Source organism: Fusicatenibacter saccharivorans (assembly GCF_015557635.1).
GTDB classification, from domain to species: Bacteria; Bacillota; Clostridia; order Lachnospirales; family Lachnospiraceae; genus Fusicatenibacter; species Fusicatenibacter saccharivorans.
Genome location: NZ_JADNOP010000004.1, coordinates 115,344 through 173,014, shown reverse-complemented (window position 1 = coordinate 173,014; position 57,671 = coordinate 115,344). Strand labels below are relative to the sequence as shown.

Annotated in this window: 45 protein-coding genes (2 of these 45 cut by a window edge); 6 read left to right on the top strand and 39 right to left on the bottom strand. The window is 47.2% G+C overall.

The window, feature by feature from the left end; translation table 11 throughout:
• The 11 genes from I2G42_RS05090 to I2G42_RS05040 form a co-directional block, all read right to left on the bottom strand.
• On the bottom strand, nucleotides 1-918 hold the 5' portion of the coding sequence (locus I2G42_RS05090) for a C69 family dipeptidase (protein WP_055226829.1). 567 nt of this gene lie to the left of the window's left edge; the window shows 918 of its 1,485 coding nt (coding positions 1-918); it begins with the start codon at nucleotides 916-918; its stop codon lies beyond the left edge, outside the window.
• Between the two features lie 72 nt (nucleotides 919-990).
• Entirely contained in the window at nucleotides 991-2,688 is a 1,698-nt protein-coding gene (locus I2G42_RS05085; RefSeq protein ID WP_195530807.1) for a M20/M25/M40 family metallo-hydrolase, read from the bottom strand.
• Nucleotides 2,681-3,991, bottom strand: coding sequence for a CapA family protein (locus I2G42_RS05080; protein WP_167622784.1), 1,311 nt, complete (start codon nucleotides 3,989-3,991; stop codon nucleotides 2,681-2,683). The genes I2G42_RS05085 and I2G42_RS05080 overlap by 8 nt, the downstream gene beginning before the upstream one ends.
• Nucleotides 3,992-4,120: 129 nt before the next feature.
• Nucleotides 4,121-4,861: a gamma-glutamyl-gamma-aminobutyrate hydrolase family protein gene (locus tag I2G42_RS05075; protein ID WP_055226730.1), complete on the bottom strand. Its 741-nt coding sequence runs from the start codon at nucleotides 4,859-4,861 to the stop codon at nucleotides 4,121-4,123.
• A gap of 95 nt (nucleotides 4,862-4,956) precedes the next feature.
• Nucleotides 4,957-6,048 carry a M42 family metallopeptidase gene (locus tag I2G42_RS05070; protein ID WP_055219247.1) on the bottom strand — a complete coding sequence of 364 codons (1,092 nt, stop codon included), beginning with the start codon at nucleotides 6,046-6,048 and terminating at the stop codon, nucleotides 4,957-4,959.
• A 43-nt stretch (nucleotides 6,049-6,091) separates the two neighbouring features.
• Nucleotides 6,092-6,892, bottom strand: a complete 801-nt coding sequence (locus I2G42_RS05065) for a M55 family metallopeptidase (RefSeq protein WP_055219245.1) — start codon at nucleotides 6,890-6,892, stop codon at nucleotides 6,092-6,094.
• Nucleotides 6,889-7,881: an ABC transporter ATP-binding protein gene (locus tag I2G42_RS05060; RefSeq protein ID WP_055226728.1), complete on the bottom strand. Its 993-nt coding sequence runs from the start codon at nucleotides 7,879-7,881 to the stop codon at nucleotides 6,889-6,891. Before I2G42_RS05060 ends, I2G42_RS05065 begins: the two co-directional genes overlap by 4 nt.
• A gap of 1 nt (nucleotide 7,882) precedes the next feature.
• Entirely contained in the window at nucleotides 7,883-8,896 is a 1,014-nt protein-coding gene (locus I2G42_RS05055) for an ABC transporter ATP-binding protein (protein WP_055219240.1), read from the bottom strand.
• 15 nt (nucleotides 8,897-8,911) lie between these two features.
• The gene (locus I2G42_RS05050) at nucleotides 8,912-9,796 is read right to left on the bottom strand and encodes an ABC transporter permease subunit (RefSeq protein WP_195530806.1); all 885 of its coding nucleotides are present in this window, start codon (nucleotides 9,794-9,796) and stop codon (nucleotides 8,912-8,914) included.
• A gap of 12 nt (nucleotides 9,797-9,808) precedes the next feature.
• Nucleotides 9,809-10,729, bottom strand: a complete 921-nt coding sequence (locus I2G42_RS05045; protein WP_055219236.1) for an ABC transporter permease — start codon at nucleotides 10,727-10,729, stop codon at nucleotides 9,809-9,811.
• A 140-nt stretch (nucleotides 10,730-10,869) separates the two neighbouring features.
• On the bottom strand, nucleotides 10,870-12,570 hold the full coding sequence (locus I2G42_RS05040) for a glutathione ABC transporter substrate-binding protein (RefSeq protein WP_055226722.1): 1,701 nt from the start codon (nucleotides 12,568-12,570) through the stop codon (nucleotides 10,870-10,872).
• A 288-nt stretch (nucleotides 12,571-12,858) separates the two neighbouring features.
• Between I2G42_RS05040 and I2G42_RS05035 the strand changes: the two genes are divergently transcribed.
• A complete protein-coding gene (locus I2G42_RS05035; RefSeq protein ID WP_055226720.1) occupies nucleotides 12,859-14,829 on the top strand; it encodes a sigma 54-interacting transcriptional regulator in 1,971 nt (656 codons plus the stop codon).
• 1 nt (nucleotide 14,830) lies between these two features.
• Here the strand turns inward: I2G42_RS05035 and I2G42_RS05030 are convergent, their stop codons facing one another.
• The 4 genes from I2G42_RS05030 to I2G42_RS05015 all read right to left on the bottom strand — a co-directional run bounded on the left by I2G42_RS05030 (nucleotide 14,831) and on the right by I2G42_RS05015 (nucleotide 18,987).
• Nucleotides 14,831-15,898: a P1 family peptidase gene (locus I2G42_RS05030; protein ID WP_055226719.1), complete on the bottom strand. Its 1,068-nt coding sequence runs from the start codon at nucleotides 15,896-15,898 to the stop codon at nucleotides 14,831-14,833.
• A gap of 381 nt (nucleotides 15,899-16,279) precedes the next feature.
• Nucleotides 16,280-16,570, bottom strand: coding sequence for a septation regulator SpoVG (gene spoVG / locus I2G42_RS05025; RefSeq protein ID WP_022463229.1), 291 nt, complete (start codon nucleotides 16,568-16,570; stop codon nucleotides 16,280-16,282).
• Nucleotides 16,571-16,598: 28 nt separating this feature from the next.
• Complete coding sequence (gene glgD, locus I2G42_RS05020; protein ID WP_055226716.1) at nucleotides 16,599-17,714, bottom strand: glucose-1-phosphate adenylyltransferase subunit GlgD; 1,116 nt, start codon at nucleotides 17,712-17,714, stop codon at nucleotides 16,599-16,601.
• Between the two features lies 1 nt (nucleotide 17,715).
• The gene (locus I2G42_RS05015; protein ID WP_022463227.1) at nucleotides 17,716-18,987 is read right to left on the bottom strand and encodes a glucose-1-phosphate adenylyltransferase; all 1,272 of its coding nucleotides are present in this window, start codon (nucleotides 18,985-18,987) and stop codon (nucleotides 17,716-17,718) included.
• A 696-nt stretch (nucleotides 18,988-19,683) separates the two neighbouring features.
• Here I2G42_RS05015 and murC point away from each other — a divergent pair.
• The 5 genes from murC to I2G42_RS04990 all read left to right on the top strand — a co-directional run bounded on the left by murC (nucleotide 19,684) and on the right by I2G42_RS04990 (nucleotide 27,678).
• Complete coding sequence (gene murC, locus I2G42_RS05010) at nucleotides 19,684-21,075, top strand: UDP-N-acetylmuramate--L-alanine ligase (protein ID WP_055219224.1); 1,392 nt, start codon at nucleotides 19,684-19,686, stop codon at nucleotides 21,073-21,075.
• A 536-nt stretch (nucleotides 21,076-21,611) separates the two neighbouring features.
• Nucleotides 21,612-22,775, top strand: coding sequence for a DnaD domain protein (locus I2G42_RS05005; protein WP_055219222.1), 1,164 nt, complete (start codon nucleotides 21,612-21,614; stop codon nucleotides 22,773-22,775).
• A gap of 21 nt (nucleotides 22,776-22,796) precedes the next feature.
• Entirely contained in the window at nucleotides 22,797-23,795 is a 999-nt protein-coding gene (locus I2G42_RS05000) for an ATP-binding protein (protein ID WP_055226714.1), read from the top strand.
• The gene (locus I2G42_RS04995) at nucleotides 23,792-24,982 is read left to right on the top strand and encodes a ribose-phosphate pyrophosphokinase (protein ID WP_022463223.1); all 1,191 of its coding nucleotides are present in this window, start codon (nucleotides 23,792-23,794) and stop codon (nucleotides 24,980-24,982) included. The genes I2G42_RS05000 and I2G42_RS04995 overlap by 4 nt, the downstream gene beginning before the upstream one ends.
• A 263-nt stretch (nucleotides 24,983-25,245) precedes the next feature.
• Entirely contained in the window at nucleotides 25,246-27,678 is a 2,433-nt protein-coding gene (locus tag I2G42_RS04990; protein WP_195530805.1) for a glycoside hydrolase family 94 protein, read from the top strand.
• Nucleotides 27,679-27,767: 89 nt separating this feature from the next.
• Here the strand turns inward: I2G42_RS04990 and I2G42_RS04985 are convergent, their stop codons facing one another.
• From I2G42_RS04985 to I2G42_RS04865, 24 genes are all read right to left on the bottom strand, one after another.
• The gene (locus I2G42_RS04985; protein WP_055226710.1) at nucleotides 27,768-28,547 is read right to left on the bottom strand and encodes a tRNA threonylcarbamoyladenosine dehydratase; all 780 of its coding nucleotides are present in this window, start codon (nucleotides 28,545-28,547) and stop codon (nucleotides 27,768-27,770) included.
• Between the two features lie 45 nt (nucleotides 28,548-28,592).
• The gene (locus I2G42_RS04980) at nucleotides 28,593-29,048 is read right to left on the bottom strand and encodes a threonine/serine exporter family protein (RefSeq protein WP_022461450.1); all 456 of its coding nucleotides are present in this window, start codon (nucleotides 29,046-29,048) and stop codon (nucleotides 28,593-28,595) included.
• A complete protein-coding gene (locus I2G42_RS04975; RefSeq protein ID WP_055226708.1) occupies nucleotides 29,045-29,827 on the bottom strand; it encodes a threonine/serine exporter family protein in 783 nt (260 codons plus the stop codon). The genes I2G42_RS04980 and I2G42_RS04975 overlap by 4 nt, the downstream gene beginning before the upstream one ends.
• On the bottom strand, nucleotides 29,824-31,185 hold the full coding sequence (locus tag I2G42_RS04970; protein WP_055226900.1) for an MATE family efflux transporter: 1,362 nt from the start codon (nucleotides 31,183-31,185) through the stop codon (nucleotides 29,824-29,826). The genes I2G42_RS04975 and I2G42_RS04970 overlap by 4 nt, the downstream gene beginning before the upstream one ends.
• 142 nt (nucleotides 31,186-31,327) lie before the next feature.
• Nucleotides 31,328-32,815, bottom strand: coding sequence for a helix-turn-helix domain-containing protein (locus I2G42_RS04965; protein WP_195530804.1), 1,488 nt, complete (start codon nucleotides 32,813-32,815; stop codon nucleotides 31,328-31,330).
• Between the two features lie 190 nt (nucleotides 32,816-33,005).
• The gene (locus I2G42_RS04960; RefSeq protein WP_055226703.1) at nucleotides 33,006-34,511 is read right to left on the bottom strand and encodes a serine hydrolase domain-containing protein; all 1,506 of its coding nucleotides are present in this window, start codon (nucleotides 34,509-34,511) and stop codon (nucleotides 33,006-33,008) included.
• Between the two features lie 26 nt (nucleotides 34,512-34,537).
• Nucleotides 34,538-35,905, bottom strand: a complete 1,368-nt coding sequence (locus I2G42_RS04955) for a glycoside hydrolase family 32 protein (protein WP_055226701.1) — start codon at nucleotides 35,903-35,905, stop codon at nucleotides 34,538-34,540.
• Nucleotides 35,906-36,067: 162 nt separating this feature from the next.
• Nucleotides 36,068-37,465 (bottom strand): glycoside hydrolase family 32 protein, encoded by a 1,398-nt coding sequence (locus tag I2G42_RS04950; RefSeq protein WP_195530803.1) that lies wholly within the window; start codon nucleotides 37,463-37,465, stop codon nucleotides 36,068-36,070.
• 215 nt (nucleotides 37,466-37,680) lie between these two features.
• On the bottom strand, nucleotides 37,681-39,492 hold the full coding sequence (locus tag I2G42_RS04945; RefSeq protein WP_022461556.1) for an extracellular solute-binding protein: 1,812 nt from the start codon (nucleotides 39,490-39,492) through the stop codon (nucleotides 37,681-37,683).
• A gap of 123 nt (nucleotides 39,493-39,615) precedes the next feature.
• Nucleotides 39,616-40,527 carry a carbohydrate ABC transporter permease gene (locus I2G42_RS04940; protein ID WP_173816050.1) on the bottom strand — a complete coding sequence of 304 codons (912 nt, stop codon included), beginning with the start codon at nucleotides 40,525-40,527 and terminating at the stop codon, nucleotides 39,616-39,618.
• A 19-nt stretch (nucleotides 40,528-40,546) separates the two neighbouring features.
• Nucleotides 40,547-41,488 carry an ABC transporter permease gene (locus I2G42_RS04935; protein ID WP_055265610.1) on the bottom strand — a complete coding sequence of 314 codons (942 nt, stop codon included), beginning with the start codon at nucleotides 41,486-41,488 and terminating at the stop codon, nucleotides 40,547-40,549.
• A 27-nt stretch (nucleotides 41,489-41,515) separates the two neighbouring features.
• Nucleotides 41,516-41,899: a hypothetical protein gene (locus tag I2G42_RS04930; protein ID WP_173816048.1), complete on the bottom strand. Its 384-nt coding sequence runs from the start codon at nucleotides 41,897-41,899 to the stop codon at nucleotides 41,516-41,518.
• Between the two features lie 190 nt (nucleotides 41,900-42,089).
• A complete protein-coding gene (locus I2G42_RS04925) occupies nucleotides 42,090-43,067 on the bottom strand; it encodes a LacI family DNA-binding transcriptional regulator (RefSeq protein ID WP_173816047.1) in 978 nt (325 codons plus the stop codon).
• A gap of 329 nt (nucleotides 43,068-43,396) precedes the next feature.
• The gene (locus I2G42_RS04920) at nucleotides 43,397-44,326 is read right to left on the bottom strand and encodes a DUF4097 family beta strand repeat-containing protein (protein ID WP_173816045.1); all 930 of its coding nucleotides are present in this window, start codon (nucleotides 44,324-44,326) and stop codon (nucleotides 43,397-43,399) included.
• Nucleotides 44,323-44,940 (bottom strand): DUF1700 domain-containing protein, encoded by a 618-nt coding sequence (locus I2G42_RS04915; protein ID WP_195530802.1) that lies wholly within the window; start codon nucleotides 44,938-44,940, stop codon nucleotides 44,323-44,325. The genes I2G42_RS04920 and I2G42_RS04915 overlap by 4 nt, the downstream gene beginning before the upstream one ends.
• Nucleotides 44,937-45,254: a PadR family transcriptional regulator gene (locus I2G42_RS04910; RefSeq protein WP_195530801.1), complete on the bottom strand. Its 318-nt coding sequence runs from the start codon at nucleotides 45,252-45,254 to the stop codon at nucleotides 44,937-44,939. Before I2G42_RS04910 ends, I2G42_RS04915 begins: the two co-directional genes overlap by 4 nt.
• 140 nt (nucleotides 45,255-45,394) lie before the next feature.
• Nucleotides 45,395-45,946 (bottom strand): flavin reductase family protein, encoded by a 552-nt coding sequence (locus I2G42_RS04905; protein ID WP_055219194.1) that lies wholly within the window; start codon nucleotides 45,944-45,946, stop codon nucleotides 45,395-45,397.
• An 86-nt stretch (nucleotides 45,947-46,032) separates the two neighbouring features.
• On the bottom strand, nucleotides 46,033-47,157 hold the full coding sequence (locus tag I2G42_RS16670; protein ID WP_330611275.1) for a non-canonical purine NTP pyrophosphatase: 1,125 nt from the start codon (nucleotides 47,155-47,157) through the stop codon (nucleotides 46,033-46,035).
• Between the two features lie 12 nt (nucleotides 47,158-47,169).
• Entirely contained in the window at nucleotides 47,170-48,105 is a 936-nt protein-coding gene (locus tag I2G42_RS04890) for a carbohydrate kinase family protein (protein WP_195530800.1), read from the bottom strand.
• 502 nt (nucleotides 48,106-48,607) lie between these two features.
• Nucleotides 48,608-49,651 (bottom strand): virulence RhuM family protein, encoded by a 1,044-nt coding sequence (locus I2G42_RS04885; protein WP_195530799.1) that lies wholly within the window; start codon nucleotides 49,649-49,651, stop codon nucleotides 48,608-48,610.
• Nucleotides 49,652-49,677: 26 nt separating this feature from the next.
• Complete coding sequence (locus tag I2G42_RS04880; RefSeq protein WP_195530798.1) at nucleotides 49,678-51,471, bottom strand: DUF262 domain-containing protein; 1,794 nt, start codon at nucleotides 51,469-51,471, stop codon at nucleotides 49,678-49,680.
• A gap of 52 nt (nucleotides 51,472-51,523) precedes the next feature.
• Entirely contained in the window at nucleotides 51,524-54,187 is a 2,664-nt protein-coding gene (locus I2G42_RS04875) for a TnsA endonuclease N-terminal domain-containing protein (protein WP_195530797.1), read from the bottom strand.
• Nucleotides 54,188-54,190: 3 nt separating this feature from the next.
• Nucleotides 54,191-56,059 carry a site-specific DNA-methyltransferase gene (locus I2G42_RS04870; RefSeq protein WP_055226681.1) on the bottom strand — a complete coding sequence of 623 codons (1,869 nt, stop codon included), beginning with the start codon at nucleotides 56,057-56,059 and terminating at the stop codon, nucleotides 54,191-54,193.
• Nucleotides 56,060-56,096: 37 nt separating this feature from the next.
• Nucleotides 56,097-57,671 carry the 3' portion of an ATP-dependent helicase gene (locus I2G42_RS04865; protein WP_055226679.1) on the bottom strand. Its footprint extends 1,293 nt past the window's final position, so only the last 1,575 of its 2,868 coding nucleotides appear in the window; its start codon lies beyond the right edge, outside the window; the stop codon is at nucleotides 56,097-56,099.

The following is a 57,671-nucleotide window of genomic DNA, read 5'->3' as shown; positions in this document are numbered from 1 at the left end:
GTATTTCACATCCTCTACGGTGATCTTCTTCTCCGGAACCATCATCCACGGAATATCGTCAGATACTGGTGTGTAATCGGCATCCGGTCCGTCCCATTTTTTCGTGTGCGGGTTCAGATAGCGCTCCATGAACCAGGCACGCGGTGTATTGTAAACGTGATCGGAATCATCGTGGCTTCCGAAGGCATCGCGCGGATTAAAATTTCCATCCATAGAAAGATCCAGATGATATGTTTCAATAAATTCTTTCAAGTCTGCTGAGCACATATATTCCTTCTGTTCGCCGAGTGCATCCTCCAGATCAAAATGGTCGATGCCAAGCTGGTTCGGCATGGCCACATAATGGTCATCCGGCACTTTCACTGCCATCCAGTGATGGCCGCCGATCGTCTCCAGCCACCAGATCTCATCGTGGTCCTGAAATGCAATGCCGTTCATCTCGTATGTACCGTACTGCTCCAGCAGGCTGCCCAGTCTTTTGACACCCTCTCTGGCGCTTTTAATATAAGGAAGAACAATATAAACAAGGTCCTCCTCGCCGATTCCGCCCGGAACCTCTTCTTTTCCGTCTTCCGCCGGCTGATAAACAACAAGCGGATCCGCACCCAGCACACGCGGATTCGATGTGATTGTCTCGGTCGCAGTCATACCGACCTGCGCTGCATTCACGCCGCTTGCCGCCCAGACACCCTCGCCTTTTTCTGCGTTTGGCACTGCAGTGTACCGCATCGGATTGTCCGGAAGCTCAATGGTCAGATGAGAAATCTCGGTTTTATAGGTTCTCGGCTGCTCCTCCGGGTGAATCACTACAAATTTTTTCGATGTATAATGGCCTGCACCGGAATCGTCGTTTCGCGCGATCATGGTGGAACCGTCATACGATGCTTTCTTTCCAACTAAAATGGTTGTACAAGGCATAGCTATAGCCCTCCTTTTGCTGTCTTATGCTTCCGATTATGACACCTTCAGCTACGATTTGCAAGCACCATGTTATCTGTCGTTTTCTTCCTTTTTTACAAAATAAACCGTATCAATTCCTTCTCCACGGTCATCTTTCAGCCGCCGGACAAGACTATATCCCAGCTTGTCCAGGATATGCTCCTGGGCCCCGTTCGTGGACCAGGTACGGAGAGTAATCCGGCTTCCCGGAAATTTTGCCGCGATGTCCTTTTCTGCTTCTGCATACATTACCTCCGAAATTCCCTGTCCGCGGTAATCCGGCCAGACGCAGAGGGTGGTCAGATAGCAGGAATCCGGATATGCTTCCAGATTTTCACAGTTAAAATGATCCTTCCAGGTCATAAAGGCCCGCACGACTCCCTCTTCCTTCCACAGCACCACATGCTGACTGCAGATATTTTCCAGATATTCTGCAATTCCATCCGTCTTTTCTTCTGTCTCGGCCCAGTTCGTCTGGGATGTACTGTTGCGGTGGGAAAGCGGCGGAACGAAATCCTGATCGCACCGCTCCAGCAGCTGCCGGATTTCTTCTTTCTCTTTTCGATCCTCTATCCCGTCCCTTACAACGACTCTGCTCTCGCAGCACATCCACGGAAGCCGGCATACGAGTGCTACGGCTGCACACATGCCATCTTCTACGCTGGCGGCATCGAGCCATTCTTCTCTGGTATGCGCTCCTCCGCCCCGGCAGAAACCGACACAGATGGCAGGAATATGCCGTGACAATGGGATATTACAGTCTGTGGATGCTTCAGAGCATACCGGTTCTTCCCCGTCGGCTGCCTTCAGCGTTTTCTGTGCGCACCGCGTCATACGTGCCATCTGGACAGGATCGGTTTCTCTTGCGCACGGCCGCTTTCCGACGAGCTCACAGGAATACTGTACCTCCTCACTCTGGCGTGCTGCTATGGTCTGCTCCAGATATGTTTCGCAGGCTTCCAGACTCCGGTAATCCTCCGAACGGAATTCAAACAGCATGGAGGCATCCTGCGCAATCGTATTGACGGAGGTTCCTCCCTCTATCTTTCCTACATTGTATGTTGTATGAGATGCTGCATCTGTCTGAAAACGGTAAAGCTCTCCGATCAGACCCGCAAGCTCTGCAATGGCATTTTTTCTTCCGAAATTCAGGAAAGAATGACCGCCCTTTGTTTTTGCCGAAATCCGATACCGGACAGACCCGATGCAGATGGGATACATTTTATCCCGATACAGATCAAAGGCTGCCATTCCGCACAGATTTTTTTCATAATGGTCGACAAGCGCGCGAACTCCGCACAGATTGCCAAGCCCTTCTTCTCCCAGATCCGCTGCAAAAATCAGACCGCATGGAAGCTCCGGCTCTGTCTCATGAACGTATTTTGCCGCCATCAGAAGCATCACGACATTCACGGTATCGTCTGTGATGCCGGGACAACGCCAGATCATTCCGTCTTCCTTAATCTCCAGCGGTTCCTCCAGCGAAAACACAGTGTCCAGATGCGCCGTATACAGAACCTTCTTTTCCTGTTCCGGCCGATACTCCCAGATTACATTTCCAAGCTCATCCGTATGAACCGACTCCATGCCCTGCTGTTTCATCCATTCCATGCAATATGCGATTCTCTGATCCTCTTTTCCCGTTTCCGTCGGGGTCAGTGTCAGCTCCCGCAGCGTCTGCAGCGCAAGTTCTTTGTTGTTCCGGCAAAAGTTTCGGTATTCCTCTTCTATTTCCCATTTTTTACGCATGAAGCACAATCCTTCCTTCTTTGTATTCCCATTCTGTTCCATATCTCTTGCTCACGCGGGTGAGATATTCTGCAATTTTTTCTGCTGTTTTTTCGTCTGCCACGTACGGAATATTTTTTTCTGAGTTTTCCCTGTCCATACCAAGCTCGACCGGCAGAAGCTCCAGATGTGTGCATTTCCCCTGACAGATCTCGAAATACGGCAGCACACTCCGATAGACCTCCGGAATTTCGTAGAGGGAATGTGAGGACTGCTCCTGCCGCCTGGCGATTCCGATGGATGCTGCCGTGTGAATATTCAGACCATATTTTTCCATGTAGTCCGCTGGCAGAAGGCGTACATACTGATTTTCAAAAATAAAATTTCCGAGGCAATAGAAAATCGGACAGTCATGATACAGTTCGATTCCCTTCAGCTGATGCGTTCCGCCCCCGATCACCGCGCTGGCGCCCGCATCGATACAGGCGTGTGCAAATTTCTCCAGAAAATAATCCGCTTCCTCGTCATTGTCCTTACGAATTTCATGTGAATGTACCATAACCAGGACTGCCTCACATGTCATCTTCGCTTCCCGGATTGCATCGACGGTGCGTTTCACATCGATCGGATTCGGGCTGGAGCTTCTTCCCTCTGTTCCGTCCTTGCTGATTTCAAACATTTTCCCGCCAAATTCCATGACACCCTCGGGAAGCGGAGCTATAAATCCCTCCTGCCGGTGCAGATCCCGCAGTCCGTTGATTCCGGTCACCTCTGCAATCTTTGCAAGATCCTGCGCATGTTTTTCCGTAATGGTATATTTTTCCGAAAAACGCAGCGGATTTAAGCCCGGCCGGCCCGGCTGCCGTTCCGTCTGGCTTCCCGCCCTGGCTGCATTTTCAAAGGTAGAACAGATATCAATCACCGCAATCTGTCCCGCTGTTGTGTCCAGAATGGCAGGACGCGATGCTTCGTAAAGATTTTTGCCTGCTCCGGCATATGCCACATCCTTTTTTTTCAGTTCGCTGATCGTAGATGCAAGTCCTTCGTAGGAATAATCCATCGTATGATTATTCGAAATCCCAAGAAAATTAAAACCGTAACGCAGGGTATCTTCCAGACACCTCGCATCTGCCGTCAGCCATGTTCCGCCGGAATACGCCGATGCGTAACAGCTGCCGTCCGATATCGTCGTTTCCAGATTCGCCATCCGAACCTCTCCCTGCATCAGAAATTCGCGAATCGGCAAAACATCCTGATATCCCGGCAGAAGCCGTTTCATAATCAGAATATCACCTGCCGCCGATACTCTTATTGTTCTGTTCATTCTTTTTTTGCCTCCCGAACGATTCCTGCTCTCTGCTTTTGGAATCGCATCTTTATCCATTCTTATTTTTTCGTAACGGTTCAAAAGTCCCATCCCGGTTTTTCTTTCCTTTTACATAGCTCCAAATCGTTACCTTTTCTCTCTGTATCTGCTGCTTCTTTCTACCAGATCCGCAAAAAGACGGTTCATCTCCGGCGCTGAGTGGATCAGCCCTTCCGGATGCCACTGTACGGCCACAATCTGTCCGTTGCGGCTTTCTATCGCCTCGATGGTTCCATCCGGCGCCGTTGCTGAAACCACGATGTCCTCTCCCGGCGTACGCACTGCCTGATGATGCATGGAGTTTACCGCATGGGTTCCCGCCCCGAGAATTTCTGCCAGATGGGTTCCCTCTTTAATTTCCACATGGTGATGCAGATACGACCGCTCCAGGGACTGCAGATGCAGAATTGTAGTTTCCTTCTGTGTATAGATATCCTGGTACAGATCACCGCCGCACAGGACATTTAAAAACTGAATTCCTTTGCAGATGCCAAGCATAGGCATTCCCATCTCTTTTGCTGCCCGTCCAAGTGCAAACCATGCCTCGTCGATCTCCGGGCGGATGGTCTGGATCTGCGGTTTTGGCTCTTCTCCATAATACCACGGATTTAAGTCCTCTCCGCCGGGAACCAGAATTCCGTCGCACACAGCAAGTATGCCTTCCGGATCCGCTTTCATGGCAACTGCCGGAATTGCCATAGGAATTCCGCCGTTGTTCAGAACTGATTCGATATAATCGCTGTTGACATACATTCTCTCCGCGCTTGAAAAAAGTCCCGGCTGTGTTTTATACGTATTTCCCAAGATTCCAATGATCGGTTTTCTCACTTGTAAACTCTCCTTTTTACCAGATATGCCGAAAACGGCTTCACCTTTCCTGTGAACCCGCTTCCGGCATGCTTTTTCTTTCGTTATCGAATATTTTACAGTACATCCTGATGGCAGATATGACGGATCTTTTCCTCATCTAAAGCACGAATGACATTGGCTGCCATTGCGCTTGCTGCCTCCAGGTCTTCTTTTGCGCAGAAATTGTAATGGCTGTGCGCATAGCGGGATGGAACACCAAGCACCAGACACGGAACTGCTTTTCCTGTCACGCTGATTTTTGCTGCGTTTGTGCTTCCGCCTCTTCTTACGCTCTCCTGGTATTTAATTCCGCATTTTTCTGCTACTTCCTCGGCCAGTGAAATAAACTGCGTATTGGAAATATAGCTGTTGTCCAGGATACGAATCTGAACACCCTTCTTCATGCAGCCCTGTGCCTGTCCTGCGCTGATGAAAAAGTCATCGGAAGGAGATCCCTCAAATACAATGGCAAGGTCCGGTTTTACAATCTGGCTCGTCACCACAGCACCGCGGGTTCCGACCTCCTCCTGCGCTGCAAAGGCGCCGACAACATTAACCGCAAGAGAAGCCTGCTCCTTTTCCAGCTGTTTCATCGTATCTACGATGCATGCGCAGCCGGCCCGGTTGTCAAATGCTTTTCCGAAGCAGATCTCATGCTCTGCATCGTATTCAAAGGTTACATCCGGCATCATCGGATCACCGATATGGATTCCGAAAACATTTTCAACCTCCTCGCGGCTGGTTGCTCCGACATCCACATACATTTTTTCAATTTCCAGAGTCTGACTGCTGCGTTCCGCTGTTGTCATGAAATGAACCGGTTTTGCGCAGATAATACCATGTACCATCTTTCCGGATCTGGTGCGGATCCATACCGCATGTGCCGGAAGGCTGGTCAGATGAAAGCCGCCAAGCATGATAATGCCAAGGCATCCGTTGTCCTGGATATTCTGTACCATGAAACCGCATGCGTCCAGATGGGCATCCAGCTGGATGACCGGACGGGAATCCTTCTCTGTTCCCGGCATCCGCACATACAGGTTATTCATTGCGTCATTTTCTACATCAAATTCTTTGCAGTAATCTGCTATGGTACGGATGACATCCTCCTCAAATCCACTTGGTCCAAATGCATCGGAAAGCTTACCAAACATTTCTATATCCATTGTTTTATCCTCTTTTCTTTGGTTTTCTATCAGATTTATATTCTTAATATACAACAAAGCAGTGTGCTGTGACAATATCCATCCAGCGATCTGTCTCCAGCTTATTTGTGAAGGTATCTACCTTCTGCATTCCCGGATAAAACGACATCGTGTACGCTTTTTTCCAGTCTTTATATGTTACCTCATATGTAAAGTGCTCCGGAAGAGCCACCTGGCACTCTTTTTTCTGTCCGGCAACTGCCTTTTTTACCCCTTCCCGGATTTCGGATATCACTTTTCCTTTCGCCTTGCACCACGTTGCCGCACCGACACCATGCTTCGTTTCCACTGTCGTAATGCCCGGAATCAGTTCTTTGGCCTGACGGCAGATCTCTTCATCTCCGGAAAGAAACAGCACCGGTACGTGATGTGATGCTGCTGTATAGCTGTTCAGCATGCACTCACTCATCACTTTTCCATTCAGATGAATATACAGGCTGTTTCCTGTCGATGTGTGGCTGATCGAAAAATTCGGATCTCCTGCCGGTGCATGGTATCCAAGATACAGTACACCGTCATAGCTGTCGTCGATACCATACATCATATTATACGGATGACCACTCTTTCCCCGGATCAGGGTGACATACTCCGGCATTTTCAGCGGGTCAATGTTGGATGCATCTCCGTGACCGTCCTTTACGACAATCTCATCCGCACCCGCTTCATGTGCTGCTTCGCATGCCGCAACGACCTCTTCGGTCATCTCCTCTGCAAATCTCTGGTATACGCTTTCCTTCTTATGTGTTTCATCGGTCAGTGCCACTCCGGCACAGCCCTCGATATCTGCACTGATAAAAAGCTTCATTTCTGCTGTTTCCTTCTTTCTTTATCATAAAGATGACAATATACGTAATGTCCGTCATCCACTTCATACCGCTCCGGCGCCTGTGTTTTGCAGCATTCCATGCATTTTGGACATCTGGTATGGAATTTGCAGCCTGTCGGCGGCTTGTGGGCGGATGGGATACTTCCCTCAAGCAGAATTCTTTCTCTTTTTGCCGTCGGATCCGGAACCGGAACTGCGGAAAGCAGTGCCTGCGTATACGGATGCATCGGATTGCTGTAAATTTTCTCTTTTTCTCCGACCTCCACGAAATTGCCGAGATACATAACGCCGACACGGTCACTGATGTATTCCACAACGCTCAGGTCATGTGCAACAAAAATATAGGTCAGATCCAGATCATGCTTCAGTTCATTTAAAAGATTCAGAACCTGCGCCTGAATAGACACATCCAGTGCCGAAACCGGTTCGTCTGCGATGATCAGAGACGGTTCTACCGCAAGCGCACGGGCAATTCCGATTCTCTGACGCTGACCGCCGGAAAATTCATGTGGATAACGGTTTGCATGGTAGTCATCCAGTCCTACCCGGTGCAAAAGATCCAGCACTTTCTTTTCCAGATCCGCTTTATCCTGATACAGATGATGCACCAGCAGCGGCTCTGCAATGATGTCAAAAACGGACATCCGTGGATTCAGGGACGCATACGGATCCTGAAAAACCATCTGTACCTTTTTCCGGATGGAACGCATTCTCCGGTCATTGTACTCTGTAATATCTTCTCCATCCAGATACACATGGCCCGATGTCAGATTTTCCAGTTTGCAGACCCCTCTTCCCAGCGTGGATTTTCCGCAGCCGGACTCGCCTACAATTCCGAATACCTCGCCTTTTTTCACCTCAAAGGTAACTCCGTCTACCGCTTTGACGAATTCCTTTTTCCCAAATCCGCTTCCGGCAACCGGATAATAAATTTTCAAATCCTCTACTCTAAGTAATGTATCCGACATCCTAGTCACCTGCCTTCTCTACGTGATCTGTTTTGAGCTGTCCGCTTTCGCAGAGCCAGCATCTGCTGATATGGCCTTCCTCGATCTGGAAAAATCCCGGTTCTTCCTCGCGGCATTTTTCCGAAGCGTATGGACATCGCGGCTCAAATTTGCAGCCTTTCGGCATATATTTCGGGTTTGGAACGTTACCCGGAATCGACTTCAGTTCTTTTCCGGCGTCTCCCAGTCTCGGAATCGATCCCAGCAGTCCCTTCGTATACGGGTGGGACGGATTGGCGAAAATTGTTTTTACATCTCCGCGCTCTACCACGCGGCCGCAGTACATAACGGCAACATCATCGCAGACCTCTGCGACAACACCAAGATCATGTGTAATAAACAGGATCGATGTACCTGTCTCTTTTTTCAGCTGATTCATCAAATCCAGTATCTGTGCCTGAATCGTTACATCCAGTGCGGTCGTCGGCTCATCCGCAATCAGGATTTCCGGCTTGCATACAAGCGCCATGGCAATCATGACCCTCTGTCTCTGGCCGCCGGAAAGCTGGAACGGATACTCCTTCATCATATGTTCCACACGCGGAACACCCGTTTTCCGGAGCATATCTTCCGCCTTTTTCAGTGCCTCTTTTTTTGATATTTTTTCGTGCTGCAGAACACATTCTGCCACCTGGTCTCCAATCTTCATGACCGGATTCAGACTGGTCATCGGTTCCTGGAAAATCATGGAAATTTTGCTTCCGCGCAGCTTTCTCTGCTGTTCCTTCGTCAGCTTTACAATGTCATCGCCATCCAGCAGGATTTCGCCATCAGCAATTTTTCCTTTCGTTCCGGTCAGTAATCCCATCACAGAGAGGGATGTCACGCTCTTTCCACTTCCCGACTCACCTACGATGCCAAGCGTTGCGCCGCGTCGAAGCTCCACATCGACACCGTCTACTGCTTTGATCACGCCGCCATCGGTATAGAAATACGTATGTAAATTTTTTATCTCAAGTACGTTATCAGTAGCCACTTCTGCTCCTCCTTATCAATCGGAAAGTTTCGGATCGAGTGCATCGCGAAGTCCGTCGCCTAACAGGTTAAAGCTCAGTACGGTAAGGAAAATCGCAAGACCCGGGAAAATCGTCACATACATTGCACTTGCCATATAGTTTCTTCCGTTGGAAAGAAGCAGTCCCCATTCCGGTGTCGGCGGCTGTGCGCCCATTCCCAGGAAGGAAAGGCTCGATGCTGTCAGAATGGAAGATCCAAATGACATGGAATACTGTACAATGATGTCCGGAATGGCTCCCGGCAGAATATGGTGAAACAGAATTCTTGCATCGGAAACACCGATGTTCCGTGCCGCCAGGACAAAGACGGAATTTTTCAGGGTCAGCGTTTTGCTTCGGACAAGTCGTGCGAAGGTCGGTGTAGAAAAGACAGCGACCGCAATCACAACGTTTGTCATGCCGCTTCCGAGGATTGCCACGATGGCGATTGCAAGAATCAGTCCCGGAAAAGCGAACAGGACATCGCAGATTCTCATAATAATAGAATCCATCCATCCGCCGTAATATCCGGCCAGAAGTCCGAGAATGGTACCACAGACTGCACCGACCGTAACAGCGCCGAATCCGACTGCAAGTGAAATCCGGGTTCCACAGACGATACGGGAAAACAGATCCCGTCCAAACTCATCCGTTCCAAACAGGTGCTTCATACTTGGTCCCTGCAGAATCGCATTGTAATCATACTCATTGATTCCGTACGGCACAATTTTGCTTCCGAAAAACGCAAGGAAAATGAGAAAAATGATAAAACAAAGCGCAACTACTGCATTTTTCTGTTTTTTAAATTTTCGAACCATCTCAGAAAACGGAGTTTTAATTCTCTCCTGGTTCTCGGTCTGTACTTTTTTCTTTTCTTTCATTCCACTCATCTCCTACTGAAGTTTAATTTCCGGATTCAGAACCGCATAGAGGATATCGACAATCAGGTTGATGACGATAAACTGCAGCGAAAAGATCAGAATCAGGGACTGGATTGCCGGATAATCTCTGTAATTGACCGATTCAATCAGAAGGGAGCCAAGGCCAGGATAGGCAAATACCGTTTCTGTGACAACAGAACCTCCCAGCAGAAAGCCGAACTGCAGACCCACAACCGTCACGACGGAGATCATGGAGTTGCGGAAAACATGCTTCCAGATCACAACCTTTTCTTTGATTCCTTTTGCTCTTGCTGTTCTGACATAATCTTCTTTTAAAACCTCAATAATGGAGGATCTTGTAAATCGTGCGATCACGGCTGCAATTCCGACGCCGAGCGTGATCGACGGCATAATCAGACTTTTCAGGCTTGTTCCGCTTGTTGTCGGCAGAATTCGCAGTTTTACCGCAAACAGCATAATCAGCAGAAAGCCGATCCAGAACGAGGGGAGCGAAATACCCGAGACCGCAATCGTCATTCCGGTATAATCCTGCCATTTTCCCCTGTGAGTTCCGGACCACACACCAAAGAGCACACCCACAACCGAACTCCACAGCAATGTGACAAATGCCAGACGAACGGTATTTCCGAATCTTCCCGCAACCTCCTTTGTAACTGGCTGCTTTGTGCGAAGGGATGTTCCGAGATTTCCTTTTAAAAGTCCTGTCACATAGGTAACATACTGTGTCGGAATGGATTTATTGAGGCCAAGCTCTTCTCTTACTGCCTCTACGTCATCCTGTGTTGCCTGCTCTCCTGCAACGAGTCTCGCCGGATCTCCCGGAATCAGGCGGACAAAGAAAAATACAAATGTAACAACAATAATCAGTGTGGGGATCGTACCCACAATACGCTTCAGTATATATTTTGGCATATTGTATCTCCTACTTTCATGCTTATCCTACAGGTACAATCCCACGGATCACTGCCTGCTTTCCTGTTTGTAAGAAACCGGCGCCCTCTTTTGATGGAAGGACGCCGGGGTCTTTTTCATATCCTTGTTTCAGTCTGCCGTTATTCGGCTGCCATTCTGGCATTTCTCATACCGATGCTTCCATCGCCTAACAGATATACTCCGGTAATGTTGTTGCTGGTTGCCCAGATGTTTTTATCGCTTGCGATGCAGAGCAGCGGGAGATCCTTCCATACGATATCCTGTACTTCTCCATAGATCTCACCACGTTTGTCTTCATCTGCAGTTGCAAGACCGTCTTTGAGAAGCTGATCTACTTTTTCATTCTCATAGTAGCTGACATTGTAGCTCATCGGCGGCTCAGACTCGGTTGCCAGCATCGGACGAAGTCCCCAGTCAGCATCACCGGTGGAAGTAGACCATCCGCTTAAGTAGCATTCAACCTCGGCATCTGCTCCTGCGCAGTCAGCTCCCTGAACCTTTTCATTCAGAACGGCACTTTCCATTCCGTTCAATTCCAGATCAATACCAACCTCAGAAAGCTGCTGTTTGTAGAACTCTGCTTTTTTCTGATTTGCTGTCGTGTTGCTGTACATCAGTGTTGTGGTAAATCCATCCGGATATCCTGCTTCCTTTAACAGCTCTTTTGCTTTTTCCGGATCGTAGGAATACGGATCATTTCCTTTGTAGTGCTGTACTTCTTCTCCTACCATAGAAGTTGCCACAGAACCGTAACCGTTCATAACGACCTGGATATATGCCTCTTTGTTGATTGCATAAGCCATTGCCTCACGAACCTTAACATCGTTGAACGGTGCTTTCTGTGTATTCATGAAGAAGTACCATACGGCGATGCTGTCGCCCATTCCAACGAATACGTTGCTGTCACCTTTTAAGGTGTCAACGCTTTCGGTCGGTACAGACCACATAATCTGTGCGTCACCTGCCTGAACTGCAGATACACGGGTAGCACTTTCTGCAACCGGTTTGAATGTGATGCTCTTAAATCCTGCATCTGCATCTGCCAGAGCAGTTCCGCCGCAGACGTCTGCGTCATATCCCCACCAGTCTTTGTTCAGCTCTACCTTCATATGGTCACCGGCAACCCACTCAACAAATTTGTACTGGCCGGTTCCTACCGGTGCCTGTGCACAGGCATCTTCTCCTGCTTCAATCTGTTTCGGGCTCATGATCAGCGTAGCCGGATGTGCCAGGTTGCTGATGAAAGCACCGAATGACTGTGTTAAATAAATTTTAACGGTATAATCATCTATCTTCTCTGCATGATCCAGAACATTGCAGAGGAATGTAGTACGTTTCAGTCCAAGGCTCTTATCTGCCCATTTATTTACGTTTGCAATCAGGGCGTCTGCATTCCACGGAGTTCCATCGGTAAAGCTTACGCCCTCACGAAGATGGATCGTATACTCGGTTGCTTCATCGTTTGCTTCGTAGCTGGTTGCCAGCATCGGAATGATCTGCATATTCTCATCGAATCCAAACAGACCGTCCATCATCATTCGCTGTACACCACCGGAAAGTGTATCGGAAGTATCCATCGGATCCATGGTGGTAAAGTCTACAGCTACCATTGCCGTAACATCAGAATCCTGGGATACCGACTCGCCTGCCGGAATCGAGATGGTATTCTTCGTATCTGCTTCCGAACTGGATGAGGTCGATGCAGCAGATGCTGTTGATGTGCTCTTACTTGTGTCAGAAGAACCTGTCGATCCACATGCTGTCAGTGCCAGTGCCGTTGCTGCTGCAACCAGAGCACGCATTACATGTCTTTTTTTCATTGTTGTCTCCTCCTTTTCTGCAAGTGTTGCTGTTTTCTTTGTTCTTTCTTTTCACAGATAACAGAACCATGATATAAAAAAGAGCAAAGATGCCTTACCTTTTTTTTACAGCCCCTTTGCTTAATCGGTATTATAGATGTAATGCGTCACTATGTCAAAGCATTCTTCCTGATTTTTTCTTTTCTTTTTTGTCTTTTTGCATTTAGGTTGTTTATTTTCGTCAAAAATGATATAATTATCCTAATTTTTAACCCATTACCACTTTTTAGCAGGAAAAGAGGTCCCTTTATGAACAGAAAACAAAAGCTTGGCAACGTATTGATCATTTCTTCCCGGAAACGAATGCTTTCCGAATTTCAGTCTTATCTTCACTCCGTGCTCGGTGAATATCTCACCTTTAATACCCTTTTAAGAGAACAGGCCACAGACCCATCCCTCTTCCGGGGATACCAGTGCGTCCTTTTTCCAACCGCCCGCGCCATGGAAAACTTTCCGCTTACCATCGACCCTTCCATTCTGCAGCTCCCCTGCGACCGCGTTTTCAACCATATGTTCCTGGATAAAATCATTCAGATTCCGCCGCACGAACGTGTCTATCTGGTAAACGATGATAAATATTCCACGCTCGCTATCATTTCCCAGCTTGAGGAATGCGGCGTCACACAATATGACTTTGTTCCGTTTTATCCAGGATGCAAGGATACCGAGTCTGACATTCAGTTTGCTATCACCGCCGGCGAGCCGCAGCTCGTTCCTTCCCGCATTCCGAATGTGCTGGATATCGGCAACCGTATCATCGATATTTCCACTATTTTACAGCTCTGCGAATATTTCAACATTCCTCTGCAGACCGTAAACCGTGTATCGCGCAATTATGTCAATCAGATTCTTCACACCGTCAAGACCTCAGAAACTTACTATACCAATTATGTACAGACCGAACAGCTCATGCAGGTGATCCTGTTCTCTCTTCCCATTGGCATCTGTCTGTTTGGTGCGGATGGCCGCATTCAGTTTATGAATACTAAATTTGCACATGCCTTCTCGCTTCCCTCCTCCAACTTTGAAGGACAGCCTTTTTCGGAATGTTTTCCGCCTGCCTACGCGGATACGGCTTTCGACCGCAACGGTGACTGGACTATTCTCCTTTCGGATCAGAAAACACAGATCACGTTAAGCGTTCTCTCTATGGTTTTTCCGGATACAGAGCCTGTTTTTCTTGCGTTTCTTCCCGAGGGCAGATCCACGGAAATGTCGGTTCCGAAAGACGAAAAAACGGAAGAAAGCACTTTTTTTGCTTCCTCCCGTACCTTTTCACTTTCCCTGTCCCACGCAGATTCCGTCCAGAATCTGATGGCGCAGGCCAGACATCTTGCACTTTTTGATTTTCCGATTCTGATCCAGGGAGAAAGCGGTACACAGCGCAGGACACTCGCACGTGCGATCCACAATTTTTCGCGCCGCCATCATTATCCTTTTTCCGTTCTTCATTCTCCGGGAAATGATCTGACCGAAGCTTCTCTGCTCCGGCTTCTTGCCGAAACCAACCATGGCACACTCGTCCTTTCCCAGGTGGACCGTTTTCCGCTTTCCATTCAGGATCTGCTGGTCAATGTTCTTACCAATGTTCATGGTAACTTCTTTTCCGCACCGGAAACCCGCCGTTTCGATGTGCGGATCATTGCCATTGCGGATGATAACCTGTATAAAAAAGTAGAAAAAGGAACCTTCCTGCGGGAACTTTTTCACCTTTTAAGTGCTTCAGAGCTTCAGACTGTCCCGCTCCGCAGACGCAGGGAGGATATTCCCGATCTTCTCAATTACTTTCTGCTTCAGTTTTTCCACAACACCGATATGACCTGCGACCGGATCTTTTCGGAAGGGCTTCTGCGCTTTCTGAAGGAATATGCGTACCCCGGAAATATTCATGAGCTGTACAATCTGTCCTGCAGCCTGTTTACCCGGTACAGCAGCCATAAGCTGCAGCTTTCCGATCTGCCGACGTACCTCCGCTCCCGCCAGATGGCTGACGTTTCCCTCACCGACCTTCAATATCAGGTTCTTTCTTTCGTATCGACGCATCCGAAAGCAGGCCGCCTGGCAATCAAAAACGGACTGGCAGACGGAGAAACCTTTGTATCCGAAGCGGCTCTGCGCACCGTACTCGGAGAGCTTTCTTCCGCCGGTTATCTCATCGTGCACCGGACAAAAGGCGGATGTGAAATTTCCGAGCTGGGGCGTATGGTTCTGGAAAAATAATTTATTTCAGAAATCCCGGTATTTCCAGAAATTCTGCAAGGCTGCGGTATCTGGCTCCGTCCAGGCCTCTTTTTTCCTTTGCGGTTACCATAGAGTTCAGGATCGCTTCCTCCACAGCCTCTGCCGCTGCTTCAAATGCCTCGTTGATTTTTTCTTCTTTTATCCGGGCGCACGCTTCCACTTCACATGTACTCTTTGTGTCTACGCGGTTTGCTGTTGTAAATCCGATCATGATTTCACCGCTTCCGTGGCCGGTGTAGGCTCCTGTTCTGGCGATTCCAACTCCACAGCGGCGGATAATCCGGTACAGCTGCCGCTCCGATACCGGAAGGTCTGTTGCCAGAACCGTCATAATCGATCCCCGGTCTTCGGCGCTGCTTCCGCATTCTTCCTTCCGGATCCGCTCCAGAATCTTCTCTCCTGCCGGTTTTCCACTGATTTTCAAATCTCTGGTTGCCCCGAAATTTGACTGTACCAGAACACCAATGGTATATGTTTTTCCGTCAAGCACCAGCGTGCGGGATGCCGATCCGATCCCCCCTTTCAGCCCATAGCAGATAGTTCCTGTTCCGGCACCGATATCACCTTCCGCAAAGTCTGTATCCGCCTGCTCCAGTGCCTGATACAGCTCTTTTTCCCCCACTACCCGGTTACAAATCTCATTGATCCTCGAGTCGTTGCATTCTCCAACAACCGGATTGATGGAGAAAACATCTTCCCCTTCTTTTTTGGTCTGCTGTATCATCCATGAAATCATGGCATCCGCCACTTTTCCGACATTCAGTGTATTGGTCAGGGCAATGGGCGTTTCAAGCGTTCCGAGCTCCTGTACCTGCACAAGACCGCACGTTTTCCCGAAACCATTATGCACGTAGGCAGACGCCAGGTACTTTTTCAGAAACGGATTGCCTTCTCCCGGCACAATCACCGTCACTCCGGTATGCTGATTTCCACTTTCCACCGTCGCATGGCCTACCCGCACACCGGGCACATCCGTAATTTTGTTTCGCGGTCCGCTTTCATGGTGTCCAATCCGATATCCGTAATCGCTGATTCTCTTCTGTCTCATCCTGTTTCCTCCTCTTTTTATGATGTACTCCCGGAATTTTTCAGCTCGCGCAAATACAGGCACAAAAAAAGACTCCGAAGATACATTTTTCTCTCACTTTACGCTCTCTTCTCTCTTCTGTCCATACCTCTTCCCACAATTTTTCTTCTTTTCTTTATATTTTTTCCATTTCTTTTAGAATTTGGACACACTTTGCTCACATATTCCTTTTATAATAAAGCTCGGATAGTTGATAAACCACTCACTATCTCCCCCCTCATAAAAAGATGGCGATATACTTTTGTATATCGTCATCTTTGTTTTTACTGACAAAAACGCCCCCGGGCGGAAAACGTAACCACTTCCGTTTTCCGCCTGGGGGCATTCTTTCTTCCTTTTTGCTCAGGCCTCTGCAGCAGCTTCCTCTGCTTCCGCTTCTGCCATCGCCTGTTCGTACTGTTTCAGGATAATAGTCTGGATTTTTTCCCTGGTTCCAGAGTTGATCGGATGTGCGATATCGCGGTACTCCCCGTCCGTAGCCTTACGGCTCGGCATTGCGATGAACAGTCCTTTTTCTCCTTCGATTACCTTGATATCGTGTACGACAAATTCGTCATCGATTGTGATAGACACAACCGCCTTCATTTTTCCCTCTTTTGTCACCTTGCGTACTCTTACGTCTGTAATGTTCATAAACTTTTATGCCCCTTTCACCCCATAATCAGATGGCGTATCTTTCGTTTTTCTCGACAACAATTTTGATGCCGTCCTCCCCACAGTGATAGGAGTTTGCACGGATGGTGTCCCTGCTCTCCACAATACAGTTTTCAATGTGAGTGTTGTCTCCGAGATATACATCATTTAAGATGATAGAATTTTTAATCACACAGTTGTTTCCAACATATACCTTCTTGAACAAAACAGAGTTCTCAACCTGTCCGTTGATGATACAGCCGCTGGATACAAGAGAATTTTTCACTGTGCAGCCAGGATTGTATTTTGCCGGCGGAAGATCGTCGATCTTGGAGTAGATGCCCGGATACTGGCCGAAGAAGTAATCTCTTACCTCCGGTTTCAGGAAATCCATGTTGGTTCTGTAATAGGAATCTACGGTAGCAATGTTGCTCCAGTAGGTATTGATCTTGTATCCGTAAATCCGTTTCAGGTTTTTGTAACGGATTAAAATATCCTTTACAAAGTCGTAACGGTCTTCCTGTGCGCTGCGCTCAATCATTTCGATCAGCTGGCGACGGCGGATGACATAGATACCAGTAGAGATCACGTTGGAGCTCGAAACCATCGGTTTTTCCTCGAACTCCTCGATGCGGCAGTCCTCATTCATCTTCAGGACGCCGAAGCGGCTGGTATCTGCTTCCTTGGAATCCGTGCATACCACAGTAACATCCGCACGTTTTGCAATATGATATTCCAGTACCTTATTGAAATCCAGTTTGTATACGCCATCTCCCGATGCGATGACTACGTACGGTTCATGGCTGTTTTTCAGCCAGCTCAGGTTCTGACTGATCGCGTCTGCCGTTCCACGGTACCACCAGCTGTTATCTGATGTAACGGTTGGAGAAAATACAAACAGACCGCCATGTTTTCTTCCGAAATCCCACCATTTGGAAGAGCTCAAATGTTCATTTAAGGATCTGGCGTTGTACTGTGTCAGGACAGCCACCTTCTGAATATGAGAGTTTGCCATGCTTGACAGCGCAAAATCGATGCTGCGGAAGCTGCCTGCGACCGGCATAGCTGCAACGGCTCTTTTATTGGACAGCTCTCTCATTTTGTTGTTGTTACCGCCTGCAAGAATAATTCCCAATGCTCTCATATTACTCACCGTCCTTTTCTACAATTGCTCCGCCGGACGGAAGTGTGCCATCCGGGTAATCCTCAAGGGAAGTTTCGCCGGAAATGCAGACATTCTTTCCAATGGTTACGCCATCCGGAATGACTGCCTTTTCTCCAACGGTCACAAGTCCGAATCCGTAAATATTCGGTTTTAAGACGTTCGGCGCTTCCTCGCCAACGCCCATCACAACATGTTTGCCGACATGTACGTTTTCTGCAATAATGGCCTTATTGACCTGGGTTCCCTCGCCGATTGTGCTGTGGCGCATAATAATAGAATCTCTTACAACAACACCCTTTTCAATGCGCACATCCGCACCGATGACGGAATTATGTACCTCTCCGTAGATTTCAGCGCCCTCGCCGATAATACAGCGGTCGATGACAGCGTCCCCGGAAACATACTGCGGACGGATGATATCACCTTTGGTATAGATCTTCCAGAATTCCTCATATAAATTGAATTCCGGAATAATATCGATCAGCTCCATATTTGCTTCCCAGTATGAGCCAAGCGTTCCGACATCTTTCCAGTAGCCGTTGAACTCATACGCAAACAGACGTTTTCCGTTGTCGCGGCAGTACGGCAGAATGTGTTTTCCGAAGTCACAGCTCGGCTGATCCTTCAGGGCTGTCAGAGATTCCTTTAATGCTTTCCAGCTGAAAATATAGATACCCATAGAAGCGAGGTTGCTTCTCGGGTGCTCCGGTTTTTCTTCAAATTCGGTAATTCTTCCGTTTCCGTCTGTGATCATGACACCGAAACGGCTTGCTTCTTCGATCGGTACCGGCATACATGCGATGGTCACATCTGCGTGGTTTGCTTTGTGATAGTCAAGCATCACCTCGTAATCCATTTTGTAAATGTGGTCGCCGGAAAGAATCAGAACATATTCCGGATTGTATGTTTCCATATAAGCCATGTTCTGGTAAATTGCATTTGCAGTTCCTGTATACCATTCGCTGTTTGTACTTTTTTCGTATGGCGGCAGAACGGTTACGCCGCCTTCGTTTTTATCGAGATCCCACGGAATACCGATTCCGATATGGGTATTCAGCCGCAGCGGCTGATACTGGGTCAGTACGCCTACCGTATCAATTCCCGAATTGATACAATTACTGAGCGGGAAGTCGATGATTCGATACTTTCCGCCAAATGCTACTGCCGGTTTTGCCACTTTCTCCGTGAGCACACCGAGACGGCTTCCCTGGCCGCCTGCCAGCAGCATTGCTATCATCTCTTTCTTAATCATGCAATCACCTCTTGTCGTATCTAAAGATTTGCAGTAACTGTAAGAATGTACGGTTCTACGCTTACCGTTCACCGCTTTTCCGCGAACGGTAACCTTCGCTGCCCCCCTTCAGGCTTTGCCTTGCAGGAAGGGGCTACTTACACCTGAATCACTTTCTCACGCAGCGAAACAGCACCTGTCTCCCTGTGTACGAAACAGCAACCATGCTGTCGGTTCTGGTTTTTCATATCCACGCACTTCTTTGATAACTACAATTAAAATTATATCACACTTCCGTCTCATTGTGAACATTTTTTATAATTTTTCTTTTATTTTATCTTATATTTTATTGATTTTGACTATGCATTTTATTTGTGTCAAAAATCGTATCATGATTTTCTACAATTTTCGACAGCGTATTCATTTATTTTTACCAGTTTTTGTTACATTTCGTTCATTTTAGTTTGCAATATTTCTTTTTGCATATGTTCTGGTTTATAATACTTATCCATTGTTTTTTATTTCATTTTCGAATTCATCCGCTTTTTTTCTTTTACTTTTCCGGCAAATACGTGTATACTATTAGCCAGAACAGTTCCAGCCGGATTCCGGGGAACCGGCGCTGCATTTCGTTCTGTTCTTTCCTATATTAATTGAAAAATATGTATTGAGAAAATTTCCCCATTTTCAGTGAAAAGACACATTGAAGGAGATACCATGTACGAAGTAGATTTCAGCAAACCAATCCATATACATTTTATTGGCATCGGCGGCATCAGCATGAGCGGCCTTGCCGAGATTCTTTTAAAAGAAAGCTTTACAATTTCCGGTTCCGATGCAAAAGAAAGTGACCTGACCCGCCACCTGACTTCTCTTGGCGCACAGGTTTTCTACGGTCAGAAGGCAGAAAACATTCTTCCGGGAACCGACCTTGTTGTTTATACCGCAGCCATCCATCCGGACAATCCGGAATTTGCCGCTGCAAAAGCTGCCGGTGTTCCGATGCTGACCCGTGCCGAGCTGCTCGGACAGATCATGCGCAACTACGATACACCGATCGCCGTTTCCGGTACACACGGAAAGACGACAACAACTTCTATGCTCTCCCACATTCTGATGGCCGCTGACTGCGATCCGACTATTTCTGTCGGCGGTATTCTTCCGTCCATCGGCGGAAATATCCGTGTCGGCCATTCCGAAACCTTCCTGACCGAGGCATGCGAGTATACCAACAGTTTCTTAAGCTTCTTTCCGAAAATCGGCATTATCCTCAACATGGATGCAGACCATCTCGATTTCTTCAAGGATATCGACGACATCCGCCACTCTTTCCGTGCGTTTGCCCGTCTGCTCCCGACCGACGGCATGCTGATTATCAATGCCGATACGCCGAAATACGATTACGTGACCGAAGGTCTTGGCTGTAAGGTTGTCACCTACGCGCTGGAGAATCAGGCTGTCGCTGATTATACCGCTGCCAACATCACCTACGATGAGTTCGATCACCCGTCCTTCGACTGCATCTGCCGTGGCGAGCTGCGCGGTCGCTACACGCTGATGGTTCCGGGACTTCACAACGTTTCCAACGCCCTGGCTGCCATTGCACTGGCCGATGAACTGCAGCTGCCGGAAAACGCCATCCACGAAGGCTTTGCCACCTTCCGCGGAACCGACCGCCGTTTCCAGTATAAGGGTACATACCACGGAGCAAAGGTGATCGACGATTATGCGCATCATCCAACCGAAATCCGTGCAACGATGGAAGCCGCTGAAAACTGTGCGCACAGAACACTGTGGTGCGTCTTCCAGCCGCATACCTACACCAGAACGAAAGCGCTGCTCGATGATTTCGCTGCCGCTCTTTCCCTGGCAGACCATGTGGTTCTCGCCGATATTTACGCAGCCAGAGAAACCGATACGCTCGGCATCTCCTCCAAAGATATCCAGGAACGCATTGTAAAACTCGGCACTGCCTGCGAATATTTCCCATCCTTTGCGGAAATCGAAAACTATCTGAACGAAAATCTTGCCGAGGGCGACATGCTGATCACCATGGGTGCCGGAGACGTTGTAAAAATCGGTGAGGAGCTTCTTGCTTCCGAAAAATAAAATCATTCTTTCGCTTTACCTGCTCCCTGTGGAAAATGGAGTTTTCCTTTTTTCCACAGGGTCTTTTTTTGCTCCGAATCCACACAATCTGTCTTTTCGCCAAATAGTTACGCACATTTTTATTCACAGCTATTTTCCTGTATTTTCGCCTGTTTTCAGAGTTATCCACATTGTCCACAATTTTATACACATTTTTACGATCCACACAATGTGGATTTCCTGTGTATAACTTTGTTTACATAACGATATCACCAGAAAGTCCTATACTTCCCTGTTTTCCTCCATTTTTCAACATTTTTGGTAGATGATAATATTTCACAAAACGGATTTCTCCACATTATCCACATTGTCCACAGTCCTTTTTCATCCACCGTGCCTTTTTCCCGGAATGTTTTTTCCGCAAAACACCTATTCACTTGTCGAAAATACTGTGTTATACTTGGTTGTGTATGAGAAGGCAAGACGTATAATAAAAAACAGATCGCTAAAAGTAAAAATCTGCCGCACGATAAGAACAGGATGGTGTAATTTTGAGTATGCTGACATTAAACAATGACTGCCTGGCCAGTGTGACTGCTGTGCCGGATCTTTTTCTGGAACAATATATGCCCGCAGCCAACGGAGAATTTGTAAAAGTGTACCTTTATCTGCTGAAGCTGGTCAAAGACCATCAGCAGGATTCCACTCTGTCATCGATGGCAGATTTTTTTTCCTGCACGGAAAACGATATCGTCCGGGCGCTGAAATACTGGGAGAAGCAGGGACTCCTCTCGCTCTCCTACACCACCGGGGAAAGCGTTCCGACCGGAATCGCCTTTCTGCCGCTTGTCCGGAAGGAAGAAAGCGGAATCCTTCCAACACCGGAATCCTCGATTTCCGGCCCGATTGCGGCTGCACCGGCTGTTTCTGCTGTATCCGTTGAAATCCCGCAGACGGAACAGACCCCGGCTCCATCACCACAGCCGGCCGTTTCTGCCCCATCTGCCTCTTCTCCGGCAGATGATCTTTCCAGTTCCGGTATTTCCGGACAGTCAGCAGAAAAAAAACACGCTCCCGGCAGCCGCGAAGAACTGCAGCACGTTCTTTACGTTGCGCAGACGTATTTCGGTCATCTTCTGTCGCCAACGGAAATCGAATGCATCATGTTTTTCTATGATGATCTCCACTTTTCCGCGGATCTTCTGGAATACCTGGTGGAATACTGTGTTTCGAAGGGAAGCACCAGCATCCACTACCTGAAAAAGGTAGGACTCGCCTGGCAGGAAAGCGGAATCCGCGATGTTGCCTCTGCCAAACAGGAGACCACGACATTCAACAAACATTACTACACAATTTTGAAAGCATTCGGCATCCGCAACCGCGCACCGGTGGAAAAAGAAGCCGAGATGATGGACCGCTGGCTGAATACCTACGGTTTTACGATTGATCTTATCACCGAAGCCTGTCAGCGCACCGTTTCCAAGATCGGCCAGCCGAGCTTCCAGTACGCGGAAGGCATTCTCTCCAAATGGAAGGAACAGGGCGTCCGCTCCATGGCAGACGTCGAACAGCGCGATGCGGAGCACCAGAAAAGGAAGAAAACCGCTTCTGATCAGAATGCGGCACGAAAAACCGCTCCTGCTGCTTCAAGTAACCGCTTCAACAATTTCCATCAGAGAGAATACGACTACCAGAAGTTAGAAGAACAGCTTCTGAAATAACGCCCGGAGGACGAAACAACTATGGCACTGACAAACCCGCAATACGATGCGATTATGCGCATGTACAACGAACGGCAGCTCCGCCACCAGAGAGAACAGCAGGAGCACATCCGCATTGCTTATGAAAAGATTCCGCGCCTTGCGGAAATCGACACCGAGATTGCATCCCTCTCGGTTCGGAAAGCAAAAGCGATGCTGAACGGAGACGCTTCCATGGATCTCGACCTGAATGCTGCCATCCGTGACCGTTCCCAGGAACGCGCGGCGCTCCTTTCCATGCACGGCTACCCGGCAGACTATCTCGAGCTGACGTATGACTGCCCGCTCTGCCGCGACACCGGCTACATCAACGGCACGCAGAAATGCGCCTGCTTCAAAAAAGCTGCCGTCGATCTTCTGTACCGGCAGTCCAACGTGGAGGAGCTTCTGAAAGCCGAAAATTTCAGCCAATTCTCCCTGGATTACTACTCGGACAGCCTGACCAGTACCGGAACACCGCTCACTTCCCGCGAGGCCGCTGCTGCCGCGCTCGAAAAAAGCCAGGCGTTCGTCCGCAATTTCGGCTCGTCGTTTGAAAATCTCTTCTTTTACGGCGACACCGGTGTCGGAAAAACGTTTCTTTCGCACTGTATTGCCCGCGAGCTGATCGAGCAGTCGTTCTGTGTGATTTATTTTACTGCATTTGATCTGTTTGACCTGTTTGCACGCTACACCTTTTCCAGTTCAGAAGAAGCAAAAGACGCTCACGCCAATATCTTTGACTGCGATCTTCTGATCATCGATGATTTAGGTACGGAACTGACCAACAGCTTCGTCTCTTCCCAGCTCTTTCTCTGCATCAACGAACGCATCCTGCGGAAGAAATCGACGATCATCTCCACGAACCTGCCCCTTGACCGCTTCATGGAGACGTACTCGGAACGTACCTTTTCACGAATTTCAAGTAACTACACCATCATTAAACTTTTTGGAAACGATATTCGGATCCAGAAAAAACTTTTGGGAGGAACCAAAGCATGAGTAAGGGAACTGAAGGACATTTTGACACACTGCCAATCGGAAGACTGGGACTGATCCCGCTGAACAGCAGCGCCGCACTTGGAAAAAAGGTCGACGATTATCTGGTCAGCTGGAGAAAGGGACGCGGCAATGAATTTGCGGAAAAATATGTCGCTGCCTATGAAGGATATGAGCGTGACAGCTACATTATCCAGTCTCAGGTTCCGCGTTTCGGTTCAGGCGAGGCAAAGGGTATCATCAACGAATCTGTCCGCGGTGACGATATCTACATTCTGCTCGATGTCTGCAACTACAGCCTGACCTATTCTCTGTGCGGCTACACCAACCACATGTCTCCGGACGACCACTTCCAGGATCTGAAGCGTGTCATCGCAGCCATCGGTGGAAAAGCCCGCAGAATCAATGTCATTATGCCATTCCTGTATGAGAGCCGCCAGCACAAGAGATCTGGAAGAGAGTCTCTCGACTGCGCACTTGGTCTGCAGGAGCTGACTGCTATGGGCGTAGAAAACATCATCACCTTCGACGCTCACGACCCGCGTGTCCAGAACGCGATTCCGCTGCATGGATTTGAAACCATCCAGCCGGCTTACCAGTTCATCAAAAACATCCTGCGCAATGCACCGGATATGAAGCTCGACAAGGATCATCTGATGGTCATCAGCCCGGATGAGGGCGGTATGGGCCGTGCTATCTACATGGCAAACAACCTCGGTGTTGACATGGGTATGTTCTACAAACGCCGCGACTACTCTACCATCATTGACGGACGCAACCCGATCGTTGCCCATGAGTTTCTCGGTGCTGATGTCAAAGGTAAGGATATGATCATCATCGACGATATGATCTCCTCCGGCGAGAGTATGCTGGAAGTTGCCAAACTCTTAAAGGATCGTGAGGCACGCAACATCTACATGTGCTCGACCTTCGGACTGTTCACCAGCGGACTGGAGAAATTCGACAAGGCTTATGAGGAAGGACTCTTCACAAAAGTTCTGACCACCAACGTCGTATACCAGACACCGGAGCTTCTCTCCCGCGAGTACTACATCAGCTGCGACCTGAGCAAATATATCGCTCTCATCATCGACAAGCTGAATCACGATGCCTCCATCAGCGGACTGCTGGATCCGGCGGATCGTATTCAGAAAGTTATTAAGAAATTTAAGAATCACGAGAAGATCTGATATTCCAGGGTTCAAAGTTCGAAAGCTGTTCGTGCTTGCACGATAAAGCGTTCGAATTTGGAACCCGCCAAACATGAGGACGTAGCGCCAGCGGATTCCGAATATTTGCAGAATCGCGGAACAATTCGTGAATATTCACAAACGCCGAAACTGTCACGCAAACGGTTTCGGCGTTTTTTTATATTTTTAGCAAATTCTTGCTAGTTTTTTCTTTTTTCGGCTGTATAATGAAATTACATTGTACGACGAAGGAGGTATCACACATGCAATTTGGACATTTTGATGATGCGAAAAAAGAGTATGTCATCACAAGCCCGAAGACTCCGCTTCCGTGGATCAACTATCTGGGATCTGAGAACTTCTTTTCTCTGATTTCCAATACCTGTGGCGGATACAGCTTCTACAAGGACGCAAAACTTCTGCGTCTGACCCGTTACCGTTATAACGATACGCCGCTCGATCAGAACGGACGCTACTACTACATCAAGGACGGCGATACCGTCTGGAACCCGGGCTGGCAGCCGACCCAGACGCCGCTCGATTCCTACGAGTGCCATCATGGCCTTGGCTACAGCCGCTTTGTTTCTTCCAAAAACTTAGTTGCCGCTGAACTGACCGCTTTTGTTCCGCTGGCAGATTCCTGCGAAGTAAACCGTCTCATGCTGACCAACAACGGCACCGAAGAAAAAACACTGGCTCTGACTTCTTTTGTAGAGTTCTGCTTCTGGAACGCCGTGGACGATATGACCAACTTCCAGAGAAACTTCAGCATCGGCGAAGTTGAGATCCAGGGTTCTGAGATTTACCACAAAACTGAGTACCGCGAGCGCCGCAGACATTACGCTGTTTATGCAGTCAACTGCCCGATCGACGGATACGATACCGACCGCGACGCTTTCCTTGGCGCTTACCGCGGAAATGACCGCCCGGAGACCGTTCTGCGCGGCACTGCAGGCAACACCGTTGCCAGCGGATGGGGTGTGATCGGTTCCCACCACATCGACGTTACCTTAAAACCAGGCGAGTCCCGCTCCTTTATCTTCGTTCTCGGCTACTGTGAGAATGCAGCGGATGACAAATGGGAAGCTCCTGGCGTGATCAACAAAAAGTCGGCAAAAGAGATGCTCTCCCACTATCAGACCGACGAGCAGGTTGACGCAGCACTTGCAGAGCTTGCTTCCTACTGGGAAGGCCTGCTGGCAAAATATGCGCTCTCCTGTGCAGATGAAAAACTGGGACGCATGGTCAACATCTGGAACCAGTATCAGTGTATGGTTACCTTCAACATGTCCCGTTCCGCATCCTACTTTGAGTCCGGCACCGGCCGCGGCATGGGCTTCCGTGACTCCTGCCAGGATCTGCTCGGCTTCGTTCATCTGATCCCGGACCGCGCAAGAGAGCGTCTGCTCGATATTGCCGCTACCCAGTTTGAAGACGGAAGCGCATACCATCAGTACCAGCCACTGACGAAAAAAGGAAACATGGATATCGGAAGCGGCTTCAACGATGACCCGCTCTGGCTGATCGCCGGATGTGCCGCCTACCTCAAAGAGACCGGAGATTTCTCTATTCTCGACGAGCAGGTTGATTTCGACAACGATTCCACCAAGGCACAGCCTCTGATGGAGCACCTGAAACGTTCCTTCGACTTTACCGTAACCCATCTCGGACCGCACAAACTGCCGCTGATCGGCCGTGCTGACTGGAATGACTGTCTGAACCTGAACTGCTTCTCTGCAGAGCCGGGCGAACCGTTCCAGACGACAGGACCTTCCGAGGGACCGGTTGCTGAGTCCATTTTCATCGCCGCTATGTTCGTAAAATACGGCAAAGAGTACGCAGCCATCTGCCGCCGCAGAGGCAATGAGGAAGAAGCTGTTTACGCAGAAAAAGAAGTCGAAAAAGTTTACCAGGCAGTCCTTGATGCAGGCTGGGACGGCGAATGGTTCCTGCGTGCTTATGATGCAGCAGGCGAAAAAGTCGGCTCCAATGAGTGTGAGGAAGGTAAGATCTACATCGAGCCGCAGGGCTTCTGTGTTCTTGCTGAAATCGGTGTCAAAGAAGGACTGGCAGAAAAAGCCCTGACTTCTGTCCAGAACATTCTGGAAACCAAGTACGGCGTTGTTCTTCTGCAGCCGGCTTACACCAAGTATTACCTGAATCTTGGTGAGGTTTCCTCCTATCCGCCGGGATACAAAGAGAATGCTGGTATCTTCTGCCACAACAACCCATGGATCTCCATCGCTGAGACCGTTGTCGGCCACGGAAACCGCGCATTTGACCTGTACCGCAAGATCTGCCCGGCTTACATTGAGGACATCAGCGAGATCCACCGCACCGAGCCGTACGTCTACTCTCAGATGATCGCCGGAAAAGACGCTGCCCACTTTGGTGAGGCAAAGAACTCCTGGCTGACCGGTACTGCCGCATGGACCTTCGTCAATGTCTCCCAGTACATCCTCGGCATCCAGCCGGATTACGACGGACTTTCCTTAAATCCGTGTATTCCGTCCGATATGGAAGAGTTCAAGATCCGCAGATACTTCCGCGGTGCATGGTATAACATCACCTTTAAGAATCCGGAGCACAAAGAGAAGGGCATTTCTTCCCTGACGGTAAACGGAACCGCAGTAGAAGGAAATCTGATTCCGCTCACCGAAGGCTGCACCGAATATGATGTTGTTGCCGTAATGTAATTTTTCAAATTTCAAATCTCCATAAACATAAGGCGAGCCCCGGAAAGCACAACTGCTTTTCCGGGGCTCGTCCCTTTTATTCTTATTTTTTACTGCAGCTGCCGTCTCTCTCTGACACCGGAAAGATCTTTGATGACCTCTCCCGCCAGAATCAGTCCTGCTACGGACGGCACAAACGCTACGCTGCCCGGAATATCACGCCGCTCCGTGCATTTTCTTGCAGCTCCCGGAGGACAAATACAATTTGTCCGGCAGCTGATGCTCATATCCTCAAGCGGACGGAGGGATTTTTCCTCTGAATAGACCACTTTCAGTTTCTTCACGCCGCGTTTTTTCATCTCACGCCGCATGACCTTTGCCAGCGGACACATGTTCGTTTTATAGATATCCGCCACGCGGAACTTCGTCGGGTCCAGCTTGTTTCCAGCTCCCATGCAGCTGATGACCGGCACATTGCACGCTTTGGCGCGCATGATAATCTCAATCTTCGCTGTCACGGTATCAACAGCATCCACCACGTATGAATACTTCGAAAAATCAAAATCGTCCGCATTTTCCGGCAGATAAAAGCATTTGTATACCTCTACCTCCGCTTTCGGATTGATATCCAGAATGCGTTCTTTCATTACGTCTACTTTATATTTTCCGACACTGCTTCTCGTCGCAATAATCTGACGGTTGATGTTGGTGAGGCAGACCTTATCATCGTCTACCAGCACAAAATGGCCGACACCGCTTCTTGCCAGTGCCTCCACGGTATAGCCGCCCACGCCGCCGATACCGAAAACGGCAACGGTTGCATTCGCCAGAAGATCCATGCTCTCCTGTCCGAGCAGAAGCTGTGTTCTGGAAAACTGATTTAATGCCATTTGTTTTCCTTCCTCCTTGTTTATAATCTCTACTACAATAATAGGTTATTTGTTTTTGTCTGTCAACACCTTACGGAACCAGCTCTGCGGAAACTCAAAAACAAAGAGAATGCCAAGCACAATCGCAACTGCATCCTTCAGTGTCAGAAATCCTCTTGCACCGGCGCGCTCCAGATCATTGGTTACCACGTAAAAAGCAGTCCAGTAGATGCCGCTTCCCGGCACCAGCGGGAAAATACCCGCAATCAGAAATACCGTTACCGGGCAGCGCTTGTACACCGCAAAGCTGCGCGACAGAAGGATGACGAGCACCGTTGCAAAAAAGATGGACACCGGCTCTGTCGTATGCGGGAGGATCAGTTTATAGCAGATCCAGCCGCAGGCACCTGCCAGTCCGCAGTACAGGTAGTATTTCCGCGGCACCTGGAACAGCAGCGCAAACGCAATCGTTCCGACGCAGGCGGCAAAAAATTCCGCAATTAAACGAATGGTATCACTCATAGCTGCAGCCCTCCCGCCAGTTGATGATATCCTGTGATAATCAGTCCGACGCCGAGCGCAATGCAGAACGTCACAAGCAGTGCATCGAGCATCCGCACCGAGCCCGCGATGTAGTCCTGATCCGCGATATCACGGATGGCGTTCGTGAAATTGACCCCGGGCACCAGCGGAATAATCGAACCGATGATGACCTTGTCCAGATGGTGCCCAATCCCCGCCTGATACAGAAAAACGGCAATCAGCGTGACAAGCGCGCCGCCGGAAATATTCGTCGCAATCTTTGACATTCTGCCACGCAGCAGGTACAGCAGATAGAAATACAGAACAAAGCCCGACAGAAACGCTACCATGCTGTCCACCACATCGCCGCCGAACAGAAAACAGAAGCAGGCGCTTCCGACACCGGATGCAAGCACCTGGTGCCATCTTGGTTTGTCCGGCATCCGCTGAATATCGAGCAGCCAGGCCTTCGCCTCCTTCGGCATGTGCAGACCCTCCTCGATTTCACGGGAGAGCTGGTTGACTGCCGTTACCTTGTCGAGCCGCGCCGCCGACAGCGGAATGTGACGCACGCGGGCAAATTCCTGCTTTTTTCCGCTCTCAGCTGTCAGGAAAATACCACTGCTCAACACAAACGCATCGCTGGAGTCAACGCCATACGCCCGCGCAATGCGGTCGATCGTCTCCTCCACACGGAAGATTTCCGCGCCGCTCGCCAGCAGGATGTCTCCCGCCAGCGATGCCACATCAAGCGCTTCTCTCGTCGATTCTGCGTTCATCTTTGTTTTCCTCCTTTTTCAAAACCGTATACCCATTTTCCTTTCAAAAACAGATACAGGAAAATGACAGAACTGATACTCCAGGTCAGCGGGTAAGCCCAGAAAATCACGCGGATATCCGGGATCAGCCGGACCGTCACGGTAATGTAGCTGACGCGGAACAGGCACCAGACGCAGAGCATGACAACCATGGGAACCGCGGCGTGCCCGGAACCGCGGAGCACAGCCGCGATGCAATGAGAAAACGCCAGCAGAAAATAAAACAGTGCAATCGTTCTCGCCTGCATCACGCCGTAATGGACAACGGCCGGATCGCTGTTAAACGCCGCAATCAAAGTCGGTGCGGCCGCATAGATCACAAACCCGATCAGCTCGGCGATGGTAATGGAACAGAGAATGCCAAACCGCGCTCCTTTTTTCGCCCGGTCATACTGTTTTGCACCAAGATTCTGGCTGACAAACGTCGTCAATGCCATCGTAAAGCATGTAACCGGAAGGAATGCAAAACCCTCGATTTTTGCATATGAACCGCAGCCTGCCATCGCCATTTTCCCGAATGCATTGATGTTCGTCTGCACGAAAACGTTTGCGATCGAAATAACCGAGTTCTGGAAACCGGACGGCACACCGTTGCGGATGATTTCACCGAGCGCTCTGCCATCGAAGCGGATTTTGCGGATATGAAGACGATACTCTTCCTTCGTCCGCAGCAGATGGATCATGCAGAGAATCGCGCTTGTGAACTGGGAAATGACCGTTGCAAGCGCCGCCGCACCGACCCCCATGCCAAGCCCTCCGATAAAAAGCAGGTCGAGCACAACATTGATGCACGACGATACGATCAGATAGATCAGCGGGTGACGGCTGTCGCCAACGGACTGCAGGATGCCGACGAAAATGTTATACATGATAAAACCAAGAGATCCTGCAAAATAGGTACGGAAATATTCGACGGACTGCGGCAGGACATCGGACGGTGTTCCCATCAGCACAAGGATTTTCGGCGCCAGATACATGCCAAGCACAGTCAGCGCTACACCGGCCGCCAGGCCGAACGCCACGGTCGTATGGATCGCTTTCTGCAGATCTTCCCGGTTTTTCGCTCCGTAATACCTTGCAATCACGACACCGGCGCCCATTGCGATACCGTTAATAAAACCAACCATCAGAAAGATCAGATTGCCCGAAGAGCTGACCGCTGCCAGCGCATTGCTTCCCAGAAAATTTCCTACAATCAGTGAGTCAGCCGTGTTGTACAACTGCTGGAACAGATTGCCAAGAAACAGCGGAATCGCAAACAGAATCATCTTTTTCGAAATGCTGCCCTCCGTCATTCTTGTCTTACTTTCTGCACTCATTCGTAAAAACCCCCATTTCTTTTTCGTACAGTCAAAACCGGTCATCCACAGGTTTCCGCCCGGTGTGTGTCCAGCCTTCTTTTCAGCAGACACACACCGGAACTCACCCGAGATGACCGGTTTGGAAATATCCTTTTTTCTATTATATCGAACCTTCTCTGGAATGACAAGCCACAAATTCATGCAGAATGGCTTCGACACGTCCCAGCATCTCCTCTTCCGTGCAGAGTTCTTCCGGTTTCATGGATTCCAGGTAATCGTAGAATGCCATAAGAATGCTCGGTTCCCGGATGCTGAGGTAAATCAGCCGCTCTGTCCGCGTCTGGAACAGAAGATAGCCCTCGTTTGCATTGACCGAAATATTCAGCGCATGCTCTGCTCTCTCTTTCGTTTCCCGGATCATACGAAGATTCGCGCGATCCCGCAGCGCCAGAAAGCGGCGGATCAGGGCAATACGCTCGTCAAAGTCCAGCGGAGAATAGCACTCTTTTGGATACTCATCCACGCGGCCCGTGTCCAGGAAACTTTTGATGCCATCCTCTGAAAAAAACATCGTCGTTTTTTTATCCAGTACCTGTGTCTGCATCACCTTTGCGTACTGTGCAACCGCCCGTATCATCTGCTCACGCCCCGGCATTTCTTTTACGAGATGGCGCTCCAGCATTTCTGCTGTCAGAAGGCCGGAAAGACACGGCATTCTCTGGAAGAAATACCGCGGGGAATCTGATGCGATAAAGTGACGAATCAGTGTTTCCGTATAGCCAAGCTGGGACTGTACCGTGTCAAGACGTTCAAACAACGGCTCCGACTGTTTGAAATAGCCTTCAAACATCTCGCGCATCATCCGCAGCGTCGTCTCCTCCCGGAACAAAAGTGCATTCTGGTAATCGGCGCTGAAAGCAAGCGCACAGTGCTCCGTCAGGATGAGGTACGGGAAAAGGCGGAACTCATTCAGCCGTGCCGTCACATTGTCGTAGTAGTACCGCGCACGGTAATCGCAGCCGCAGGCACAGATCGGGAGAATTTTCTGCAGACAACTCAGGTTGTAATTTTTCCGCATCGAAACCATCTTCTCGTTGTTGTTCATGCAGAACAGATGTTGAATCGTCAAATTCGGGTTCTGTTCCCCGAATACCTGCAGAAGTTCCATGGCAAAATCGAAGTCCGGCTGGACCAGAACGGAAATTTTTCCGTCTTCTTTTACAGCTTCACCGAAAAACAGCTGCAAAATTGCATGCCGCACATGCACTGTGCCCCGAAAGGGAATCTCTCCGCTACCCCCCCCGTTCAATTCCAGTTTTGCAATCTCCGCCTCATGGAAGATATATTCCTTTTTCCCCTCGCGGTGGCTGAACGTTTCAATCAGTTCTCCGACCGATTTGCGCCGGTAATAAACCTCTTCACCCATCTGGGTAATGTAAAATACATCCATGAAATCTGTTTTTTCCCGTGGCGTCAGCTGCATGAACTGTGCCATCTTCCGCACAACATCCTCCCCGGACGGATTTCGTTTTCCATTGATGATCTTATACATGAAAGAACGATCGAGTCCGCAGAACTGTGAAAGCGGGTAAACCCCGACATCCTTCATGGTGATATATTCGGATAATAAATCTGAAAAAACTGACATAGAGCCTCCTGTATCTCAATATTTTGTGTCGATTCTTTTCCAATATAGGTAAAAGTTTACCATGTTCAGAGAGACTTGGCAATTCTTCCGTTCGGCTTTGCATATCGTTTTTCTTTTTTTTACAGGATTTTCACACTGTTATGGAAAAACCGACGGAAAATTCCGCCGGTTTTTCTCTCTTTCGACCTGTTTAATCTTTTTTTATTCCAAATACAGTCAGTGCCTGACGTGGTGAAATACCGAGTCCACCGACACTAATCAGCGTATCCTCTGCCTCCAGCAGAAGATTTTCCTTCTGGAATCTGACGATCATGCGGCCACCACTCAAACCGTCCATCCGCCGAATCTCCATCTCGAGCGTATTTAGCGTACGCCATGCAGCAGAACCAGCATAAATATGGCCATCCGCTTCACTATAGGCAAAATCCCGGCGCATGGAGAGGACAAATTCCTTTTCTTTCCCGCCTTCTTGTACTTTCCAGTACATCTTATCGCTGCCAAAGGAGAATCGCATCTCCTGAATCGGACTTGTCTCCAGCGAAAACAGACCGCTTCCGCCGATCAGAATTTCTGCGGAATCCGGCAGCTGCTGGTTCCCCATCAGCGGGGCAGATACATAAACACGCTTGCTTACTTTTTCTTCCATAAACGGATTTCGCGTTCCTCTGCGCGGCGGCAGAGCCAGATCTGTGGTACGCTCTTTTACTGCACCGGCAAGCGGGGACGGTGGCAGCTCTCCTGCCTCTTTCTTCACATACGGGATCAGTTCCTCCTGCAGTGCGCTCAACTCCTCCTGAGTCTGTTCTGTTGCTGTTGTCAGGATCACACTCAGATCGAGATCCGGGAACACAACGCCGAACTGACCGTACGCACCATCTGCGCGGAAGGAGCCCGGATAACGGCACATCCAGCACTGATAGCCGTAGCCCTGCGCCCAGTCTTTTACGTGGCCTTCCGAATCGCCCTCCGTCTCAATCTGCTTGCGGCAGGCGCGTTCAAACCAGTCTTTTCGAAGCAGCTGCTTTCCTTCCCACTCACCCTGTCTGGACAGAAAATACGTAAATTTTGCCATATCCTCCGTCACCATCTTCATACCGCCTCCGCCAAGCTCTGTTCCGTCTCCGAGCAGTGCACAGGTAAGGGATGTGATGCCAAGCGGCTCCAGCAGACGGGATTTCAGAAACTCTGTGACATTCTGTCCCGTTTTTTTCCGCAGAACGGCCGCCAGCATGTTGGTTCCGGCTGTATTGTATTTATAAAATGTTCCAGGCTCATGGAGCACCGGATGATGAAGGAATGTGGAAATCCAGTTTTCGGAATTGTCCATAATCTCCGTCTCGTGACCGCAGCCCATAATCAGCAGGTGATGCAGCGTGATCTTTTTAAGATTTTCAGATGGATTTTCCGGCAGCAGATCCGGAAAGATATCGACAATCTTCTCATCCAGCGATAAAATTCCCTCCTGTTCCGCAAAGCCAATCGCCGTTGCTGTCAACGATTTGCTGAACGAATACAGTGGATGACGGAATTTTTCATCATATGGCTTCCACCAGCCCTTCGCCGCACACTGTCCATGGCGGATCACCATAAAGCTGTGCAGCTCAATCTGGCTTTCTTCGATCCGGTCGAGAAAATTCAAAATTCCTTTGGAGCTGATTCCAGCTGATTCCGGTGTCACATCTTTAAAGTATCCCATTTTGCTTTTCCCCTTTCTCTCAGCCCTTATGCATCAATTTCGTAAAGTTCAACGGAAAGATCGCCCTTCCAGCTTACGCGGTCGTACGGTGTCTCCGGATAAACCACTGTAGAAATAGCATCTACGCCATCCTCAGCAAACAGTTCCAGAATGGAAACATCAAAAACAAGCTCCAGATTCCATGCTCCGTCTTTCTTTCTCGCTGCGGTGCTGATGGAATATTTCTCTGTCATAAAATGCTCACTGAATTCTTTGTAGCCAGCCATGGTACGGTCAACCGTGATTTTGGTGTCGGTTACATAAATCTTCAATTTCTGTCCCACTGAGTTTTTCAGGCAGATTTTCGCATCTCCCTTTCCGGAAACCTTCAGTCCAAAGGTCTCTGTGCGGATCGTTGTGTGATTCTCGATCGGATAGCTGCTGTGACGGAATTTTTCCAGTCCGGCCGGAGCTGCCGCAAGGGTCAGAGCACCATCTACTTCTGTCAGGGACAGTTTTCTTGCCAGAGTTGCCTGACCACAATACTCTTCCGTCGGAGTCTGTGCTGCATACTGCCAGTTCATACCCCATCCCATCAGCAGAACATCTTTCGCATTCTGGAATGTAACGGCTGCATAGTTATCGAAGCCTTCATCCAGCCATCTTGGCTCATCGGACGGACAGGTGCAGAGGAATTTTTCTCCATCGAAATCACCCAGGAAATACTGCATTTTGCAGTGGTCGTCCTCGGAGGCTTTTGTCATGCTGACAACAAGAACCCATACATTTTTTCCCTTATACTCAATTGGGAACAGATCCGGGCATTCCCACACCCCCTTCACATGATTTCCTTCCGGTCCGAATTCTCCTGTTTTCTCCCAGTTTTTCATATCCTGGGATGCGTAGAAGAAGACACGGTCCTGCGCTGCAAGAACAAGGCTCCAGCATCTTCTGACCGGATTCCAGAACGCTTTCGGGTCACGGAAATCGGAAATTCCCGGGTTTTTGATGACCGGATTCAGATAGGACTTTTCAAAGTGCCGGCCCTTATCATTGCTGTATGCAATACTCTGCTGTTCCAAACCGTCCTTGTGATGGCTGGTATAAATAGCAATGATCGGCGGATTTTCATTGGTACCATACTCAGAAGAATTCTGCGTATCATACACAGCACTTCCCGAGAAGATAAATCCCAGTTCATCCGGATAAAGTGCGATCGGCTGATGCTCCCAGTGAATCAGGTCGCGTGATGTTGCATGGCCCCAGTGCATCGGTCCCCAGCTGGTATCATACGGGTACTTCTGATAAAAGAAGTGATATTCGCCGTCCACATAAACCATACCGTTCGGATCATTCATCCAGCCTTTTTCCGGTGAAAAGTGAATTTTCGGTCTGTAATCTCTTTTTTTCATCATTTTTGTAAAACCTCCCAGGATAAACAACGGTCTGCCAAACCACTTCCATCGGCTTTACAGACATCCGTCGTTTTTATTAATTTTTTATACATGGTAACACTTCTGAGTCTCATCTCAATTCTGTCATGCTGCATCGTTACCGTTTATAAATGTTTCTATCCCCTATTTTTTTATGGTGTACATTTTCACTTCCAGATCTCCGTCTGTGGAAACCACCTGATACGGTGCATCCGGATAAACGCATACGGAAGCGGTCTCCAGACCACCATCTGCATAAATCTCCAGATAGGAAACGTCAAAAATAATCTCCATATTGACATTTCCGCGCATGTAACGTTTTGTTGTGGATACCAGCAGATCCTCTTTTTTGAAGAGCTTCGGATCTACATCATCAAAGTAACTAAGGTCGCCGCTCTTAGAGCGGTCCACCGTGATGCTGTCCACCGTTACCTCGATGACTACTTCCTCACCTCTGCTGTTTTTCAGCGCAATTCTTCCGAAATTGCCCTGCACGAGAAGTCCAAAGCTCTCGGTCAGCAGCGGCTTCTGATTTCCGATCGGGAAGGCACCCGCACGGTACTCATCAATCCCGAACGGTTTTGTTTTCAGGCGGTATCCCTCATCGGTCTCACAAAGTGAAAGTTCTCTTGGCAGTGTCATCAGACCGGAATACTCACCGGTCGGAACAAAGTTCGCATAGAGCGGATTAACGCCCCATCCAAGGTAAACCGGGCGGTCGTAGTTTCCATACGTTACGCCGGCATAGTTGTCGAATCCGAAATCAATCCACAGCGGCTCGTCTGTGATCTCGGTGCACTGGAAGGTATCTCCATCAAAATCACCGACGAAATACTGTATATTGGCACGGCCTTCGGTTCCCGGATGTATCATGCTGACTATCAGAATCCATTTGAATCCGTCAAATTCATTTCCTGTTTTAGCACGGATCAGATCGGTGCATTCCCATACAGTCGGCACTTTATTGACACCGACACCGAACTCGCCTGTTTTCTTCCAGTTTTTCAAATCCTGGGATGCGTAAAACTCTGCGTGGTCGCCGGATGCCAGAACAAGGCTCCAGCAGTCCTTTTTGTCATTCCGGAAGACGCGTGGATCACGGAAATCCGGTGTGCCCGGGTTTTCGATCACCGGGTTGCCATAATATTTTTCAAAATGCTTTCCCTGATCCAGGCTGTATGCAATACACTGCTGCTCCAGGCCCGTTTCCATATTGTGCGCCGTGTAGACAGCCACCATCGGTTTCTCACCGTATTTCGCAAATCCGCTGGTGTTATTTTCATCGTATGCCATACTTCCGGAGTACATCGTTCCGATCTCATCCGGGTACAGGGCGACCGGCAGATGCTCCCAGTGAATCAGGTCTTTCGATACTGCATGACCCCAGTGCATCGGTCCCCATACAACGTCATTTGGGTTATGCTGATAATACAGATGCCAGATACCATCGATATAAATCAGTCCGTTCGGATCGTTGTTCCAGTTTTTCTCCGGTGTAAAATGAATGTTCGGTCTAAAATCTCTTTTTCCCTGTTTACTCATAGGATCCCTCTTTTCCTGTTCTCTCTTTTCCTATTTTATCTTTTTCCATTTGGAACTTCAACAAAAAAGAAATAAGAACGAAATAATCTTCTTTTTAAATATGGCCATGTTATATGGGATACAACATGGCCACATTTGGAATTTCTTTAGTTATAGAACATTAATTGCAAATCGTTTACGTTACTGTTTTTTCGTAATCGCTTTTCGCCCGATTTTTAGTTTGCTGCAGAAGCTGCTCGATCTACTGCGCCCTGGTAAATCTCAACCAGTTCGCTCAAACCAGCGCCCTCAAGCTCTGTCTTATAGGACTCCCAGCTTGCATCATCAACGCCGCCGGTTACCCATGTAGTGATGTAACGGTCAACGATATCGGAGACGGTCGGCTGAATCTGTGCCAGACGCTGAATCTCTTCCTGGGTCATCAGAACACGCGGAATGGTGTCATACTCTTCCATGATGTCATCTTTACCGTTTTCTTTCTGCATCTCGAGAAGTTTTACAGCATCGAAGGTGTAGCCGCAAACGGTGTCATAGTACTCGTTCTGAACGATCATAGAACCACGGCAGGTTGTGGAGTTTACACGAGCCTCACCAAAGTTCTTATATTCCGGATTCAGAGGTTTGTAGTTTCCGTTTTCATCGAGCGGTGTACGAAGAACGCCGTCTTCGTCTTTCTCATAGTTGTATCCGATTGCGCCCCAGTTAGATGTAACAGAGATTTCCGGATCGCCTACCATGTAATCTACAAATCTTGCAACAACGTGCGGGAATTTGCAGGTCGTTGTGATTGCTGTATCGGAAGAATCCTGCAGCTCAGAGTAGTTGCACTCGAAACCGGTCATACCGTCTTCGCCCTGCAGTCTCGGAACTGCTACGTACTGATCATGTACTTCCTGGTTTGTAATTTCCTGATCGCCCCAAACACCGAAGGAACCGATCTTTGCAACATTCTCTTTGATCAGAGAAGATTTGAATGACATACTTTCATCTGCCTCGAAGGAACCGTTCCAGATCAGTCCTTCTTCATACAGCATGTTGAAAAATTCTGCTGTTTTCTTGAATGCTTCGTCTGTTGCAGTGAACGTAACTTTTCCGTCAACCATTCTTAAGTGATCCGCATAGGAGTTTCCTCCGCAGTAGGAGTCAGCGCATCCGAATGCACCTGTGAAACGATAGAACAGGTTGTAGGAACCAAAGGTATCGGTTGCGCCGAACCAGGTTGCCATCGGGATTTCATCGTCTTCGCCGTTTCCGTTCAGATCGCCGCCGTCGCGGATTGCTTTCAGGCAGTCTACCCACTCGTCTACGGTTGTCGGCACTTCTTTGCCTACTTTATCCAGCCATGTTTTGTTAATCACGAATGGTCCAGGTGTTAATACAAGACCTTTCATTTCCTCTACGTACGGGAATCCATATTTATGGCCGTTCGGAGCGGTGATCTCAAGCTGATACTGCTCATTGTCATCGAGGAATGCTTTCAGGTTCGGCATATACTCTTCGATCAGGCCTTCAGTCGGAAGGAATACATCCTGGTCTGCGTACTGAACTACGGTGTTTCCGGATTTACCATCGCCGAAGTTCCAGAATACATCCGGAAGATCCTGTCCGGAAGAAAGCATCAGATTGATTTTCTCTGTTGCGCTCTCCTGCGGGATCGGCTGCCAGTCAAACTCTACTCCTGTGTCCTCGAACCATTTCTGGCACATAGCCAGGTCGCCTACTTCTACAGTTCTGTCTGCAGAGTTTACGATCAGAGCGGAAATTTTTCCGTATTTCTCTTCGAATTTTGCCGGATCTTTGATGATCGGAAGAGTACCATCGAGCTGGATGATTCCCTCATCTACTGCTTCCTGCTCTTCTGCTGTGAGACCTGTGTCACCTGCCTCTGTACCGGATGCAGATGTGGTGTCTCCTCCTGTGCTTCCTGCACCGGAGCTGCTTGAGCTGCCTGAGCTGTTTCCACAGCCTGCAAGCATGCTGGTTACCATAAGGCTTGCCAGTAATACGGATACGATTTTTTTCTTCATGTTGTTCCTCCTTTATTTTGCTGCCTTTTCGGCAGTGAAATACGTAAATATTTTTGTGTTTCTACTATAAAATCATGTCTGCTGTAGCCATGAACTCTGTAACGATAACTTTTCTGTTCTGTATCAGCCCTTGACTGCACCGATCGTAACACCTTTTGCGAAGTATTTCTGCAGGAAAGGATATACGCACAGCAGCGGGAATGCGGAAACAACTACAACGCAGTATTTTAACTGCTCAGCCAGTTTCTGTTTTGTTACCATCTCAGAAGCACTACTTCCCATCTGGTTGGACTGGTTCATCAGTACCAGGTTTCGAAGAACGACCTGAAGAGGCATCTTGCCATCATCCTGCAGGAACATCAGTGCATTGAAGAACTGGTTCCACATTGCGGTTGCATAGAACAGACACATAACTGCGATGATGGTTTTTGACAGCGGAATTGCAATTTTGAAGAAGAATCCAAAATCGCTGCAGCCGTCGATTTTTGCTGCTTCGAGAAGCTCGACCGGAATACCGCTTTCAAAGAAAGAGCGGCATACAATCAGGTTGTAAGCAGATACTGCTACCGGAAGAACCATTGCCCATGTTGTGTTGTAGATGTGCAGCTGCTGTACGGTTAAGTACATCGGAATCATACCGCCGCTGAAGAACATCGTGAAGGTGAACAGGAACATAATCGGTTTTCTTCCTACCATATCGTATCTGGAAAGTGCATATCCGGCCGGAATGGTGCAGACCAGGGAAATCAGCGTTCCTACTACGGTATACTTGATGGTGTTTGCATAGCCGGTCCAGAGCGGCTGATATTTCAGTGTGGTCGTATATCCGTTGGTGTACCATGCTTCCGGGTAGAGAAGGAATTTACCGGAGCTTACAACAACCGGGTCTGTAACAGATGCCAGAAGCACGTAATACAGAGGATATACAATTGCAATGCAGACAAGGATCATGATGATGGTATTGATCACGGTAAAGACCTTGTCTCCCGTACTCATTTTTACTTTTTTCTTTTTCACAGTGTTATTATTTGCCATTTTTCAAGCCCCCTGACTCTTAGAAAATACTGATATCGCTGGTCTTCTTTGCAACTGCGTTTGTGATAACCAGAATAATGAAGTTTACAACAGAGTTAAATAAGCCAACGGCTGTCGCAAAACTGTACTGTGCGGTCTGGAGACCTACTTTGTATACGTATGTCGAAATGATCTCACTGACGGTTGTGTTGGTACCGTTCTGCATCAGATAAGCTTTCTCATATCCCACGTTCATAATGTTACCTACCTGAAGGATCAGCATCAGGATGATGGTCGGCATAATCAGAGGTAAATCAATGTAAAGAATCTTCTGAAATCTGGAAGCACCATCCATCGTTGCTGCTTCGTAATATTCCGGGCTGATTGCGGTCAGTGCTGCGATGAAGATGATGGCGTTGAATCCCATCGTCTGCCAGATGTTACTTCCGATGAAGAGCTTGCGGAAGTACTCCGGAAGGCTGGTGAACATGATTGCTTTTCCGCCGGCTCCCATAACCGCGTGGTTTACAAGACCGTTTGCGGAAAACAGTACGGAAATCAGGCTGACTACAACTACGTTTGACATAAAGTACGGCGCGTAGGAGATGGTCTGGATGATTCGTCTCGGTCCGCTTCTCTGTACCTGGTTCAGTAAGAGTGCGAAGATAACCGGAATCGGGAATCCGATGATCAGGCTCTCCAAACTGATGATAATCGTGTTCTTGATTGCCGTCATGGCAATACTGGTACTGAAGAACATCTTGAAATACTTGAAAATCGGATCTGCCCACGGGCTTCCCATGATTCCCATGCGGCCTTTAAAATCTTTAAAGGCGATGATCAGGCCGTACATTGGATAGTAAGCAAAAACGATCAGCCAGATCAGTGCAGGAATCAGCAGGATGTACAGCTGCCAGCACGAGAGCGCTTTTTTCAATTTTCCACTTTCTGCCGTTTTCGGCGATGACGTTTTTTTCTTCATAGTTCCCTCCTTATTTCTCTAAAAGCTTTACCAACCGCTTTTCGTTCCACATTTGCATCGTTTCCGTTTCGGCACTTTGTATTGTGGAACCTGTTCCATATCTGTATCATAGTACGCAGTTCTTCTAATGTCAACGATATTCCAATATTTTTTCGTCATTTTCAACATTTTTACAATTTTGTTTTCGTTTTTTTGTGCAATATGCACCCTGTTTTTCATAAAATCCACACTAATTTTCTTTTTCCTCGCATTCCACTGTGCCACATGTTCCGCTGTTCCATGCATTTTTTGTTCCATATGTTCCACTTTTCTGTTTTTCACTATTTTTTCGACAATTGCAACTATTTCTGTAACGTTTTCACGCCTTTTTGCGCAGTTTATCAGAAGGAGCTTACACTCCTCCTGATACAAGCAAATCCCAACCCACTGCTTATTGCTTCACGCAATAGAAGCAGGGGACTTGCTTGATTCGGTTAAAAAAGCTCACAAAAAGAGACACCCTTTCTTTTCAGATCGAGTGTCTCTGATATCTGTTCTTCTTCTGTTTTATTGCATTCCCGGAAAATAATCCAAAATTCAGTGCTTCCCTGTTTCGTTATTTTCAGATACTTTCCCCTTTTCGGAAGGTCACATCCACAATCTGCTCCATCTCCTCAATCTTCTTTCCGTCAATCATGCGGATGACCGTATCTACGCTCCGCTTGGCAATTTCCGGCACATTCTGACGAACCGTTGTCAGCTCCGGTGTCAAAAAGCGGGTAAAATCCAATCCGTCGTAGCCGACCACCTTCAGCTTTTTCGGAATCTTGATTCCTTTTTTCTGCAGCATCTTCATGCACACAGCCGCTGTGACATCGGCTGTAAAAAGTCCATCAATTCCATCAAAGTGGCTGATATATTTTTTCCAGATCATCGAGCCGGTCTGAAAATTTGGAATTTTGCTTCCGGCATCAATCGCTGTAACTTTACATTTATGCTGTTTGCAGACTTCTGCAAACCGTCGGTAACGATCCATCGAGTAACCACGCTCTGTTGCACTCGATGTAAAATAGATCACGTTCTTACATCCGGCGCTCAAAAGTGCCTGCGCCGCAAGCTCACCGCCGCGCTTATGGTCGGAATGCACACACGGGATCCCCTCGGCGACGTAGCGGTCAACCATGACAATCGGACGGTGAATTTCCGCCAGACTGACAGAAGGCGGAATATCCGCACAGCAGATAATGCCGTCCATGACATTTCGCTGCAGCATTTCCACAAATTCCTCGATGCGGTTCGGGTTGTCCCCAACCTCGCAGAGCATGCACTTGTAGCCATTTGTGTACAGATTGTTCTCGACATGCTTGACCAGAGATGCCATGAATGGGTGTGAAAGATTCGTAACAACAATTCCGACAAAACCGGACTTGTTGTGGAACAGGTTCTGAGCAAGCTCATTTGGTTTATAGTTCAGTTCCTCCACAGCCTGCATAATCTTCTGTTTTGTTTCATCGGAAATGTACCCGCTTCCATTGAGTGCACGGGATACCGTTCCGATTCCTACTCCCGCTTTGATTGCGACGTCTCTAATACTTGCCATAGTTTCTCCTAACTCCCATTCTGACACTGGGCTGTTTTCTACTGATTCGTTCCGGCTTTTCCCCCGCTGCCGGTCTGTGGAGCCCGTTCCACAATGCTTTATTACTTTTATTTTAAAGCACCGCAACCTACAAATCAAGTTAAAAACTGCGAATTTAAGCACAAAAAACAAGCGACTATTTTGATCGTTTCTCTTTTTCTTAGTGAAACCATCCAAACAGCCTCTTGTATTTTTATCACTTTTGTTTTATTTTTAAAAACCATTCATTCATGCAAGCATGATTCGCGATTTTTCCGGAATTTCATATGGCTCTGAACCGTCACAAACGCTTAATCGTTTTCCATCGAGATATCACCATCCTGTGTCATCAGTTTGATTCTGCCCGCAGCCTGATCTGGTTCATAAGAAAAGCTCTGCTCGTCCTCCTCTTTCCGCAGCAGATTTTCCATGGTATCCGGTACATCGATCTCCCCAAACTCTGTCTTTGCCGTAATTTCCAGCTGTTCCAGATCTTTTTCACCCAGTTCAAGGTCAATATCGCCGTAGGAGTTTTTGACCGACACGTCTCCTGAAAGCTTCGTGTTTTGGATTTTCGCATCGCCATCCTCCAGCGTGATCGACCCATTCTCCCACGTTCCGCTCTTCAGTTCCACATCACCGTAATCTGCTTTGCATTTGATATTCTGCATGTCACATCCGAAAAGTGTGATATCTCCATCCGCATTTTGCAGGCTTCCGCTTTCTGCCCGGATGCCATTCATCTGCACATCGCCGAATCCCATCGTTACCTCTATTTTTTTCAGTACCTTCTTTTCCGGTACATACAGAATCACTCCTGTTTCCGACTCTTTACCGCCGCTTAGGATTTCTTCCGCAAAGTCAATATTGATGTAAATCGTATCGGACACTGCGCTTGTCTCTTCGATGCTCAGAACACCGTCCCGCACGCGATATTCCACTGCAGTCTCTCCTTTTTTCGACGGAATCCGCCAGGCGAGATAACAGGAATCGTCACCGGACGGAAGGATGCGCAGATCACCGATCGCAAGATCTGTCTGCAGTTCATCAAAATCATCAAGTTTTATCTTTTTCTGTGTGGAAATGCCGTCTTCCTTCTTCGCAGAACCGCTCATCGCATTCAGATCATACGTTTCCGCGTATGCTTTTCCGCCGCTTGCCCATCCGCTGAACATCAGCACTGCACCGGCAATACAGCAGGCACATCCTGTCAGTAATGCTGTTTTTGTCCATTTTTTCATGATCTGCTTCCTCCTTTTTTCGTTACCTTACGTGTACACCACACGAACAGCCGTCCCATCCATTTTGCAAAGTATACGCCGAACACCGCGCACAGAATACTGATTCCCAGCATGAAAACGCCCATTCCGGTAATAAAGCAGAATCCGCCGAAGGAAACCGTAACTGCCAGAATGCCGCGCAGCAGCATTTTAATTCCGGCGACCACGCCGACAACTGCAATCAGAAAGACGCTCATATCAAGCAGCGCCACGCAAAGCGCCACGCAGAGCAGAACGATGAGAATGCTGATCAGAATCGGGGCTCCGATCGGGGCTGCAAACAGGGCGAGAATCGCGATCCAGACGACGTTAGCGCCTGTCGTTTTTTTCTTCTCTTTCCGTTTTTCTTCCTTTTCCATTGCCTCGCATTCATCTACTTTTTTGTCCAGAAGATTCCGCATCAGCTCGGCGGCTGCCTGTTTCGGTGTTCCGAGTTCTTTGATCACGGCCTGCTCATTTTCCGGACCGGCATCTGCAAAATACTCGGTGAAGTATTCCATCGCATCTTTATAGTCGCTCTGCGGAAGCTTCCTCAGATACTTTTCCAATTGTTTCAGATATTCCTCACTCGTCATTCTTTTTTCCTCCCCTCGATGATGTCGTCAATGGTGTCACGGTAGGACTTCCATTCGCCCTGCAGGTACGCCATCTGTGTTTTTCCCTCTTCTGTAATCGAATAATATTTCCGTTTTCTGCCCTGGTACTCTGCGGAATACGTCGTTACATAACCGGCTTTTTCCAGTTTTTTCAGGATCGGGTACAGGGTCGACTCTTTGATGTCGGCAACCAGCTTGATGGTCTGGCTGATCTCATATCCATAGGAATCTTCCCGGTTCACGATCGACAGGATCATAAATTCGATCAGCAGTGCTGATACCGGAAAATACATAAAAAACCACCTCCGTAAGTTTCTGATATGTAAAATATTTATATATATAAATTTTATACATATCATAAGACTATGGAGATGGTTTGTCAAGTAGAATATATAAAATTTTTATATATTCAGAGTCCTTCTTTTCTTACCGCTTATTTCAGCGCCTTGCCGGAGCCGAAAGCATCGCCGACTTTGTCGCCCATGGCGAGGTAGGTGTTGTTGACCGGATCGAAGGCGATCGGTTTCAGTTTTTTCGGATCGATCTTTCCGTCGGTCAGAACGCTCTCGTCTGCGCAGACATTCACGATCTCGCCGACCAGAATGCCGTTGTCAAAGCTTTTCACTTTGCACTCCAGTGCCATCGGAAGCTCGTCGATCAGCGGCGCGTTGACGAATTCGCTCTTCGTTGCATGGAAACCGGCGCGTGCAAATTTATCCGGAACTTTTCTGCCGGACTCGATGCCGACGTAATCGCAGCCAACAACAGTATCCTCGGTTGCCATGCTGACGGTGAAGGCACCAGTTGCGGCAAGGTTGTCTGTTGTCTTGTGGTCGCCCATGCTGATGGAGATCTCATTAAAATCTGTGACTACGCCCCATGCAGCATTCATGGCATCCGGGTTGCCATCTTTGTCGTATGTTGCAATAATCAGAACCGGAAGTGGATACATGTTTGGTTTTGCTCCAAAATTCACTCTGCTCATTGGTTGTTCCTCCTGTTTTGCTTGATTTTCTTTATTATAACGCTTACAGCAAACTTTAACACAAGAGATTTTCTCTGCAAATTTTCTTAATCGTTTAATTTTCTCGTCATATCATGCCATTCCTCGCCGCCCCAGGTGGATGCGGAGATTCCCTCGTCGCGGAAATTCATCTTTTTGTACATCTCCACCTTATCCTGCAGGCAGGTCAGAATGAGCTGTTTTCTTCCGTTTTTCTGTTCCCGACGGCTGTACTCTTCCATCAGCGCGCGGGCGATTCCCTGGCCGCGGTATTCCGGCAGGACACTAAGGCCCAGCAGCATAACGTTTTCGCCCGTCGGGTCGTACAGACTGATTTCATCGAAAAAGGCATCACGGAATTTTGTCTCGTTTGTTGCAAGTCCGTTCAGCGTTCCGGCGATTTTTCCGGTTTCTTTGTCTACTGCCGCCAGAAACAGCTCCGGCGCGTACTGCACCCGCTCGCGCATGCTCTTTTCGGAGCACGCCTCATTCGGCGGAAAGCACGCCAGCTCAATGGCAACGCCCTGTTCCATTTCATCCTGGCGGATGGTTCGAAGTTCATATCGTTCCATTTTATGGTATTCCTCCATTGCCCGCTCAAAAAACTGCAGAAAACCGTCTTCCACGGCAAGCTGATCGAGCGCGGCTTCTTGCTCATTCAGATCGTAATAATATTTTCCGGTCCGCAGATCGATCGACAGACGGTCGAGCGGAAAGCCTTTTTTGCTCATCGGATGGGGTGTGCTGACCATGCGGAAAGGAACGCTCTCCATCAACGGGTCCATCGCGTCATAGCGGTGGTCCGCATCAAGAATCAGCGAAACTGCGTTTTTGTAGCGTCCCGTCAGGCCGCCGTACTTTTCCGCAAGGGCGGCGTAATGCGCGGTCATTTCTTCATCGGACAGATACTTTCCGTTCACGGTCCGCACATGGACGCCGGGCTGGTCGTCCTCTGCCACGTTGTCAAAATACAGACCGGAATCACAGGAGAACACCGGCATATGAAGCGCGTTGAAATACGCCTCCGCCTTTTTCCTGGCATTTTCCAGCGGCGTTTTTCCATCCTCGATAATCTCTGGCTGCTTAACACCGCCAAGATCTTTCAGCCCGATCAGCTCAATCCCAAGACCGGCAAGGCGGTGACGCATCGCGTCGAGTTTTGCCGGGTTGCCGGTTCCGTACAATAACTTCATTTCTGCCCCCTTTTATGCCTCGATGCCGAACTCTTCCGGGCGGAAGCGCGGGCAGACATTTTCCGATGATGTGATGACGGATGCAGCAAGACGCGTACCGATTTCAACTGCCTGGCCAAGCGTTTTTCCATAGGTCAGACCGGCGGAAACACCTGCACAGAACGCATCACCGGCTCCTGTTGTATCTTTTACCTGTACTTTCTGCGCCGGGCAGAAGCCGCTCTCTCCGTCTGCTTCCGCATAAACCGCTCCGTCGCCGCCCATTGTTACGACCATGGCCGGAACATTTGCCGCTTTCAGACGCTCGGCGAGAATCTTTTCCATCTCGGCCGGTGTTTTTTCGCTGTAATCATCGGAGAAGAAAACGCCTGCCTCGAGCTGGTTGCAGATCAGGCAGTCAAATTTCTGCAGAAGATCTCTTCTGCTGACCGCGATGTTCATGTTGCTGACAACGCCGTACAGTTTTTTATCGTATTTTTCACAGAGCTGTACCAGCTTTTTGATGATCTCTTTGTCCATATCGATCTCTGCCACAATGGAATCGCAGTTTTCGATAATTTCATCTCCGTTTTCTTCCAGAATACCGAGAATCGGCATCAGGTTCGGGCGCTGGGAAATGGAGCCCGCCAGGTCACCGTTGTGATCGAAGACAGCAAGCCATGTTCCCATACCGTTCGGGATTTCTTTCATGTATTCGGTATTGACTTTGTGGCGCTGCAGTTTGCGCACAACATCCTCGCCGAGTGCGGTATTATCCGCGATTCCAAGGAAGGTCGGGCGCAGTTCCAGGTTTGCGATATCCTCCACCACGTTTCGGCTCACACCGCCGTGGATGTATTCGACATGGCCGGCGTTTCTGCCGTCCGGGACGTAGATGTCCTCTGGAAAACCTTTGATATCCACAAAAACTGCTCCTAATACTACGATTCCATTTTTATTTACTGCCATGTTTCTTTTTTCCTCTCCTGTTTTTTCATTCCTTCTTTTTTCAGACAAGCCTCTTCGTCTGTTTCACGAAATTATTTTCTTCTGTTGTATTAAGCCTTCTTTTGCGTTAGTAAACAGACTGTCTACACATGGCACGATACCTTCTGATTGGTGTCTGGTATTGTGCCCGTTCGTGGAAACATATCCTGTCAAAACGGAAACATGTCCACACCTTCTGAAACCGCGCATTCATGGCTTCAAACCGATGCAATCTGTGGCAAATTTGACATTCATATCACGGTCTTAACCATTGAAGTCTATGGGAACAAGTCAGCATAAGATCCTTCCTACCTATATAATGCAAGGCAAGTCTACACTGCTGCTCCCTGCCACTGTCTCGACAGTTGAGACAGTGAAGGTCGACTTATATCCTCATAACATGCCGGTGATTATCTCAGATGAGCCCATACACTCGACAAGGTTGAATTGCCGGATTTCACCGTCTCGACCTGAAATATTGTCCCTATTTCTTTGCGCTTTCTTCCAACTCCAGCATATACCTATCAAAGTCGGACATGAATAATCTGTCCTGGATCACGCGGTATTTTTCAAATTCTGTCTCAGCATGAAGCTTTGCAATTTCCGCTGTCACCTTGCCTGCATCCTGTAAAATACCGTAATCAAACATTTCAATGAAGCTATTGAGCCTTTTTTCCCAATCCTGCATCGTAAGCGGAATATGCCGTAATGTCATGTTTTCCGCAAAATCCAGGTATGCCGTAACCATACGATTCAGCTGCTTCATTTCATCCTGACTCAGATAATTCTTCGCAATCGTGACATCGCTTTTCTTAATCTTTCCATCAGGAGCATCTGCCCAGGTAGTTAATCCCATATGTTCCTTTGTGTGGTCGGCTCTTTCCACGATCAGCTCAGCTGCTGTATGTCCATGAACTGCGTAATGCATTTTATTCTGAACGGTCGCATAGAATCTTCTCGTCGTTGCAGAATTCTTATCATAATCAATGGCTGTAGCATACAGATCGGTGATCTTCTGATAGAACTTTCTTTCGCTCGCACGGATCTCACGAATACGCTCTAACTGTTCATCAAAATACTTTTCAGTCAGATACGTTCCTCGCTTCAGCCTTTCATCATCCATCACCCAGCCTTTGATGGTGTAGTCTTTAGCGATCTGGTTTACCCATTTACGGAACTGTACCGCTCGCTCAGAATTGACCTTAAAGCCTACGGCAATGATCATTTGAAGGCTATAGTGCTTGGTATCGCGTGTGACCTGACGAGAACCTTCGGTTTGAACTATTCGGAAATTCCGAATAGTTGCAGCCTCTTCCAATTCACTATCTGCGTATATTTTTTTAATATGTTCATTTATCGTCGGTAAACCAACATCATACAATGTGGCCATCATCTTCTGTGTCAGCCATATATTTTCATCCTCATAGCGCATTTCTATGCTGTCCTGCTGATCACCTACAGAGGCAACATAGGTCAGGTATTCCGCTGCGCTTGAGCGGATGGTTATCTCATCTTTTTTCTTTGCCAAATGAAGTGCCTCCCTTTTTCTTATCACTAGATCCAGCCATTCTTCTTAAATTTCTCAATCTGAGCCAATTCTTCCTCAGAAGGTTCTTCTGCCTTACCCTCACTAGCCGGAACGTCCAAATATTCGTTATTCCATCTCTTCATAATTTCGATCACCTCATCAGATACGCGAATATCGCGTTTCGTGATGGATTCCAGATTCCAATCCATTACATCAGAGGTTCCCATTGCCTTGGTAATTACAATCTTGGAAGAGGTGTACTCTTTTTTCTTCTTGCCAAAATATCCATTACCAGCGACAATGTTCAGCTTCTTTTCAAATGGAAGCTTGTTTCCTATATGCTCAATTCTCTCTTTGATGGTTGCGTCTGGCTCATCCGGGAAATAATTCGTCTGCCACTTCTGCGGAAAGATATGTTCTATCTCCCACTTAGCCGGAAGCAGATCATCCTGATGTTCATACGCAAGCGTCTTCAGAAGCATACGCACTGCATTACGATTCGGATTCTGGATATACGGCTCCAGCTGTGTCATATCGACAGTCTTAAACTCAAACGTAGGTATATCCGATGCTACAATTGCAGAATTCAGCTTCAGGATATCCGGCTTTACAGCATTGATTGTCGGTATCATCAAGTATTTTGTCATCAGCTCCATGAGCAGCTTATTCAAGAACCGAGCAAATCGTGTTTCAAAATTTTCTTCATTCCTATAGCAAACATAGTAAATAACAACCGGGTATTTCCAGTACTCGTTCGGATATGAAGTCAGAATATCCAGTGTCTGCCTTATTTTAATATTCTTGGACCAGGCTTCATCTTCAAGTTCCTCTCCTTTGTTTACAACCTTCCACAGATTCAGGATAACAAAAAGAGTGTCCAACAATTCAGGCTTATACAAGCGCTCAAACTTATTAGCCGCATAATACTTCCTGACGCCAGGAGTAGTCGTCTTCGTATCCTTATCCAGTGCGCGATAATAAAACATATTATAGTAGAACAGCTGTTGAATACTTTCATTCGCATCAGTAGACTGCTCATCTAAATCTTTCCAGCGGTCGATAAATGCCTTCTTATCATCCGGCGCAAGTTGGTTGTAAATCTTTGCCTTAAAAATATCTGCGTCCGACAGAGGAAGACCTCTGTCATTCAACGTTGAGAAAATAGTCAACGCAGTATCCTGGGTATCTGCTGTGATAGGCAGCAGAATAGCCTGGTTCAGGAGCGCATAAATAAACTGATATACCATCAATGGATTCTCAGTGGAATGCTTATCAAACAGCTCTTGAAAATGGCGATAGTTTTTCGAATAGTTGTCTTTCGCATCCTCATCCGCTTTTCCGGTTTCCAAGATTGATCGCAAAATTTCATTTCCTTCGTTATTCACAACTCGTGATGTCAAAAGGATATTTTTGAAATCCACCATTCCGGTAAGTTTATTGGTTCTCCAGATGGTAGGCTCAATCTTTCCAATAAAGTTATTGGCCTCTGCCGTTCTCTCTGATGCAGGCGTAGCAACAAGCTTCGTATAAATCGCACGCAGCAGCAGAAACAAAGACGTAATACGTTGCTGTCCATCGATTATTTCCTGCTCACCATCTTCATTTTCGTAGGAAACCACACTTCCGAGGAAATAGGAACTCTCTCTTTCTGTACCGCCACTTGTAGCAGTAAAATCCCATAAATCCTCAAAGAGTGTTTCTACCTGTTCATCTGTCCAAGCATATGGTCGCTGGTACTCAGGAATAACAAACGGTTTTGATTTTCCGCTACCCAGGAGCGCTTCCACGCTTTGTTTATTTACTTCTATCGTTGTTGGCATGTTTACGCCCTCCTCTTTTATATCTATATTCAGTAGCAACCTTCTAAGATCATTACTTGCCGTAAGGCACAGGGTCTTCAGCTACCATAAGCAAAGGTGACGGCTCATCGGAATATGTCACAGGCGGATGCTCTAATACATTTTGCTTCATGAGTACACTGCCCGCATACATAACGTATTTCATTCCGCTTGCGACAGACATCTCCTCTGCGGCTTCTGCCTTTGCCTTTACGACTTCATCATCGATCATATTATCGCCCTTGACCTCAATAAGCTGATATGAACCATCATTCATCTTAGCCAAAAAATCCGGATAATACTGCCTAATACGTTTTGATTCCGGATCATAATACTGAACAAATAAATCTCCTTGGTTGGCCGTAAACATACCAGTAAAGTATATTTCTTTAACCTTTTTACTTGAAATATACTGTAAGAAGCATTCCTTCTCCGGCTTTGAATCAAAGCAATACGTGTCGGCATGAAAGCTTTTCTTGATTTCCTCAGGAGTAAAACTATTATGATCTTTTTCTATCACCAAATTCTCATCGGCAGAGAACTCATAATATCCTGAATCTTTTGGCTCTTTTAGTAAGATTACATCCACATCCTCATTCTTCTGCTCAGATTTAACCTCATAAAGTGTGTTGAAGATTTTGGGTATAATCACATCATCCAATACTTCGTTATGCTTATTCACTACTTCAACTAAGTTGTCAAATCCATCAATAGCCTCTGAAAGAATTCGACTAATTAAAACACACGACAAGTTCATATATCGTGAAATTTCGCCAACCAATGAAAACCTGCTATATCTCATCTGATCTTTGATATCATCAATTACAGTTTCTTTGGTTGAAAGCTCAAGTCTGATACTTCCTTTTTCATACATCTTGGACTCATACTTAGCATCATCGATTTCCGAAACTTTAAAATCAATCGGCTCTGAATACTCTTTTTCTATCAGAGAATACTCATGCCAGATGCGCTTCATCTTGATGCTTCTTGGTGGTGGAAGCACACGCACCTTATAGCTATTCTTTTTCTTATCTGAAGATTGTCCTAAATCCTTTATCTCCATATTGTAATTGTTGCGTAGCTCTTCATCTAAGGTATCAAGATTTTCTTTTGACAAGAACACCGTCGCCTTAAGCTGCTCATCTGTCAGTTTTCTTAGGCAGCGCATCGTGGCCTGTAACACAAAGATCTTTGACTTAGGACTACGGAATAAAGCTATTCCTAATAGTGATCGGCAATTCCAGCCTTCACGTCCTTTTTCGACAAGAATGATAAACTGCTTCCTGCTACCTTCTGTTCCGAGAACATCCAAATTGTTGAAGTCTCTTATATCGTCGTTTTTTGTAACCGTCGTATCTCCCGTATTCACAAGGATAGTATCAAGCGATACATTTAACTCACTTAAAATCTTCTCTACAGCAGGCCTTACAACATCTGTAGCCTCCGCTACGCTTGCAGCAAAGATGGCCATCTTAGGTGGCAATCCCTCATAGGTTTTTCCACCATATCTTTCCCAGAACATAGTAATAGATTTCTTTAAGAACTCTTCATTCTTAACATTATCAAACCCTATAGGGTCTGCATCCTTAAGAAATCCATGGCTTATAGAATCCCTAAGGCCATAGGCATAGACGACCTCCGGCAGCACCTGTCTCTTCACATATGGTGTACCTGTATAGTTATAGCAAGCCACTATCGATGTTGCTTCTGCAAGCATATTGATGGTGTTTCGTAACGTTGTCTTATTTGCTCCTCCTGAACGTAATTCCTTCTCAAGATTAGCCCCGAAAAGATGGTGGGCCTCATCTACATACACCCCCAACTGAGGTAAACGACACAGTTTTTTAAAACGCTGGTTATCCATAAGCGTTGCATCATTCCACACATCGCTATCATCATCGTCGCCGTAGACATCAGCGAGGAGGGAGTCGCTTCCAAATAAAACATCGGTAGGCTTATCCTCTTTCCTCTTTTTCTTGACAATAATTTTCTGGTTATTAGAAATTACGATATTGAAGTCTGAATCATCAATTGTCTGTAAAGTAGTTCCGCTCTCATCCAAATAATGAAACTTTATATTGGCATCTAACACGCGTGCATATTCGGGTGGTACGACCTTTGTTTTATCAAAGGTCATAATTTCACGAAGAGACTCCAACACCGTCTTGTCAGGAGCAAACACAAGTGCATTGTGACAGAATCTTTTGTCCTTCGGATACTTGTTGGCCAGAAGGAATTCATAGAAGATACAGGTTCCCATAAGGATAGTCTTTCCAAGTCCCATTGTCAGAGCATAAATATAGTTAGGATAAGATTCCCTGTATTTTTTCATTTGCTTAAAAATTGCTTCGTTCTGTTCGTCCCCAAGGTCCAGTAAAGTTATCTGTCCACGTTTGTGAATTGTATAATATGAGACATCTGAAAATTTGTCTCTATGATTTCTCCAATCATCAAACATCTGAAACATATGGGCATTGTTCATAAATTCCTTAATAAACACATACATTTCAAGTGCTTCAAACTGTGGTGTACGCAAAAAAGCATCCGGGTTTTCATTTCTGTCATTATAGGCTAAGAACTTCTTTGTTAAGTCATTATATCTGGATCGGATTTTACCTCTATTAGAAGCATAATAGTTCCATAACTGCTCGTAGAACGCAAAATCCTCTACAAATGTCATTGAAGACTTTTTGGCCATGGTTTACACCTCCACTTCCAAAGACTCGGATAACAAGTCAGTAATCTTGACCTTAATTGTTCCGGCATCCTCCGGAATATCATATATACCAGCAACAAATTCTTTCTTATCCGGTACGTCTGTAACCATCGGCTGCATCACTACTCCATCGTAGTTCCAATCAATCATAATAGATTCCACAAGCTGCTTCCAATCCTCTACATATTCTTTCTGTAAAGAGAGCTTCTGCATCAAATTCATAGGATAGAACGAGCGAATAACAAGTTTGTTTCCTTCTCGAACGACTTCTGCCTCCGCCTCTCGCTTGAGCTGGAGTTCAGACTTATCTCGTAAGATGTCTACTATCTGCACATCAACTTTATATTCGGACAAAGATTGCTCTAAAGATGCCTTCAAGTCTGGCTCATGACCCATACAAATGATTGTTATTAGTTCTACCGGCTGTCGTGGATTCTCTTCTTTTCTCTTTTCATATGTTTTATATGGAAGATTCGCCTTAAGTTCCTCAAGATCAGCTTTGGTAGCTATGCGATTGACCGGCATGATCTTAACCATGCGACCATCGAGTTCTCCATCCCACACATTCCCCTGAGTAAATGGTTGAACTTCAAGCGCTTCAATAATCAAATTTTTTGCTTCAATAGGATTTCGGAAAAAGTCATAATTGTTTACATTATAAACTTCAAAACCGGTGTATTTTATCTCCTCTTGTAACTGGCCATCTAATTCACTTGCGACATTGATAAGTCGCTTGGTTGTTGTTTGAATAGCACCGAGATTAATATCCGCACCTATAAATCTTCTGCCAAGTTTCATAGCAACCGATTGAGTTGTACCACTTCCCATAAAACAGTCAAAAACCAAATCTCCTCTATTCGTTGCAGCCTCAACTATTCTTTCAAGGAGCTGTTCCGGTTTTTGAGTTGGATAATCAGTCCTTTCGCTTGCAACCGGATTCAGCGGCACAATATCGTCCCACCAATCTGATACAGGGTTTCCATTGTTCTCGTCCAAATAACTTTTTTTACTCGGCGTACCATTCGAAGTCAACTCAACTCTATTTTGTGCAATCAGCTCGTCAATTTTAGACTGCACAGGCCAGCAACGTCCTGCCGGTGGTGCAATAATTTTTCCAAAAAAGTTTCTTGCCACCCCTTGCCCTGGGCCGTGCAATGGAACAAGCATATATTTCCTTCCATTTTCCTCCTTCGTGAATCTTTTTAGATAGGCCTCAGAGTGCTCCGTATACAAAGGATTAAACTTTGCCTGTCCACCTTTTTTATATACTAAAATGGTGTCATGAACCTTTCCAAAATATGTCGCATCTGAGTGTGCAGCTCGCGTTCTCTGCCAGACAATTTCATTCAAGAACATATTGCTACCGAATATCTCGTCCATTAAACATCTCAAATGATGAACTTTGTGCCAATCGCAATGAACAAAAATAGAAGCAGTATCAGACATAAGTTCCCTGAGTATCATTAATCTTTCGTACATAAACTGAAGATACTCATCATTTGTCCATATATCGCCATACTGTTTTTCCTCAAAACTTGTAGCATCACTTGTTGTGTTCCCAATACCTTTTAGCGCTATTTTGCGTTTATAATCAGCCTTGCTATCAAAGGGCGGATCAATGTAAACAAGATCAATCTTCCCGCGATATTCCTTAAGCAAATGACTCATTACCTGAAGGTTATCGCCCCAAAATATCTTATTGATCCATCCGTCCCTTTCCTCGCCATAACGCTCGCGCAACTGTGCAGGGTAATACTGTGTGGAGCGATATGGTCTCTTTCCGGTCCAACGAAGTTCAGGGAAACCTTTTATAGTAGTTCTCTCTGCAAATTCAAAAGTCAATTGCTCATCCATTTTTATTTTCCTCCATAGGTTGTCTTAATCTTCTCAATTATTTCTGGCAATAATGCCTGAAGTCACAGTTGGAACAGGTCTTGGGGTCATTCGAACAACTCCTAAAGTCTTTTTTCAAAATCTTATGGACTGTATCATCAAACGCAGCCACCGTTCCATCTATCGCACTCTTCGTATACGGAAAACTGATCATGGGATTGCCATTTTCCTCTCCCGTATAGTACACGTGCATCTTGCTTACCTTCTGGCCGGTTCTTTGCTCTATCAGATAGGCATAGATGTGCAACTGCCTTCTATAGTGCTCCAATCGATCTCTCATTTTTTCTATGTCAGGCTTTTTTTCCGACTTAAAGTCAACAAGCTCAACAGTTCCGTTTTCGCCTTTAACTAAGTCTATTTTTCCCTCAATGATATAATCCGGCTGCACCAAGCTAACATCGACCTCTGCCTGCTGTATGGCACTCCAATTGCCATGTTGTCTTTCAACATATCGAAGCACCTGATTCAAAGCTGCTTTACGCTGTCCCTCGGCCAGATAGCCGTGTTCGGTCTTGATAAGCGATATGTAATTGCTGTCAAACCAACTAGTGATATTATCCTTAGTTATTTTTTCGGTCTCATTTCTAAGTGCTGCACGATGTACGTCTTCAATCGTTTCATGAACCAGGGTACCGAATAACATAGCTCCCTGACGAATAGGCATAAATTCCAATTCTTTATAAAATTTGTATTGAAGGGCACAAGTCTCGTAAACAGCAATATGTGATGTGAACGAAAAGGTATTTTTCAAATTCACGCTCTTTACTGTATGAAAGGTAAACTCAGAAAGATCAAGTGCCTCCACACTTTGAAGCTCGCCATAAACTTCCTTAATGTACTTACTTGGCGTTTTCTTATCTTCGTTGCAGGTTAGCACTAATAAATCCTGTGCTCTGGAAAAGGCTGTATAATACAATCTCCAGAAATCAAAGAGTTTCATTTCATCATATGGTTCAAAGGCCTCTCTATGATAATACTTCTCTTCGATTTTATTCAGAATATCCTTATAGCTTTTTCTCGGAACATTCCCTAATGAATCTACAAACACAACAGGAAACTCCATGCCTTTTGATTGATGAATTGTAAGGAACGAAACACAACCAGTAGGTGCATACTCTTCGTCATCCTCGTATTCTGCAATTCCTCCATCAAAGAGAAGTTTGATATACATGTTGAATAGCAGCTCTGTATTCTTAATGATGTATTTTCCTGTCAAAACATCTATATTGTGAAGATACTCAAACTTCCCGATTATCTGCGTTAGCTTTGCAAGGTTTCTGGCAGGCCTGATATCCACTACACCAACGCCAATATCAGTATCCAGAATGTCACTGAATGGCTTATACATAAATAACCTATAAAGCAATCCAGAATATGTGTAATCTGTTGTCCCTGATGAATTTGCAGCCAGCGTAGCATGTCCTTTCCCGTGTGCTCGGATGAATCTCTTAAGTTCAAGGTTCTCAGGCTTTGTTACAAATTCATTAGCTGCTTTTATACAATCTCTAAAATAAAAGTAATGTGTGTTATCTAAAAATTTATACTCACCATTCTCTAGACCTTTAACGTAATT

What these genes read in the sequence shown, in the direction of transcription:
- I2G42_RS04990 (WP_195530805.1), top strand. Translation starts at nt 25,246, where the DNA reads ATGCAATTTGGACATTTTGATGATGCGAAAAAAGAGTATGTCATCACA.
- I2G42_RS04945 (WP_022461556.1), bottom strand. Translation starts at nt 39,492, where the DNA reads ATGAAGAAAAAAATCGTATCCGTATTACTGGCAAGCCTTATGGTAACC.
- I2G42_RS05035 (WP_055226720.1), top strand. Translation starts at nt 12,859, where the DNA reads ATGAACAGAAAACAAAAGCTTGGCAACGTATTGATCATTTCTTCCCGG.
- I2G42_RS04950 (WP_195530803.1), bottom strand. Translation starts at nt 37,465, where the DNA reads ATGAGTAAACAGGGAAAAAGAGATTTTAGACCGAACATTCATTTTACA.
- I2G42_RS04970 (WP_055226900.1), bottom strand. Translation starts at nt 31,185, where the DNA reads ATGAGTGCAGAAAGTAAGACAAGAATGACGGAGGGCAGCATTTCGAAA.
- I2G42_RS04935 (WP_055265610.1), bottom strand. Translation starts at nt 41,488, where the DNA reads ATGAAGAAAAAAACGTCATCGCCGAAAACGGCAGAAAGTGGAAAATTG.
- I2G42_RS04960 (WP_055226703.1), bottom strand. Translation starts at nt 34,511, where the DNA reads ATGGGATACTTTAAAGATGTGACACCGGAATCAGCTGGAATCAGCTCC.
- I2G42_RS04920 (WP_173816045.1), bottom strand. Translation starts at nt 44,326, where the DNA reads ATGAAAAAATGGACAAAAACAGCATTACTGACAGGATGTGCCTGCTGT.
- I2G42_RS05070 (WP_055219247.1), bottom strand. Translation starts at nt 6,048, where the DNA reads ATGGATATAGAAATGTTTGGTAAGCTTTCCGATGCATTTGGACCAAGT.
- I2G42_RS04880 (WP_195530798.1), bottom strand. Translation starts at nt 51,471, where the DNA reads ATGCCAACAACGATAGAAGTAAATAAACAAAGCGTGGAAGCGCTCCTG.
- I2G42_RS05065 (WP_055219245.1), bottom strand. Translation starts at nt 6,892, where the DNA reads ATGAAGCTTTTTATCAGTGCAGATATCGAGGGCTGTGCCGGAGTGGCA.
- I2G42_RS05085 (WP_195530807.1), bottom strand. Translation starts at nt 2,688, where the DNA reads ATGCGTAAAAAATGGGAAATAGAAGAGGAATACCGAAACTTTTGCCGG.
- I2G42_RS04910 (WP_195530801.1), bottom strand. Translation starts at nt 45,254, where the DNA reads ATGTATTTTCCGGTATCAGCACTGCTGATCGAATTTATGATCCTGTCG.
- I2G42_RS05005 (WP_055219222.1), top strand. Translation starts at nt 21,612, where the DNA reads ATGCTGACATTAAACAATGACTGCCTGGCCAGTGTGACTGCTGTGCCG.
- I2G42_RS05030 (WP_055226719.1), bottom strand. Translation starts at nt 15,898, where the DNA reads ATGAGACAGAAGAGAATCAGCGATTACGGATATCGGATTGGACACCAT.
- I2G42_RS04890 (WP_195530800.1), bottom strand. Translation starts at nt 48,105, where the DNA reads ATGGCAGTAAATAAAAATGGAATCGTAGTATTAGGAGCAGTTTTTGTG.
- I2G42_RS04985 (WP_055226710.1), bottom strand. Translation starts at nt 28,547, where the DNA reads ATGGCATTAAATCAGTTTTCCAGAACACAGCTTCTGCTCGGACAGGAG.
- I2G42_RS05000 (WP_055226714.1), top strand. Translation starts at nt 22,797, where the DNA reads ATGGCACTGACAAACCCGCAATACGATGCGATTATGCGCATGTACAAC.
- spoVG (WP_022463229.1), bottom strand. Translation starts at nt 16,570, where the DNA reads ATGAACATTACAGACGTAAGAGTACGCAAGGTGACAAAAGAGGGAAAA.
- I2G42_RS04980 (WP_022461450.1), bottom strand. Translation starts at nt 29,048, where the DNA reads ATGAGTGATACCATTCGTTTAATTGCGGAATTTTTTGCCGCCTGCGTC.
- I2G42_RS05040 (WP_055226722.1), bottom strand. Translation starts at nt 12,570, where the DNA reads ATGAAAAAAAGACATGTAATGCGTGCTCTGGTTGCAGCAGCAACGGCA.
- I2G42_RS16670 (WP_330611275.1), bottom strand. Translation starts at nt 47,157, where the DNA reads ATGAAGTTATTGTACGGAACCGGCAACCCGGCAAAACTCGACGCGATG.
- I2G42_RS05015 (WP_022463227.1), bottom strand. Translation starts at nt 18,987, where the DNA reads ATGATTAAGAAAGAGATGATAGCAATGCTGCTGGCAGGCGGCCAGGGA.
- I2G42_RS04870 (WP_055226681.1), bottom strand. Translation starts at nt 56,059, where the DNA reads ATGGATGAGCAATTGACTTTTGAATTTGCAGAGAGAACTACTATAAAA.
- I2G42_RS04965 (WP_195530804.1), bottom strand. Translation starts at nt 32,815, where the DNA reads ATGTCAGTTTTTTCAGATTTATTATCCGAATATATCACCATGAAGGAT.
- I2G42_RS04925 (WP_173816047.1), bottom strand. Translation starts at nt 43,067, where the DNA reads ATGGCAAGTATTAGAGACGTCGCAATCAAAGCGGGAGTAGGAATCGGA.
- murC (WP_055219224.1), top strand. Translation starts at nt 19,684, where the DNA reads ATGTACGAAGTAGATTTCAGCAAACCAATCCATATACATTTTATTGGC.
- I2G42_RS04955 (WP_055226701.1), bottom strand. Translation starts at nt 35,905, where the DNA reads ATGATGAAAAAAAGAGATTACAGACCGAAAATTCACTTTTCACCGGAA.
- I2G42_RS05080 (WP_167622784.1), bottom strand. Translation starts at nt 3,991, where the DNA reads ATGAACAGAACAATAAGAGTATCGGCGGCAGGTGATATTCTGATTATG.
- I2G42_RS05045 (WP_055219236.1), bottom strand. Translation starts at nt 10,729, where the DNA reads ATGCCAAAATATATACTGAAGCGTATTGTGGGTACGATCCCCACACTG.
- I2G42_RS05060 (WP_055226728.1), bottom strand. Translation starts at nt 7,881, where the DNA reads ATGTCGGATACATTACTTAGAGTAGAGGATTTGAAAATTTATTATCCG.
- I2G42_RS04940 (WP_173816050.1), bottom strand. Translation starts at nt 40,527, where the DNA reads ATGGCAAATAATAACACTGTGAAAAAGAAAAAAGTAAAAATGAGTACG.
- glgD (WP_055226716.1), bottom strand. Translation starts at nt 17,714, where the DNA reads ATGAGAGCATTGGGAATTATTCTTGCAGGCGGTAACAACAACAAAATG.
- I2G42_RS04875 (WP_195530797.1), bottom strand. Translation starts at nt 54,187, where the DNA reads ATGGCCAAAAAGTCTTCAATGACATTTGTAGAGGATTTTGCGTTCTAC.
- I2G42_RS04915 (WP_195530802.1), bottom strand. Translation starts at nt 44,940, where the DNA reads ATGACGAGTGAGGAATATCTGAAACAATTGGAAAAGTATCTGAGGAAG.
- I2G42_RS04975 (WP_055226708.1), bottom strand. Translation starts at nt 29,827, where the DNA reads ATGAACGCAGAATCGACGAGAGAAGCGCTTGATGTGGCATCGCTGGCG.
- I2G42_RS04905 (WP_055219194.1), bottom strand. Translation starts at nt 45,946, where the DNA reads ATGAGCAGAGTGAATTTTGGAGCAAAACCAAACATGTATCCACTTCCG.
- I2G42_RS05050 (WP_195530806.1), bottom strand. Translation starts at nt 9,796, where the DNA reads ATGAAAGAAAAGAAAAAAGTACAGACCGAGAACCAGGAGAGAATTAAA.
- I2G42_RS04995 (WP_022463223.1), top strand. Translation starts at nt 23,792, where the DNA reads ATGAGTAAGGGAACTGAAGGACATTTTGACACACTGCCAATCGGAAGA.